55 protein-coding genes and 1 pseudogene (1 of these 56 cut by a window edge) are annotated in these 56,062 nt (G+C 59.6%); 33 read left to right on the plus strand and 23 right to left on the minus strand.

The annotated features are described in order from the left end of the window. Positions 1-70: 70 nt before the first annotated feature. The gene (locus tag FHT73_RS19725; protein ID WP_112337328.1) at positions 71-295 is read right to left on the minus strand and encodes a hypothetical protein; all 225 of its coding nucleotides are present in this window, start codon (positions 293-295) and stop codon (positions 71-73) included. A gap of 573 nt (positions 296-868) precedes the next feature. On the opposite strand from FHT73_RS19725, the gene FHT73_RS19730 reads away from it, so the two are divergent. Continuing rightward, positions 869-1,672 carry a putative nucleotide-diphospho-sugar transferase gene (locus tag FHT73_RS19730; protein ID WP_112603928.1) on the plus strand — a complete coding sequence of 268 codons (804 nt, stop codon included), beginning with the start codon at positions 869-871 and terminating at the stop codon, positions 1,670-1,672. 1 nt (position 1,673) lies between these two features. On the opposite strand, the gene FHT73_RS19735 is transcribed toward FHT73_RS19730, so the two are convergent. Next, on the minus strand, positions 1,674-2,603 hold the full coding sequence (locus tag FHT73_RS19735) for a phytanoyl-CoA dioxygenase family protein (RefSeq protein ID WP_246712157.1): 930 nt from the start codon (positions 2,601-2,603) through the stop codon (positions 1,674-1,676). Positions 2,604-2,700: 97 nt separating this feature from the next. On the opposite strand from FHT73_RS19735, the gene FHT73_RS19740 reads away from it, so the two are divergent. After that, the gene (locus tag FHT73_RS19740; protein WP_348648145.1) at positions 2,701-3,528 is read left to right on the plus strand and encodes an AraC family transcriptional regulator; all 828 of its coding nucleotides are present in this window, start codon (positions 2,701-2,703) and stop codon (positions 3,526-3,528) included. A 42-nt stretch (positions 3,529-3,570) separates the two neighbouring features. Here the strand turns inward: FHT73_RS19740 and FHT73_RS19745 are convergent, their stop codons facing one another. Further along, the gene (locus FHT73_RS19745) at positions 3,571-4,464 is read right to left on the minus strand and encodes a helix-turn-helix domain-containing protein (RefSeq protein ID WP_112603932.1); all 894 of its coding nucleotides are present in this window, start codon (positions 4,462-4,464) and stop codon (positions 3,571-3,573) included. A 95-nt stretch (positions 4,465-4,559) separates the two neighbouring features. On the opposite strand from FHT73_RS19745, the gene FHT73_RS19750 reads away from it, so the two are divergent. Further along, entirely contained in the window at positions 4,560-6,122 is a 1,563-nt protein-coding gene (locus FHT73_RS19750) for a 4-hydroxyphenylacetate 3-hydroxylase N-terminal domain-containing protein (protein WP_112603934.1), read from the plus strand. A gap of 10 nt (positions 6,123-6,132) precedes the next feature. Further along, positions 6,133-6,645, plus strand: a complete 513-nt coding sequence (locus FHT73_RS19755; RefSeq protein ID WP_112603936.1) for a flavin reductase — start codon at positions 6,133-6,135, stop codon at positions 6,643-6,645. Between the two features lie 85 nt (positions 6,646-6,730). Here FHT73_RS19755 and FHT73_RS19760 read toward each other — a convergent pair whose 3' ends face one another. Continuing rightward, positions 6,731-8,209: an aldehyde dehydrogenase gene (locus FHT73_RS19760; protein ID WP_183714071.1), complete on the minus strand. Its 1,479-nt coding sequence runs from the start codon at positions 8,207-8,209 to the stop codon at positions 6,731-6,733. Between the two features lie 56 nt (positions 8,210-8,265). After that, positions 8,266-9,720 carry an APC family permease gene (locus tag FHT73_RS19765; RefSeq protein WP_183714074.1) on the minus strand — a complete coding sequence of 485 codons (1,455 nt, stop codon included), beginning with the start codon at positions 9,718-9,720 and terminating at the stop codon, positions 8,266-8,268. A 315-nt stretch (positions 9,721-10,035) separates the two neighbouring features. On the opposite strand from FHT73_RS19765, the gene FHT73_RS19770 reads away from it, so the two are divergent. The 13 genes from FHT73_RS19770 to hpaI all read left to right on the plus strand — a co-directional run bounded on the left by FHT73_RS19770 (position 10,036) and on the right by hpaI (position 23,469). Further along, the gene (locus FHT73_RS19770; protein ID WP_183714076.1) at positions 10,036-10,821 is read left to right on the plus strand and encodes an IclR family transcriptional regulator; all 786 of its coding nucleotides are present in this window, start codon (positions 10,036-10,038) and stop codon (positions 10,819-10,821) included. Then, positions 10,821-12,074, plus strand: a complete 1,254-nt coding sequence (locus FHT73_RS19775; protein ID WP_183714079.1) for a Tm-1-like ATP-binding domain-containing protein — start codon at positions 10,821-10,823, stop codon at positions 12,072-12,074. Before FHT73_RS19770 ends, FHT73_RS19775 begins: the two co-directional genes overlap by 1 nt. After that, on the plus strand, positions 12,071-12,721 hold the full coding sequence (locus tag FHT73_RS19780) for an HAD-IA family hydrolase (RefSeq protein WP_112603946.1): 651 nt from the start codon (positions 12,071-12,073) through the stop codon (positions 12,719-12,721). Before FHT73_RS19775 ends, FHT73_RS19780 begins: the two co-directional genes overlap by 4 nt. A gap of 17 nt (positions 12,722-12,738) precedes the next feature. Next, positions 12,739-14,094 (plus strand): aspartate aminotransferase family protein, encoded by a 1,356-nt coding sequence (locus FHT73_RS19785; RefSeq protein ID WP_183714082.1) that lies wholly within the window; start codon positions 12,739-12,741, stop codon positions 14,092-14,094. A gap of 2 nt (positions 14,095-14,096) precedes the next feature. Next, positions 14,097-15,380, plus strand: a complete 1,284-nt coding sequence (locus FHT73_RS19790; RefSeq protein ID WP_183714084.1) for an aspartate aminotransferase family protein — start codon at positions 14,097-14,099, stop codon at positions 15,378-15,380. A gap of 6 nt (positions 15,381-15,386) precedes the next feature. Further along, a complete protein-coding gene (locus FHT73_RS19795) occupies positions 15,387-16,406 on the plus strand; it encodes a homoserine kinase (RefSeq protein WP_183714087.1) in 1,020 nt (339 codons plus the stop codon). 54 nt (positions 16,407-16,460) lie between these two features. Further along, complete coding sequence (locus FHT73_RS19800) at positions 16,461-16,847, plus strand: 5-carboxymethyl-2-hydroxymuconate Delta-isomerase (protein ID WP_183714090.1); 387 nt, start codon at positions 16,461-16,463, stop codon at positions 16,845-16,847. Between the two features lie 43 nt (positions 16,848-16,890). Beyond that, a complete protein-coding gene (gene hpaE, locus FHT73_RS19805) occupies positions 16,891-18,408 on the plus strand; it encodes a 5-carboxymethyl-2-hydroxymuconate semialdehyde dehydrogenase (protein WP_183714093.1) in 1,518 nt (505 codons plus the stop codon). Between the two features lie 39 nt (positions 18,409-18,447). After that, positions 18,448-19,428: a 3,4-dihydroxyphenylacetate 2,3-dioxygenase gene (hpaD, locus tag FHT73_RS19810; RefSeq protein ID WP_112398501.1), complete on the plus strand. Its 981-nt coding sequence runs from the start codon at positions 18,448-18,450 to the stop codon at positions 19,426-19,428. Between the two features lie 69 nt (positions 19,429-19,497). After that, complete coding sequence (gene gabD / locus FHT73_RS19815; RefSeq protein WP_183714096.1) at positions 19,498-20,952, plus strand: NADP-dependent succinate-semialdehyde dehydrogenase; 1,455 nt, start codon at positions 19,498-19,500, stop codon at positions 20,950-20,952. Positions 20,953-20,975: 23 nt separating this feature from the next. After that, positions 20,976-21,848, plus strand: coding sequence for a fumarylacetoacetate hydrolase family protein (locus FHT73_RS19820; protein WP_183714099.1), 873 nt, complete (start codon positions 20,976-20,978; stop codon positions 21,846-21,848). After that, entirely contained in the window at positions 21,848-22,651 is an 804-nt protein-coding gene (gene hpaH / locus FHT73_RS19825) for a 2-oxo-hept-4-ene-1,7-dioate hydratase (protein WP_183714102.1), read from the plus strand. The genes FHT73_RS19820 and hpaH overlap by 1 nt, the downstream gene beginning before the upstream one ends. 11 nt (positions 22,652-22,662) lie before the next feature. Next, positions 22,663-23,469: a 4-hydroxy-2-oxoheptanedioate aldolase gene (gene hpaI / locus FHT73_RS19830; RefSeq protein WP_183714104.1), complete on the plus strand. Its 807-nt coding sequence runs from the start codon at positions 22,663-22,665 to the stop codon at positions 23,467-23,469. A 70-nt stretch (positions 23,470-23,539) separates the two neighbouring features. On the opposite strand, the gene hpaR is transcribed toward hpaI, so the two are convergent. The 4 genes from hpaR to FHT73_RS19850 all read right to left on the minus strand — a co-directional run bounded on the left by hpaR (position 23,540) and on the right by FHT73_RS19850 (position 25,831). Further along, positions 23,540-24,061 carry a homoprotocatechuate degradation operon regulator HpaR gene (gene hpaR, locus FHT73_RS19835; RefSeq protein ID WP_246698976.1) on the minus strand — a complete coding sequence of 174 codons (522 nt, stop codon included), beginning with the start codon at positions 24,059-24,061 and terminating at the stop codon, positions 23,540-23,542. A 132-nt stretch (positions 24,062-24,193) separates the two neighbouring features. Continuing rightward, a complete protein-coding gene (locus tag FHT73_RS19840) occupies positions 24,194-24,901 on the minus strand; it encodes a DUF2807 domain-containing protein (protein ID WP_183714107.1) in 708 nt (235 codons plus the stop codon). Between the two features lie 34 nt (positions 24,902-24,935). Continuing rightward, a complete protein-coding gene (locus FHT73_RS19845) occupies positions 24,936-25,508 on the minus strand; it encodes a DUF1700 domain-containing protein (protein WP_183714110.1) in 573 nt (190 codons plus the stop codon). Beyond that, positions 25,505-25,831, minus strand: a complete 327-nt coding sequence (locus FHT73_RS19850) for a PadR family transcriptional regulator (RefSeq protein ID WP_112337348.1) — start codon at positions 25,829-25,831, stop codon at positions 25,505-25,507. The genes FHT73_RS19845 and FHT73_RS19850 overlap by 4 nt, the downstream gene beginning before the upstream one ends. Before the next feature lie 227 nt (positions 25,832-26,058). On the opposite strand from FHT73_RS19850, the gene FHT73_RS19855 reads away from it, so the two are divergent. Further along, positions 26,059-26,478: an NUDIX domain-containing protein gene (locus FHT73_RS19855; RefSeq protein ID WP_183714112.1), complete on the plus strand. Its 420-nt coding sequence runs from the start codon at positions 26,059-26,061 to the stop codon at positions 26,476-26,478. A 248-nt stretch (positions 26,479-26,726) separates the two neighbouring features. Further along, a complete protein-coding gene (locus FHT73_RS19860; RefSeq protein ID WP_183714116.1) occupies positions 26,727-27,200 on the plus strand; it encodes a MucR family transcriptional regulator in 474 nt (157 codons plus the stop codon). Positions 27,201-27,390: 190 nt separating this feature from the next. Here the strand turns inward: FHT73_RS19860 and FHT73_RS19865 are convergent, their stop codons facing one another. The 4 genes from FHT73_RS19865 to FHT73_RS19880 form a co-directional block, all read right to left on the minus strand. Then, a complete protein-coding gene (locus FHT73_RS19865) occupies positions 27,391-28,662 on the minus strand; it encodes an MFS transporter (RefSeq protein ID WP_183714119.1) in 1,272 nt (423 codons plus the stop codon). Further along, positions 28,659-29,336 (minus strand): FadR/GntR family transcriptional regulator, encoded by a 678-nt coding sequence (locus FHT73_RS19870; protein WP_112603974.1) that lies wholly within the window; start codon positions 29,334-29,336, stop codon positions 28,659-28,661. The genes FHT73_RS19865 and FHT73_RS19870 overlap by 4 nt, the downstream gene beginning before the upstream one ends. Positions 29,337-29,427: 91 nt before the next feature. After that, positions 29,428-30,630 carry an MFS transporter gene (locus tag FHT73_RS19875; RefSeq protein ID WP_112603976.1) on the minus strand — a complete coding sequence of 401 codons (1,203 nt, stop codon included), beginning with the start codon at positions 30,628-30,630 and terminating at the stop codon, positions 29,428-29,430. Positions 30,631-30,787: 157 nt separating this feature from the next. Beyond that, complete coding sequence (locus FHT73_RS19880; protein WP_183714122.1) at positions 30,788-31,480, minus strand: GntR family transcriptional regulator; 693 nt, start codon at positions 31,478-31,480, stop codon at positions 30,788-30,790. A 317-nt stretch (positions 31,481-31,797) separates the two neighbouring features. On the opposite strand from FHT73_RS19880, the gene FHT73_RS29740 reads away from it, so the two are divergent. The 6 genes from FHT73_RS29740 (at position 31,798) to FHT73_RS19905 (ending at position 38,907) form a co-directional block, all read left to right on the plus strand. After that, entirely contained in the window at positions 31,798-31,926 is a 129-nt protein-coding gene (locus FHT73_RS29740; protein WP_281409874.1) for a hypothetical protein, read from the plus strand. Then, positions 31,923-33,749, plus strand: coding sequence for an ABC transporter ATP-binding protein (locus FHT73_RS19885; protein ID WP_183714125.1), 1,827 nt, complete (start codon positions 31,923-31,925; stop codon positions 33,747-33,749). The genes FHT73_RS29740 and FHT73_RS19885 overlap by 4 nt, the downstream gene beginning before the upstream one ends. A 44-nt stretch (positions 33,750-33,793) precedes the next feature. Further along, complete coding sequence (locus FHT73_RS19890; protein ID WP_183714128.1) at positions 33,794-35,329, plus strand: ABC transporter substrate-binding protein; 1,536 nt, start codon at positions 33,794-33,796, stop codon at positions 35,327-35,329. Between the two features lie 63 nt (positions 35,330-35,392). Next, positions 35,393-36,316 carry an ABC transporter permease gene (locus tag FHT73_RS19895; protein WP_183714131.1) on the plus strand — a complete coding sequence of 308 codons (924 nt, stop codon included), beginning with the start codon at positions 35,393-35,395 and terminating at the stop codon, positions 36,314-36,316. 5 nt (positions 36,317-36,321) lie between these two features. Beyond that, positions 36,322-37,170, plus strand: coding sequence for an ABC transporter permease (locus FHT73_RS19900; protein ID WP_183714134.1), 849 nt, complete (start codon positions 36,322-36,324; stop codon positions 37,168-37,170). A 6-nt stretch (positions 37,171-37,176) separates the two neighbouring features. Next, the gene (locus tag FHT73_RS19905) at positions 37,177-38,907 is read left to right on the plus strand and encodes a M14 family metallopeptidase (RefSeq protein ID WP_183714137.1); all 1,731 of its coding nucleotides are present in this window, start codon (positions 37,177-37,179) and stop codon (positions 38,905-38,907) included. Here the strand turns inward: FHT73_RS19905 and FHT73_RS19910 are convergent. After that, on the minus strand, positions 38,904-39,776 hold the full coding sequence (locus FHT73_RS19910; RefSeq protein WP_183714140.1) for a LysR family transcriptional regulator: 873 nt from the start codon (positions 39,774-39,776) through the stop codon (positions 38,904-38,906). The two genes, FHT73_RS19905 and FHT73_RS19910, sit on opposite strands and share 4 nt — an antisense overlap. Positions 39,777-39,880: 104 nt before the next feature. On the opposite strand from FHT73_RS19910, the gene FHT73_RS19915 reads away from it, so the two are divergent. The 3 genes from FHT73_RS19915 (at position 39,881) to FHT73_RS19925 (ending at position 42,961) form a co-directional block, all read left to right on the plus strand. After that, positions 39,881-41,119 carry a YbfB/YjiJ family MFS transporter gene (locus FHT73_RS19915; RefSeq protein WP_183714142.1) on the plus strand — a complete coding sequence of 413 codons (1,239 nt, stop codon included), beginning with the start codon at positions 39,881-39,883 and terminating at the stop codon, positions 41,117-41,119. Positions 41,120-41,136: 17 nt separating this feature from the next. Next, complete coding sequence (locus tag FHT73_RS19920; protein WP_183714144.1) at positions 41,137-41,619, plus strand: nuclear transport factor 2 family protein; 483 nt, start codon at positions 41,137-41,139, stop codon at positions 41,617-41,619. 76 nt (positions 41,620-41,695) lie between these two features. Beyond that, the gene (locus FHT73_RS19925; protein ID WP_183714147.1) at positions 41,696-42,961 is read left to right on the plus strand and encodes a glycoside hydrolase family 5 protein; all 1,266 of its coding nucleotides are present in this window, start codon (positions 41,696-41,698) and stop codon (positions 42,959-42,961) included. Between the two features lie 51 nt (positions 42,962-43,012). Here FHT73_RS19925 and FHT73_RS19930 read toward each other — a convergent pair whose 3' ends face one another. The 3 genes from FHT73_RS19930 to FHT73_RS19940 form a co-directional block, all read right to left on the minus strand. Further along, positions 43,013-44,077, minus strand: a complete 1,065-nt coding sequence (locus FHT73_RS19930) for a glycosyltransferase (RefSeq protein WP_183714150.1) — start codon at positions 44,075-44,077, stop codon at positions 43,013-43,015. 407 nt (positions 44,078-44,484) lie between these two features. Next, the gene (locus FHT73_RS19935) at positions 44,485-45,066 is read right to left on the minus strand and encodes a hypothetical protein (RefSeq protein ID WP_183714153.1); all 582 of its coding nucleotides are present in this window, start codon (positions 45,064-45,066) and stop codon (positions 44,485-44,487) included. 335 nt (positions 45,067-45,401) lie between these two features. Then, positions 45,402-45,581, minus strand: a complete 180-nt coding sequence (locus FHT73_RS19940) for a hypothetical protein (protein WP_162700996.1) — start codon at positions 45,579-45,581, stop codon at positions 45,402-45,404. Positions 45,582-45,936: 355 nt separating this feature from the next. Between FHT73_RS19940 and FHT73_RS19945 the strand changes: the two genes are divergently transcribed. Beyond that, the gene (locus tag FHT73_RS19945) at positions 45,937-46,473 is read left to right on the plus strand and encodes a GNAT family N-acetyltransferase (protein WP_183714156.1); all 537 of its coding nucleotides are present in this window, start codon (positions 45,937-45,939) and stop codon (positions 46,471-46,473) included. Positions 46,474-46,534: 61 nt separating this feature from the next. Here FHT73_RS19945 and mnhG read toward each other — a convergent pair whose 3' ends face one another. The 6 genes from mnhG to FHT73_RS19975 are packed head-to-tail and all read right to left on the minus strand — an operon-like array spanning position 46,535 to position 52,535. Next, positions 46,535-46,918 carry a monovalent cation/H(+) antiporter subunit G gene (gene mnhG / locus FHT73_RS19950; protein WP_183714159.1) on the minus strand — a complete coding sequence of 128 codons (384 nt, stop codon included), beginning with the start codon at positions 46,916-46,918 and terminating at the stop codon, positions 46,535-46,537. Then, entirely contained in the window at positions 46,915-47,196 is a 282-nt protein-coding gene (locus FHT73_RS19955; protein ID WP_015342766.1) for a K+/H+ antiporter subunit F, read from the minus strand. Before FHT73_RS19955 ends, mnhG begins: the two co-directional genes overlap by 4 nt. Then, complete coding sequence (locus tag FHT73_RS19960) at positions 47,193-47,669, minus strand: Na+/H+ antiporter subunit E (protein ID WP_183714162.1); 477 nt, start codon at positions 47,667-47,669, stop codon at positions 47,193-47,195. The genes FHT73_RS19955 and FHT73_RS19960 overlap by 4 nt, the downstream gene beginning before the upstream one ends. Then, the gene (locus FHT73_RS19965) at positions 47,669-49,279 is read right to left on the minus strand and encodes a monovalent cation/H+ antiporter subunit D (RefSeq protein WP_183714165.1); all 1,611 of its coding nucleotides are present in this window, start codon (positions 49,277-49,279) and stop codon (positions 47,669-47,671) included. Before FHT73_RS19965 ends, FHT73_RS19960 begins: the two co-directional genes overlap by 1 nt. After that, a complete protein-coding gene (locus tag FHT73_RS19970; protein ID WP_183714168.1) occupies positions 49,276-49,614 on the minus strand; it encodes a Na+/H+ antiporter subunit C in 339 nt (112 codons plus the stop codon). Before FHT73_RS19970 ends, FHT73_RS19965 begins: the two co-directional genes overlap by 4 nt. Further along, positions 49,614-52,535 carry a monovalent cation/H+ antiporter subunit A gene (locus FHT73_RS19975; protein ID WP_183714208.1) on the minus strand — a complete coding sequence of 974 codons (2,922 nt, stop codon included), beginning with the start codon at positions 52,533-52,535 and terminating at the stop codon, positions 49,614-49,616. Before FHT73_RS19975 ends, FHT73_RS19970 begins: the two co-directional genes overlap by 1 nt. Before the next feature lie 69 nt (positions 52,536-52,604). Between FHT73_RS19975 and FHT73_RS19980 the strand changes: the two are divergent. From FHT73_RS19980 to FHT73_RS19995, 4 genes and pseudogenes are all read left to right on the plus strand, one after another. Further along, positions 52,605-52,889, plus strand: a pseudogene (locus FHT73_RS19980) (helix-turn-helix domain-containing protein); the annotation flags it as partial. A gap of 323 nt (positions 52,890-53,212) precedes the next feature. Next, entirely contained in the window at positions 53,213-53,776 is a 564-nt protein-coding gene (locus FHT73_RS19985) for a cytochrome b (protein ID WP_112604012.1), read from the plus strand. Positions 53,777-53,957: 181 nt separating this feature from the next. After that, positions 53,958-55,184: an alpha-D-ribose 1-methylphosphonate 5-triphosphate diphosphatase gene (locus FHT73_RS19990; RefSeq protein ID WP_112415123.1), complete on the plus strand. Its 1,227-nt coding sequence runs from the start codon at positions 53,958-53,960 to the stop codon at positions 55,182-55,184. A 617-nt stretch (positions 55,185-55,801) separates the two neighbouring features. Next, positions 55,802-56,062, plus strand: the 5' portion of a protein-coding gene (locus FHT73_RS19995; protein WP_112337400.1) for a hypothetical protein. Its footprint extends 45 nt past the window's final position; the window shows 261 of its 306 coding nt (coding positions 1-261); the start codon lies at positions 55,802-55,804; its stop codon lies beyond the right edge, outside the window.

Below are 56,062 nucleotides of genomic sequence, written 5' to 3' on the forward strand. Positions count from 1 at the left end.
ATTAGAGCCTGCAGCCATGCCGCATATAGGTGGCGGCATGGCTAGCATCGGGCCTTGAAAACGCCAATTGCTACTCTTCCCATTCCTCGTCGTCGGCGGAAAGCAGCTCCACCAGCGCAGCGACCTTACCGGCCGGCAGATGGCGGCCCTCGCCGATCAAAGCCTCATCGCTGTTGACCCAAGCCCATGCCTCGGACAGGTCCGTCGGCGTTGCGCCTGTCGCAACGATATCGGCGATAAGGGTCTCGTCGACAGGGCCGAGTACGGCGGTGACGTCTTGCGAGGTCAATGTCATGTCCTGCTCCTCTTCCTGTTTGTCAGACCATGAACATCCCTGAAATATAGAAACGCGAGGATCAACTTCCACCCGCAACCAAGCTGCGGGGACATAAAGTATTTCCGTTAAATAATTGAAATATCTAGATAAACACCTTCATTTCCAGCAAAAGAAAATCTTGCCGAGATGAACTGTGTCCAGGCTCAACGGCTTTCTACGAAAAGCAAGGGGAGCGGTCTTGAACTGCTCAGAATGTTGGGCCGGCTGCGCCGCTCTTCAGCGTGAAATAAGCAAAGGCTGCTACGAAAAACGCAATGACGGCCAGGATCGCCAACAAACGCTTGAGCCAGGGAGGCGTTTGTCTCGGCGGTTTCGGCTTCGGACGACGTTCAAACTTGATGACATTATCGGACATGACAATCGATTAGCGAAGATCAAACGGTTTGCCAATCCGGTACGGACGTCACCGGTGTGACGTTTCCGAAATTGGCCAGACTAAATGCTCCATTCATCCAAACTCTCAATCTTGTCCGCAACGCTTCGTGGTGGCGGATATTCGATTGAAGCTCATAAACCCCCGAAGGTGCCTTCTTGAATATCCTCAATAAAATTCGCCCGTGGAGCCCGCAGCAACGCGCATTGATTGTCCCCTTCCCGGCAAAACAGGATCTGGCCGAACGCAAATCCACGACCACCAGCGCCGACGGCCCGATTGTGGCGTTTTTCACTGAGGGCAGTTTTTACGAACAGGAAAAGGAGCGTATGGCCCATTCGGCCGAGCGGATCGGGCTGAAGGTCTATGCAACGGCAGTGCCCAGCGCCGGCAGCTGGGTATTGAATGCCGGGCTGAAACCGGGTTTCCTGCTTCAGGAAAGAGCAAGGCTGCGCGGGCCTTTGCTCTACGTCGACGTCGACGCCGTCTTCCACCGCAATCCCTGGCCGGAGCTTCGTAAACTCGAATGCGACATTGCCGTCTATTATGAAGGCGATGAGCGCCTTATCAGCGCGACCATTCTTATCAACGATACGCCTGGCGCGGCGCAACTCATCGAGCGCTGGCGGGAAGGATGCCTTGCCAAGCCCGACGTGTGGGATCAGGTCGTTCTGGAGGAAATCATCACCGAGGATGCGGCAAGCGCGAAGCCGCAATTCAAGGTGGCGAAATTGCCTGCCTCCTTCTGCTGGATATTCGACCGGGTCGAAAATGGGTCTGTCGGCGAAGTCTTCATCGAGCAGCTACAGGCAAGCCGCGAGGCGACCAAGCGCAAACGCTGGTTTGGCCGCATCGGCAAACGGCTCAAGCGCCGTCGTGATCGTGTCGAGGAAATCGAACGCGTGCTAAAGGATGACAATTGGAGCACGCTTCGAACGAGCCTACAACAGGATCAAACCTGAATCACAGCATGTCGCCGAGCGTCCAGTGATTGTTCCATCGCGCATCGATCTCGTCCTCGACATTCTGATAGCGAATATCTGTGGAAAGGCGCAGTCTGCGCTGCCCGTCCTGGTTGGTGGTCGAGGCGTGGATCATGAATGGTGAATGGAGCATGACGTCGCCTGCCTCATAGTCGGCGACCAGCCAGCGCGTATTGAAGCGTTCCGCCATGTCGGGCAGATCCTTCGAGACCCAGCCACCCTCCGTCATGTTTCGATTATAGGCGCTAACGCGTTCCTCAGGACTGAGATCCTTGTTCTTTTCGCTGAACTCGCGCTCCATCCGGGCACCGATGACATGCGATCCTTCCAAATAGGTCAGCCCGCCCATTTCGACGGGGATATCGCCGATCGGTATCCAGGCCGTGACGATCCGGCTGGTGCCGCCGCGAAGATAGACCAGATCGTAGTGGGCTGGTGTCGCCGTCGTCGTTCCCGGCCGGACGTGGCGCATGATCTTGCGCTTATGCAGATAAGAGATGCCCGAGAGGAATTCGTCCATGAAGCGCGAAAGGCGCGGCTGGGCGCAAAAGCCCTCATAGGCGACCGAGCGCACGAGCGACATCAGGCAACGATCGACATCCCGGCATTCCGGCGCTAAAGCAGACGATATTCCATGCCTCGGGTCCGTTCCCGCCTCGATCAGCCCAGTCTTCGCCATGTGACCGAAGACCCAGCCGCGAAAATCGATCACGTCCTTGCGCGGCAGAAACCCCTTGAGCCACACATAGCCGTTCTCCTCGTAAAGCCGGCGGACTGCCTCGACACCGATGCTCGGATCGGTCGGGGTGAGATAACCGAGCCGATGGGACGCAGTGGAGAGAACCTTTCCATTGGCAACAAGGTTGAGTACACTCTTGTCGGAGAGAATGCTCTGCATGGGAATCGACATTTCACTCGCCTATGGTTTGAATTGATTGCCCATTGAATCTAGCTGCCAGCGATGGTTCACTACATGGACGAAAGTGATACTGGACTTTTCGCTCACCGTGAAACCGGCAACACATGCCATCTACCGCTCACCACTTGCAGCCGCCGGAGGACTGTCGATCACTGGCAGCGGCAGGCAGCACGCCATGCATGCTGTAACCGCGCGGAAGCTGCCGAACTATGCGGTGGTTCTCGTCGAGAGCGGCCAGGGCTTTCTCGAAACGGATGCCGGCGACCGCAGAAGCGTGAAGGGCCCGGCGGTCTTCTGGCTCTTCCCGAACCGCCAGCACTCTTACGGTCCCGATGCGCAAGGCTGGAGCGAGCGATGGGCGCTTTTCGAAGGCTCTCTCGTGCGCGACTTTCTGCGCCTTCGCCTCATCAGCGAGCAGAATCCGCTCATTACCCTGCGTAATCTCGACAGCGTGCAGCGTCTCTTCGGCACGATCCAAGACGATCTCATCGAGGATACCAACCTGTCGAGAGCCGCTGCCGCCTCCGCTCTTCATCAGATCGTCATTCTGGCTGCGCGGCAGGCGAGCCAGGCCACTCCCTCCCCTCAGCAAGGCTCGGATATCGGCGAAATAATCGAGGCGCTTCGCCAAAGAGCAACAGAAGCCCTCGACATGGCAGCTTTTGCAGCCGAATACGGCATGTCGCCCGCTACACTGCGCCGAAAAGTCACGGCGGAAGTCGGGCTACCGCCGAAGGGCTTTCAGCTTCGTGTGCGCATGGACCGCGCCAAGGAGTTGCTGACGATGACGGACGACAAGATCGAGATCATCGCCTCAAAAGTCGGATTCGATGATCCGTTCTACTTCTCTCGGCTATTCCATGAGCGCGAAAATTGCACACCCCGCGAGTTTCGTGCCCGCTATCGGCGAAGCTGATCGATCAAGATAGGTCGAACACGTCGCAACGACCGGCCCTTATTACGCCGCATGGTTACCCGATGGCTCCCGCTCCAAATTCCGGCGCCGCCAGGCCGCCGGCGCCTCCCCCACCCGTTTGCGGAAAAAGCGTGAGAAATAGGCGGGATCTTCAAAGCCCACCTCGCGGCCGATATCCTCGACGGAGCGGATGGTGAACATCAGCAGACGCTTGGCTTCCAGCAGCCGCCGGTCCAAAAGCATCTCCTTGACGCTGTGCCCGAACACCTCGCGCGCCGCCTTATCGAGCAGATGCGGCGTCGTGGCGAGCAGGTCGACATAGTTGCCGACCGGCCAATCGCTCTTGTAATGCCGGTCGATGGCGCTGCGCAGCGCGAGCGCCAGCGCCACGGTCGGCGAAGCCGATGGAAATGCCGCGTTGCCGCCGAGCCTGTTCATCAGCGACAGCACGACGCCGATCAGCCCCAGCATGACCTTTTCGCTCAGGCCGCCGCGCTCGCGATACTCGGCGCTGACCATTTGCAGCAGCGTTTCGATCTTTTGCCAGGAAGGATCGTCCGGCCGCGCCGTCAGAAAGGTCGGCACATCGAGGCTGAGATCCACCTGGGGTGCCAACGCCTTCAACGTGTCGTCCGATATAGAGACGACGATGGCGTCAGATTGATCGTCGACCTCGAATCCGTGAATGATGTTGCTCGGCACGAAGCTGATCGTCGGAGCGGAAAAATTCCAAGTTCGGTCCTCGACCCGGTAGCGCCCGCCCCCCTTGTACCAATAGGTGATTTGGCCCATCAGCGGATGTTTGTGCGGCGCCACATGCCCGAAATGCAGCGTTTTTCGGTCCATGACCGTTTCCACATGCAGGAATCCGACATCGAGCGCCCGGCTCGGCACGCCATAGACAAAGAAATTCGGAATCTCGTTCTTCTGCGACATGCCGGAAAAAGTACCAGCGAATTGCCCCCTTTGTCCATGGCCGGACCGGCGCGCCGGACGTAGCATTGCTCATGATCTCAAGGGAGGAATACGAGATGCGAGCTGAAGATCACCGCAGCGACAAGACCCGCCCATTTACCGGCACCGAATATCTGGAAAGCCTGCGCGACGGCCGCGAAGTCTATATCAATGGCGAGCGCATCGCCGATGTGACTGCTCATCCAGCCATGCGCAATTCCGTCCGCTCGCTCGCCCGCATGTACGACGCGCTGCACGACGAAAAGACCAAGGATCGTCTGACATCCCCGACCGATACCGGTTCAGGCGGCTATACCCACAAATACTTCCGGGTGGCAAAATCCTCAGCCGAGCTTGTCGCCCAGCAAGGCGCCATTGCCGATTGGGCCCGCATGTCCTATGGCTGGATGGGTCGCACCGCCGATTACAAAGCGGCCCTCATGAACACACTCGGCGCCAATGCCGACTGGTACGGTCCATTCAAGGACAATGCGCTTTCCTGGCATAAGCGGGCGCAGGAATCCGTGCTCTTCATGAACCACGCGATCGTCAATCCGCCGATCGACCGTCACAAGCCTGCCGATGCCGTTAAGGACGTTTTCGTCCACATCACCAAGGAAACCGATGCCGGCATCTACGTTTCCGGTGCCAAGGTCGTAGCGACGTCTTCGGCGTTGACTCACTATAATTTCCTTGCCCAGAGCTCGGCGACCGTCACGGAAGACCCGTCTCTGTCAGTTATGTTCATCGTTCCGATGAATGCGCCCGGGATCAAGATGTTCTGCCGCGTCTCCTACGAGCAGACCGCCAATACTGTGGGACATCCCTTCGACTATCCGCTGTCTTCTCGCTTTGACGAGAACGACGCGATCCTGGTGCTTGATAATGTCTTCGTGCCTTGGGAGGACGTGCTCGTGCTGCGCGACGCGGCAAAGATCCTCTCCTTCCACCCGGCCTCGGGCTTCATGCACGGTTACTGCTTCCAAGGCTGCACGCGTTTCGCCGTGAAGCTCGACTTCATTGCCGGACTGCTCGCCAAGGCGCTGCGCGCGACCGGCGGCGATGCCTTCCGCGGCAATCAGGCGGCGCTCGGCGAAATCATCGCGCTTCGCCACATGTTCTGGTCGTTTTCCAACGCCATGGCCTATAATCCGCAACCTTGGGCCAATGGCGCTGTATTGCCGAACATGGAAGCCGCGCTCTCCTACCGCACCTTCATGTCGGAGGCCTATCCGCGCGTCATCGAAACCGTACGCAGGGTCATCGCTTCGGGGCTAATCTACTTGCCTTCCTCGGCCAAGGACTTCGGCAATCCGGAGATCGACCGCTACCTCGCGCAATATGTGCGCGGTTCCAACGACATGGGTCATATCGAGCGCATCAAGATCATGAAGCTGCTCTGGGACGCCACAGGCACCGAATTCGGCGGACGCCACGCCCTTTACGAACTTAACTACGCCGGCGCGCCGGAGGAAGTTCGCCTGCAGGTGCTAAAGGGCGCCGAGCGTGGTGGCCGGTTGAAGGAGATGGAAGCGCTCGTCGATCAGTGCATGAGCGATTACGACGAAAACGGCTGGACCGGAGATACGTGGCTGCCGCCGCTGAGTGATACCTCCCCTGCCCGCAACGCCGCCGAGTGAGGACGTTGCCATGGAGGAGCAACTCTCGAAAACCGAATTTCGCAACGCCATGGCTCGGGTCTGCGCTCCGGTGAACGTCATCACCACCAACGGCCCTGCCGGCCGCGGCGGCTTTACTGCGACCGCCATGTGCAGCGTCACCGACGAACCGCCGACGCTACTGGTCTGCATGAACAGTCGCTCGGCGCAGACCTCCCTCTTCCTGGAAAATCGTCGCTTCTGCGTCAATGTCCTGACGCAGGAGCACAAGGAACTGGCCGGCTATTTCGCCGGCCAACGCGCCGACATGGAGGAACGCTATGCCGCGGCGGAATGGATCAACTTTCGTTCCGGCAGCCAGGCGCTTTCCGATGCCATCGTCTCCTTCGATTGCCGCCTGACCGAAGCGCGCCTGGTCGGCACGCACCATATCTTCATCGGTGAAGTCATGGATATTCGCAGCCGCAAGGACGGACATGCGCTGCTCTATTTCGACCGCAACTATGTGCATGTGCCGACCCAGACGGGCAGCTTCGGCGGCTAGGAGCCGCATGGATGGCTGGCGTTCGTGGAAATAAAGCAGGGTGCCGGCGACGAGGCGGCACCCTGTTTGCATGCGAAAATAGCTGTTAGAGCTGGATCCATGCCGTCTTCAGATCGACGTATTTGTCGAGCGCATGCAACGACTTGTCGTGTCCGTTACCCGATTGCCTGACGCCGCCAAGCGGCACGCTGTTATCGGCGCCGCCATAGGTGTTGACATGCACGACGCCGGCGCGGATTCCCCGCACCATCCGATGGGCGCGCGACAGGTTCGAGGTCCAGACGGCGGAGGCAAGGCCATATTCCGTGCTATTGGCGATCTCAAGTGCTTCCGCTTCCGTTTGGAAGGAGATGATCGACAGGATCGGGCCGAAGACCTCTTCGCGCGCCAGGGTCATCGACGGCGTCACGTCGAACACCGCCGGCCGCATGTAATAACCGCCCGTCTCCTCAAGAATACGCAAACCACCGGTGCGCAGCGATGCACCCTCCGATAGCGCCTGCGAGATATAGCCGAGATCCTTCTTCAGCTGGATCTCGCTGGAAATGGCCCCTGCGTCGGTCGTCAACTGCAGTGGATCTCCGACCTTCATGGCCTCGGCGATGCGGATGACTTTCTCGGAAAAGGCCTCATGGATCGATTTCTCCACAAGCAGCCGGGAGCCGGCGACACAGACCTGGCCGGAATTGCGAAAAATGCCATAGGCAGAAACCTTGGCCGCCTGATCGAGATCCGGCGCATCGGCAAAGACGATGTTCGGGGACTTGCCGCCAAGCTCTAGATAGACGCGCTTTAGGTTGGAGCGTGCCGAATATTCCAAGAGCCGCCGCCCGACGGGGCCGGAACCGGTGAAGGCCAGCACATCGATATCCATGTGCAGCCCCAATGCTTCGCCGCACACCGCACCGCGACCGGTCACGACGTTGAGCACGCCTTCGGGCAATCCGGCTTCGGCGCAAATTTCGGCAAGCCTCAGCAGCGTCAGCGACGCGCCTTCGGCGGGCTTCAGCACGACGGAATTGCCCGCGGCGAGCGCCGGCGCAATCTTCCAGGCGCCGATCATCATCGGGAAGTTCCACGGCACGATGGCGGCAACGACGCCGATAGCTTCGCGATGGACGAGCCCGAGTATGTTCTCAGCCGTCGGAGCGATTTCGCCATAGACCTTGTCGATCGCCTCGGCATAGTAACGGAATGTGCCGGCGGCGCTGCCAGGCTCGGCCTTCAGCGCCATCGAGATTTCCGTGCCGTTGTCGCGTACCCCGAGCACGGCCAGTTGGAGCGCATTCTTCTCGATCAGTTCGGCAATTTTCAGCAGCACCTTCTTGCGTTCGGCCGGCGCCGCCTTCGACCAGCTGCCCTTTTCGAAGACACGACGCGCGGCCTTGACGGCCAAATCGACATCTTCGGTGCCGGCATCGGCAATCGTGGTCAGCCGCGTGCCATTGATCGGCGAAATGACGTCCATCGCAGCACCGCTGACCGGCTGGCGCCATACGCCGCCGATGAACAATGCCTGTGGTGAAACGGATAATGTCCGGAGCTGGTCGATCTTGTCCTGCATCTCATTCTCTCACAAAAAGGGTGGCGGGTTTTCCCGCCACCACGATTGGAATTGCTTCAGGCTTCCTGACCGGCACCGAGACGGGCATAGCCTGCCGCATCCGACGATTTCAGGCGAGCCGCAGCGATAAGGCCGATGATACCTGCGATCAGCACAAGGCCCGGCAGGACGACGGCAAGCACACCATTGGCACCGGCAATCGCGCCGAAGTTCGCAGAGATATAGTAGACGAGAGCCAGAAGGATCAGTCCAGTCACGACTGGCAGCACCTTGATCGCCAGGATATTGCGTTCAAGCCCCGGATTGCGGCTGAAGAACACCACGATCGAAAAGGCCGTGAAAGCCATCAGCAGAATGATTGCCAGCGTGGCAACATTGGTGAGCCAGGAGAAGAGCGCGAGCACCGGATCCTGACCTGTCACAGCAAAGAGTGCGATCACAAGCACGGCGATAACCGTCTGGATGATCGAGCCGACATGCGGGCTCTGGAAGACCGGATGCGTGACGCCGACCGACTTCGGCAGCAGGCCCTCGCGACCGGCGACATACATGTAGCGCGCCACGCCATTATGGAACGCAAGGATGCCGGCAAACAGGCTGGTGATGAAGAGAACGCTCATTACGACGGTAATCCAGTGGCCGACATAACGCTCGGCAAGGCCGAAGAGGAAGGTCGTGGGATCGGCAAGGCCCTGCAGGGTCGGCACGAGCTTGTCAGCGCCGGCGCCCGTCACCATCAGCCAGGAGGTCAGCATATAGAAGAGGCCGATGATGAGAACGGAGATATAGGTCGCACGCGGTACGGTCTTTTCCGGCTCGCGCGCTTCTTCGCTGTAGATGGTCGTTGCTTCGAAACCGATAAAGGCGGCAAAGCAGAACAGGAGGCCGATGGCCGGCGTTCCGCTCCAGAAGGCTGTGGGTGTGAAAGGCACGGCGGACAGGCCGCTGTCGCCACCCTTGGCGAAGATCGCGGCGTCGATGACGAGGACGACGAGATATTCCAGAATGACCAGCACCGTCAGCACCTTGGCCGAAAGATCGACGCGACGGTAGCCGAAAACGGCAACGAAGGCGATACCAACGAAGCTCCAGACCCACCAGGGCAGGTCCAGCCCAAGTTGCTCGGCAAAGAAGCCCTTGGTCGCGGCACCGAAGAGGCCGAGGACGCCGACCTGCATGGCATTATAAGCAAGGATGGCGATCAGCGCGGCCGCACCGCCCATGAGACCACCGAGACCCTGTGCCGTGTAGGCATAAAAGGCGCCAGCATTTCTTATATGGCGGGCCATGGCGACATAGCCGACCGCGAATAGAAGCAGAATACCCGTTACCAGCAGGAAGGTGAGCGGGATGCCCGGCCCATTGCCGAGCATCATCGATAGCGGCACGCCACCGGCAACCGCCGTCAACGGCGCTGCGGCCGAAACCACCAGGAAGGTCACGGCACCCACGCCGAGACTGTTTTTGCGCAGCTGGTTCTCAGCCGTGCCTTGTGAATTTGGTGTACTCATTTGCGTTCGTTCCCCTTGTTGAGAGTATCCGATCATCGCTGCGATTGCGCACTAGCGACCTCCATCAAAACCGGACTGACGAGCGGGGGTTATGCTTTTGTTGATTTTGCCGCCATCAGCGCTTATGGTTCATTATTTGAACCTAAGCTTCAAATATAGACTTGCAAACATTGCCGGCCTCTGTCAAGTTATTTCGCATGTTAAGTATCTTGGGTCGCTGCTATCGTGCCGCGGCGCTGGGTCAACAGGCTGATTTGACGCAAGCCCCGGCTGGACGCACAGAATCAGCAGCTGACCAACCCAAGAGGAGGAACCATGAGCACGATCGGAAAGGCGCTGGCATTGCTGGACACCCTGTCACGGCTGGACAAGGAGGCGGGTCTGACCGACATCGCTCGCCTGTGCGCGCTGGACAAGGCGACGGCACGACGCTTTCTGGTGGAGCTGGAAAAGCACGGCTTCGTGGAGCAGGATCAGGATACGCGCCGCTATCGCATCGGATCCGCGCCGGTTCGCCTTGCGCGCATTCGCGAAGCGCGCTTTCCCTTCCTGCGGGTCGCCATCCCCTTCATCAAGGCGCTCGCAGAATCATCGACAGAGACGGTGCATCTCTCGGAATTTTCCGGCGGGCAGCTTTCGACCATCCATGTCGAAGACTCAAATCGAGCGCACCGCATTATCGTTGATGTCGGTAGCCTCCTGCCCTTTCATGCCACCGCATCCGGTCTTGCCTTTCTGGCCTTTTGCCCGGCAGCAGAGATCGACAACGCGCTGAAGAAACCGTTCGAGAAATTCACCGAACATACAGTCGTCGATCCGGAGTTGCTTCGCGGCCTGCTCGATGAGACGAGAGGGCGGGGCTTCTCGATCAGCCATCAGGGGCTTGAGGCCGGTGTCATCAGCACCGCTGCGCCCATACGAGCGCCCAACGGCCGGCCGATCGGCTGCGTCGCCATCGCGGCACCGCTCTCGCGCACGACGACGACGGCCATTCATGAATTCGGCGCGCAGGCCATCGCCGCCGCCAATGCAATCTCAGAAAAATATTATGGATCGGAAAGACCCATGGGAACCATTGCAAACATCAGGAGGACAGATTGATGAGCCCTGCGGCTCCCTCACCAAGGATACTCGTCATCGGAACCGGTGACACCAAATCCGACGAACTGCAATTCATGGCGTCCGTCATCAGGCAAGCCGGCGGCCAGCCTGTTATGATGGATGTCAGCATTCTCGGCGACCCGCCATACACTCCGGATTATTCCAGACATGACATTGCCAAGGCCGCCGCGACAACCATCGAGGCCATTGCCGAAAGCGGTGACGAAAACAGCGCCATGGCAGCCATGGCAAAAGGCGCATCGGCACTGACCCTCCGCCTATACGAGAATGGTCTCGTCGATGGCATCATCGTGCTCGGCGGCTCCATGGGCACGGATTTGGCCCTCGATGTCGCCGCCGTTCTGCCGCTCGGCATCCCGAAGTTCGTGGTTTCCACAATCGCCTATTCGCATCTGATCCCGCCCGAACGCATAGCGCCCGACCTGATGATGATCCTCTGGGCCGGCGGTCTCTATGGCCTCAACAGCATCTGCAGTTCGGTGCTCTCGCAGGCCTGCGGCGCCGTCGTCGGCGCAGCGAAACACGGAACGAGGCCCGACCGGACACGCCCGCTCGTCGGCATGACGTCGCTCGGCTCGTCCTGCCTGAAATATATGAAATATCTGCGGCCCGAGCTGGAAAAGCGCGGCTACGACGTTGCGGTCTTCCATTCCACCGGCATGGGCGGCCGTGCCTATGAGGCGATCGCCGCCAAGGGCGACTTTGCCGCCGTCTTCGATTTCTGCATCCAGGAAGTCAGCAATCATCATTACAGCAGCGTCGTCACCTCCGGGCCGGACCGGCTCGAAAATGCAGGACGCGCCGGCATTCCGCAGATCGTCGCCCCCGGCGCCGTCGACATGGTCGATATTCAGGCATGGCAGGAGCTGCCTGCAATCTTTGCCGACCGTCCCTATCACGCCCATAACAGGTTGATCGGGTCGGTAACGATATCGCCGGAAGGGCGGCGGGAAGTTGCCCGTGTGATCGGAGAAAAACTGCGGCGCGCCGAAGCGAAGGTCGCCTTCCTGCTGCCGACCGAAGGATTGCAGGAATGGGACAAGCCGGAAGAGCCGCTGCATGATCCGGAAGGGCTAGACGCCTTTATCGACGAGATGCGTCGTGCGATTCCGTCCAGCGTCACCCTGCAGGAGGTCGATGCCCATATCAATGAGCCGGCCTTCTCCGCTGCAGCACTCGCCATCTTCGATCAATGGGTGGCCGAAGGCGTTATTCCGGAGGGACGTCGATGACCGTCGATCGCGCCCTCATTCTCGATTTCGGCGGTGTGGTCACTCGTACGCTGTTCGAGACGCACGACATCACCGAGCGCACGCTTGGCCTTCCGAAGGGATCGCTGACCTGGCTAGGGCCGTTCGACACGACCACGGATCCGCTCTGGGTCGCGATGCAGAACCGCGAGATCACCGAACGCGACTATTGGCTCAAACGCACGGCCGAGGTGGGTAAGATGGTCGGCGAAAACTGGACCGACATGCAGACCTTCGTGCGCCGGGCGCGCGGCGCCGAGCCGGAGCTTGTCCTGCGCCCGGAAGCGCGCGAGGCCATCCTGCGTACCAAGGAGGCCGGCCTGAAGTTGGCGATCTTGTCGAACGAACTCGACCTTTTCTATGGCGTCGAGTTCCGCCAGCGTTTTCCGCTGATCGAGCTTTTCGACGTCATTGTCGATGCCACCTACACGAAAATCCTGAAGCCCGATCCCCGCGCCTACGAACTCGTTCTTTCCGAGCTCGACTTGCCGCGCGAAGCCTGCGTCTTCGTTGACGACCAGAAGAAGAACATCGAGGGCGCCGAAGCCGTGAGCCTGCCTCACGTGCATTTCGACGTGACCCGCCCTGCCGAAAGCTATGCCCGCGCACTTGCCATGCTGGGGCTCTGAACCAAGAGGAATTTGACATGCGTGAGACCAATTTCATCATCGAAAACAATGCACGCCATCTGTGGCATCCGATGGCCCATCCGGCCGAGATGCAGGCCAACCCGCCGCGCATCATCAACTCCGGCGAAGGCGTTGAGATCGTCGACATCCAGGGCAGGAAGGTACTGGACGCAGTCGGCGGCCTCTGGAACGTCAATCTCGGCTATTCCTGCGAGCCGGTAAAGAAGGCGATCCGCGATCAACTCGACGAACTGCCCTATTATTCGACCTTCCGCGGCACGACGAATTCGCCGCTGATCGAACTGTCCTACGAGCTTGCCGAATGGTTCAAGCCGGATGGCCTCAGCCGCTCCTTCTTCACCTCTGGCGGTTCGGACTCGGTCGAGACCTGCCTGCGGCTGGCGCGCCAATTCCACAAGGTCAATGGCCAGCCCGAGCGCACCAAGTTCATCGCGCTGAAGAAGGGCTATCACGGCACGCATTTCGGTGGCGCCTCCGTCAACGGCAACCAGAATTTCCGCCGCAATTATGAGCCGCTGCTGCCCGGCGTCATCCACCTCCCCGCACCCTTCACCTATCGCAATCCATTCAACACCACCGATGGCGCGGAGATCGCGGCTGCCATTGGCAGGCTCTTCGAGGAAGAGATCGCTTTCCAGGGCGCCGATACGATCGCAGCCCTGATCGTCGAGCCAGTACTCGGCGCCGGCGGCGTCATCGTCCCGCACGAGACCTTCCTGCCGCTGATGCGCGAGATCTGTGACCGGCACGGCATCCTTTTGATCGCCGACGAGGTGATCACCGCTTTCGGCCGCACGGGCGCCTGGACCGGATCGCGCCTCTGGGGCGTCAAACCGGATATGATGTCGACTGCCAAGGCGATTACCAACGGCTATTTCCCCTTTGGCGCCGTGATGATTTCCGACAAGGTCGCCGAGGCATTCGAGAGCAACAAGAACTCTGTTGGCAATATCGGCCACGGCTACACCTATTCCGGCCACCCGGTCGGTGCGGCTGCAGCGCTTGCGACACTGAAAGAAACCAAACGGCTCGACGTCGCCGCCAATGCCGCTGCCCGCGGTGAAGAGCTGCTTGCCGGACTGAAGAGGCTGGAGGAGAAGCATGAACTGGTTGGCGACATCAGAGGCAAGGGCCTGATGTGCGCCCTCGAGCTCGTCAGTGACCGGGCGAAGAAGAGCGCGGCGGCCAAGGATACCGTCCAGAAAGTCCATGACGCGACTTATGATGCCGGCGTGATGGTCCGCACCTCCGGTGCCAATGTCATCCTGTCACCGCCTCTGATCGTGACGGCTACGAATGTCCAGACGATCCTGACCGCGCTCGATGCCGGCCTCACCGCTGCAAAGGGCTGATCATGTCCGACAATGCAACCCTCATCGCGCGCCGCGAACGGCTTTTGGGCCGGAACATGTCGCTCTTCTATGACGAGCCGGTGCATCTCGTGCGCGGCGAAGGCGTCTGGCTCTGGGATGCCGACGGGCGTAAGTATCTCGATTGCTACAACAATGTGCCGCATGTCGGCCATTGTCATCCGCGCGTGGTCGAGGCGATCGCGCGGCAGGCCTCGATGTTGAACACGCATACGCGCTATCTGCATGAAGGCATTCTCGACTATGTGGAGCGGCTGACGGCAACCTTCGACAAGAGCCTGAATGCCGCGATCCTGACCTGTACCGGTAGCGAGGCAAACGACGTGGCCCTGCGCATGGCGCAGGCCATAACCGGCAAAACCGGCGTCATCGCCACGAACCACACCTATCACGGCAACACGGCGGCAGTGTCGCAGCTGTCGACCCGCATGCCGCCGGTCGGCGGCTTCGGCGGCCATGTCCGGCACGTGCCCGCGCCGGACAGCTATCGTCCACTCGGCGGTGAAGGCGGAGATGCCTTTGCCACGGCCTTCGCGGCAGAAGTCGAAAAAGCGATCGCCTCGCTGGAGGATACCCCGCATGGCTTTTCGGCCATCATCATCGATCCGTTCTTCGCCAATGAAGGCTTTCCGGATCTGCCGCGGGGCTTTCTCGACAAAACGGTTGCTGCTGTCCGCAAGGCGGGCGGCCTTGTGATTACCGACGAAGTACAGCCCGGCTTTGGCCGCACAGGCTCGCACATGTGGGGCCATCAGCGCGCCGGCATCGTTCCGGATATCGTGACACTCGGCAAGCCGATGGCGAACGGGCATCCGGTGGGCGGCGTCATCGCGAATGTCGACACGATAAATGCCTTCCGCAAGGCGTTCCGCTACTTCAATACCTTCGGCGGCAATCCAGTCTCCTGCGCGGCAGCCATGGCCGTGCTCGACGTCATCGACGACGAGAACCTCATCGAAAATGCCCGCAACGTCGGCGAATATACCCGCCATGCCTTCCAGCGGCTGGCCGAGAAACACTCGATCATCGGCGATGTGCGCGGCAGCGGCCTCTTCATGGGCACGGAATTCGTTCTGGACAGGCAAACGAAGGAGCCGGCCACTGCCGAGGCGACACGCATCATCAACACCATGCGCGAATGCGGCGTGCTGATGGGCAAGATCGGCATTCACCAGTGCGCCACGAAGATCCGCCCGCCCATGCCGTTCACCAGGGAAAATGCCGACTTCATGTTGTCGATTTTCAACGACGTATTGACTGGCCTGTGAGGCAATATGGCCGGCCCGTTGCCACAGACCATCCGTGACGCGCTCCAGAAACGAGCGCTAGAAGCCCTCGACCATTGGCCTGTTCGGGATCACGAGCCTGTCCTGATGAAATATCGGGAAAACGCCGTCTTCCGCATCACGTTGGAAGACGGCCAGTTCGCCGCGCTCCGGCTGCATCGCCCGGGCTACCATGACGAGACGAGCCTGCGCTCGGAGCTGCACTTCATGGCCGCCCTCAAGCTCGGCGGCCTCGATGTGCCAGGCCCTGTGCCGACAAGCAGAAAGCAGAGCCTCGTCCGACTGCCGGCCAACAGACATTTTGCCGAACAGCATGCCGATGTGGTGAGTTGGATCGATGGTGTGCCGCTTGGCCAAAGTGGCGTGCCGCTATCGCAATCTGTTGAGATGCAGGAAGCAATCTTCTTCCGCATCGGGCAAAACATGGCCATCATGCACGAGCTTGCCGATGTGTGGGAACCACCGGAACATTTTCACCGCCCGGTTTGGGACATCGATGGGCTGGTCGGCGAAACGCCGCTCTGGGGCCGCTTCTGGGATTGTCGCGGCCTTTCACCCGAGAGCACTATCGCCCTGTCGGCATTGCGCCACCAGCTGCGCCGACTGCTCGCGAACGCGGATAGCCAAAGCCTCGACTATGGGCTGATCCATGCCGATCTCGTGCGAGAAAACATCTTTCTGACGGGAACCGACAGCAATGTCGCCTTCATCGATTTCGACGATGCGGGACACGGCTTCCGCCTGTTCGATCTTGCGACCACCCTGCTCAAGAACCGCAACGAACCCGCCTATCCGGTGATCGAGCAAGCGCTGATATCAGGCTATCGCAGCCGGCGAGCACTCTCCGAAGCGGCTCTGGTGGCCCTGCCCCTATTCATGGTGCTGAGGAACCTTACATATATTGGATGGCTCGCGGAACGTCCGGAAATTCCGGACAATGTCGAACGTCTGTCGCGTTACGTCCATGAAAGTCTGCAGATGGCAAGACAGCTCGACTTTGTCGCTTGACATCCGCGAGATATTTATTAACGTGTTAAGTAATTAAAGTCTTGGGAGGACTTGATGCCGCATCTCGCCATCGAATATTCGGCCAATCTGGAGGGTCGCGCCGATATCGGCGCACTCTGTGAGCGGCTGCTGAAGACGGTTCTGGAGACCGGCCTTTTCGAGATTGGTGCCGTGCGGGTGCGCGCCTTTCGCGCCGAGCATTACGCCATCGCCGACAAGCTACCCGAAAACGCCTTCGTCGATCTGAACTTCCGCATCGGCAAGGGCCGCACGGATGAGGAAAAGAAACGCACCGGCGAAGCAATCTTCGCCGCGGCCATCGACGCTCTCGGCCCGCTCTTCGACACCCCGCATTTCGCCCTTTCGCTGGAAATCCGCGAAATCGATGCGGAGCTGAGTTGGAAGAAGAACGCCATCCATCCGCGGCTGCGCGGCAAGTAAAACACTCCCCTCGCGGGACGACGCAACATCAAGGGAAGAGACGATGTCCAAATTGCAGGAAAACATCGCGAAGGCCGAAACCTATCTGGCCCGGTTCAAGGATAGCGGCGTACTGAACCGCATCAATGGCGAGGATACGCGCGCTGACGACGGTTCGACTTTCGAGACCATCTCGCCTGTCGATCTGAAGCCGCTTGCCACCGTTGCGCGCGGCAAGGCTGCCGATATCGACCGCGCGGCAAAGGCCGCAAAAGCTGCCTTCGCCGAGTGGGCTGCGATGCCGGGTGAAGCGCGCAAGAAGCTCCTGCATAAGATCGCCGACGCAATCGTCGCACGCGCCGAAAAGATCGCCTTCGTCGAGTGCATGGACACAGGACAATCACTGAAGTTTATGGCGAAGGCCGCTCTGCGCGGCGCGGAAAACTTCCGCTTCTTCGCCGACCGCGCGCCGGAAGCCCGTGATGGCAAGGCATTGCGCGCCGAGGGCCAGGTGAACCTGACGACCCGCGTGCCGATCGGGCCGGTCGGCATCATCACGCCCTGGAACACCCCTTTCATGCTGTCGACCTGGAAGATCGCGCCGGCGCTTGCCGCCGGATGCACGATCGTCCACAAGCCAGCCGAATTCTCACCACTGACGGCCCGCCTGCTAGTGGAGATTGCCGAGGAAGCAGGTCTGCCGAAGGGTGTGTGGAACCTCGTCAACGGTTTCGGCGAGGATGCCGGTCGCGCGTTGACGGAACATCCCTTGATCAAGGCGATCGGCTTCGTCGGCGAAAGCCGCACCGGTTCGATGATCATGAAGCAGGGCGCAGATACGCTGAAGCGCGTGCATTTCGAGCTCGGCGGCAAGAACCCGGTCATCGTCTTTGCCGATGCCGATCTCGAGCGCGCCGCCGATGCCGCCGTCTTCATGATCTACTCGCTGAACGGCGAGCGCTGCACCTCGTCCTCGCGCCTGCTGGTCGAAGAAAGTGTCTACGACAAATTCACCGCGATCGTCGCCGAGAAGGCGAAACGCATCAAGGTCGGCCATCCCCTTGATCCGGAAACGGTCGTCGGCCCGCTCGTCCATCCCGTGCATGAAAAGAAGGTGCTGGAGTATATTCAGATCGGTCGTTCGGAAGGTGCGACGCTGGCCGCTGGCGGCGAGAAGGTCAACGGCCCAGGCGGCGGTTGCTACGTCTCGCCCACGCTGTTCACCGGCGCCAACAACCAGATGCGCATCGCGCAGGAAGAGATCTTCGGGCCGGTACTGACCGCGATCCCCTTCAAGGACGAAGCCGATGCGCTGGCGCTTGCCAACGATGTCCAGTACGGCCTCACCGGCTATCTCTGGACGTCGGACGTCACCCGCGCCTTCCGTTTCACCGATCACCTCGAAGCCGGCATGATCTGGGTCAATTCGGAAAACGTCCGTCACCTGCCCACGCCCTTCGGCGGGGTCAAGAGCTCCGGCATCGGCCGCGACGGCGGCGACTGGTCCTTCGATTTCTACATGGAAACCAAGAACGTCGCCTTCGCCACCAAGCCGCACGCGATCCAGAAACTCGGCGGCTGAGCCGCCAATATCTATAAGTACGCATAAGAGGAGGAACAAATGCCCCTGCCGAAACCTAATCTCTATCCGCCCTTCAACATCGTGCGCCTCAGCCATATCGAATTCGGCGTCATCGATCTTGCCAAGTCCCGCGCCTTCTATGTCGACACGCTCGGCCTGCAGGTGACGGATGAGACGGCCGACGCGATCTACCTGCGTGCGATGGAAGAGCGCGGGCATCACTGCATCGTGCTCAAGAAATCCGACAAGGCGGAAGCCCGCGACCTCGGCTTCAAGGTGTTCAGTGACGAGGACCTCGACAAGGCGGCGCATTTCTTCAAGGGCAAGGACCTGCCGGTTGAATGGGTCGAGCGCCCCTATCAGGCCCGGACATTCCGCACCCGCGACCCGCACGGCATCCCGCTTGAATTCTATTCGAAGATGGACCGCCTGCCGCCGATCCATCAGAAATACGCTCTCTACAAGGGCGTGAAGCCGCTGCGTATCGACCACTTCAACTGCTTCTCGACCAATGTCGACGAAAGTGTCACCTTCTATAATGAGCTCGGCTTCCGCGTGACCGAATATACCGAGGACGAGGAAACCGGCCGCCTCTGGGCCGCGTGGACGCACCGCAAGGGCGGCGTCCACGACATCGCCTTCACCAATGGCCGTGGTCCGCGCCTGCACCACACTGCCTTCTGGGTGCCGACGCCGCTCAACATCATCGACCTGCTCGACCTGATGGCGACCACCGGTTGGGTTGCCAATATCGAGCGCGGTCCGGGACGCCACGGCATCTCCAACGCCTTCTTCCTCTATATCCTCGATCCGGATGGCCACCGCATCGAGATCTACTGCTCGGACTATCAGACCGTCGATCCCGATCTGGAGCCGATCAAATGGGACCTCAAGGATCCGCAGCGCCAGACACTTTGGGGCGCACCCGCTCCCAAATCCTGGTTCGAACATGGTAGCCTGTTTGCCGGTGCGGAAGTGGGTGAGCCTGACCTGAAGGCACAGCCGATTATCGCGCCGTAAGCGTTACCCTTGAGAGCGGGTGAAAAACGCCCGCTCCTCATCAACGTTCGCAAGCGCGAGGAGGCAGTCATGAAATTGAAAGACGCAACATTGTTCCGGCAGGCCGCATTGGTCGGCGGCGAGTGGATCGAAGCCGATCCATCCAATGCGATCAAGGTCGACAATCCCGCGACGGGCGAAATCATCGGCCTGGTTCCCAATCTGGGCGCTGCCGAGACCAAAAAGGCGATTGCCGCAGCCGAAGCCACGCAGAAGGAATGGGCCACCCGCACCGCCAAGGAACGCTCCGGCATCTTGCGCCGCTGGTTCGAGCTGATGATGGAAAACCAGGACGATCTTGGACGCATCCTGACGGCGGAACAGGGCAAGCCCCTGCCCGAAGCCAAAGGCGAGATCGCCTATGGCGCAAGCTTCATCGAATGGTTTGCCGAAGAGGCCCGCCGCGTCTATGGCGACATCATTCCCGGCCACCAGAAGGACAAACGCATTCTGGTCATGAAGCAGCCGATTGGCGTGGTCGCGGCGATCACGCCCTGGAACTTCCCGAATGCGATGATAACCCGCAAGGCCGGTCCGGCCTTTGCCGCCGGCTGCGCCATGGTGCTGAAGCCCGCCTCGCAGACGCCTTTTTCGGCGATTGCCATTGCGATCCTTGCCGAACGCGCCGGCCTGCCGAAGGGCCTCTTCAGTGTTCTCACAGGCTCGGCCCGTGCCATCGGCGGCGAGATGACCGCAAGCCCGGTCGTGCGCAAGCTCACCTTCACCGGCTCGACCGAAGTGGGCGCCGAGCTCTATAAGCAGAGCGCACCGACCATCAAGAAACTCGGTCTTGAGCTTGGGGGCAACGCACCCTTCATCGTGTTCGACGATGCCGATCTCGATGCCGCCGTCGAGGGCGCACTGATCGCCAAGTTCCGAAACAATGGCCAGACCTGCGTCTGCGCGAACAGGCTCTACGTGCAGGAGGGCGCCTATGATGCCTTTGCCGAGAAACTCTCCAAAGCTGTCGGCTCGCTGAAAACAGGCAATGGCTTTGACGAGGGCATCAATCTCGGCCCGCTGATCGACGAGGCGGCGCTTGCCAAGGTCGAGGAGCATGTTGCCGATGCGCTGTCCAAGGGTGGCCGGGTCGTCGCCGGCGGTCATCGCCATCAGCTCGGCGGACGCTTTTATGAGGCGACCGTGCTTGCCGACGTGACCCCTTCCATGGCCGTTGCCAAAGAAGAGACCTTCGGGCCGGTAGCGCCCCTCTTCCGCTTCAAGGATGAGGCCGACGTCATCGCCCAGGCTAACGACACCGAGTTCGGCCTTGCCTCCTATTTCTATGCCAAGGATCTCGCGCGCGTCTTCCGCGTTGCCGAAGCCCTGGAATACGGCATGGTTGGCGTCAATACCGGCCTGATCTCGACGGCCGAAGCGCCCTTCGGCGGCGTCAAGCTCTCCGGCCTCGGCCGCGAAGGTTCACGCTACGGCATCGAGGAATTCACCGAAATCAAATATGTCTGCCTCGGCGGCGTCGTCTGAGGTCAAGAGAAGGCCATGAAAGCATGACCCATCCCAGATTCCTCTCCTTTTCGAGAAGCGGCCGTCATGGCTATGGACTTGCGGTCGGCAACGGTGTCGTGGACCTCTCCGCGCGCCACGGCGCGACTTGGCCGACGCTGCGTGAGGTGATCGAGACCGGTCGCCTCGCTCAACTCGCAGAAGAAGCCAAATCATTGAAGCCGGATTTCGCACTTGACGACATCCGCTTCGAGATTCCCATTCCGTCGCCGGAAAAGATCATTTGTGTCGGGGTCAATTTCCCCGACCGCAATGAGGAATACAAGGATGGGCAGGCCGCCCCCTCCAACCCCTCGCTCTTCATCCGCTTTCCGCGGTCGTTCACAGGGCACGAACGGCCCTTGATCCGGCCGCCGGAAAGCCCGCAGCTCGACTATGAAGGCGAAGTCGTCATCGTCATCGGCAAGGGTGGCCGCCGGATTGCCGAAGCCGACGCCTTCTCCCATATCGCGGCCCTGTCGCTCTGCAACGAGGGCACGATCCGCGACTGGGTGCGCCATGCAAAATTCAACGTCACCCAGGGCAAGAACTTCGACAATACTGGCTCGATCGGCCCCTGGCTGATCCCCTTCACGGATGCGGCCCAGCTTGAAGACATAGCGCTCACGACGCGCGTCAACGGCGAGGTGCGCCAGAGCGATCGTACCAGCCGGATGATCTTCTCCTTCCGCAAGATCATCAACTACATCTCAACTTTCACGACGCTCGTCCCCGGCGACGTCATCGTCACGGGAACGCCGACCGGCGCCGGCGCCCGCTTTGATCCACCGATCTGGCTGAAGCCCGGCGATGTGGTCGAGGTTGAGGCCGATGGCCTCGGCATCCTGAAAAACACGATCGCCGACGAGGTGCGCTGATGCTATCGCAAGATGAAATCCAGGCTGCCGCCGAAAGCCTCGATCAGGCCGAGCGGACGCGCGTTCAAACAGGGCTCCTTTCGCTCAAGCATCCGCAAATGACGATGGACGATTGCTATGCCGTCCAAAGCGCCTGGGTGCAGAAGAAGATCGCGAGCGGCCGCAAGCCTATCGGCTGGAAGATCGGGCTGACATCAAAGGCGATGCAATATGCGCTGAACATCAACATCCCCGATTCCGGGGTGCTCTTTGACGATATGGTCTTCGAAGATGGCGCCACGGTGCCGGCCGACCGCTTCATCCAGCCGCGCATCGAAGCCGAAATCGCCTTTGTCATGAAGGCGCCGCTCAGGGGGCCGAATGTCTCGATCTTCGACGTGCTGAACGCGACCGACTATGTGACGCCAGCGCTTGAGATCCTCGACACGCGCATTCTTCGTGTCGATCCGGAGACGAAGAAGGCGCGCACCATCGTCGACACCATCTCCGACAATGCTGCCAATGCCGGCATCGTCACCGGCGGCCGCGCCGTGCGGCCTGGTGAGATCGACATGCGCTGGATGGGCGCGATCGTCAGCCGTAATGCCGAGGTCGAGGAAACCGGCCTCGGCGCCGGCGTGCTCAATCAGCCAGCACGCGGTATTGCCTGGCTGGCCAATCGCCTGTCGCAATATGGCGACGGTATCGAAGCCGGCCAGATCGTGCTTGCCGGGTCCTTCATCCGCCCGATCGAGGCGCGACATGGCGATACGATCAATGCCGATTTCGGGCCCTACGGGTCGGTCAGCCTGTTCTTTGCATGAAGGGGTGAACCATGCCGGCGCCCAAAAACCTCTTCAAACAGGCCCTGAAGGAAGGGCGGGCGCAGATCGGCCTTTGGCAGGCGCTCGCCAATGCCTACACAGTCGAAATCTGCGCCGGCGCCGGCTACGACTGGCTGCTGCTCGATGCCGAGCATGCGCCAAACGATATACCGTTTCTCGTTTCGCAATTGCAGGCGATGAAGGGTACGGCGAGCCACGCGGTGATCCGTCCACCGATCGGCGAGACCTGGATCATCAAGCAGATGCTCGACATCGGCGCTCAGACCCTGCTGATCCCGATGGTCGACAGCAAGGAGATGGCCGAGACCATGGTCAAGGCGGTGCGATACCCACCGCATGGCATGCGCGGTGTCGGTGCGGCCCTTGCCCGCGCCTCCGCCTTCAACCGCATTCCGGACTACCTTGCCACGGCCAATGACGAGATCTGCCTGCTGCTGCAGGTTGAAAGCCGCGCGGGGCTTGCGGCGCTCGACGACATCGCCTCGACCGAAGGCGTTGACGGCGTCTTTATCGGACCATCCGATCTTGCAGCAGACATGGGCTATCTCGGCAAGCCGGGTGCCCCTGAAGTGCAGGCAGAAGTCGAAAAGGCGCTCGCAAAAATCCAGTCGCATGGCAAGGCGGCGGGCATCTTGATCGGCGATCTCTCGTTGGCAAAACGCTATCTGGAGCTTGGCGCCACCTTCGTCGCGATAGGCAACGACGTCACACTGCTTGCCAATGCTACCATCAAGCTTCTTGACGATTTCAAGAAGGCGGATGCAGCCAAGCCGCCTGAGGACGTCAAGGTCTATTAATAGCCGGGGCCACGGCGGTCGTCGTTCGCCTATTGCTTATTTTGCGGATCAATAGAACCGAAGCGGCCCCTCATTCCTCGCCGACCGAGCCATTCTCCAATTTCAATGCCGCCAATTCATCCAGCATATCGAGAAGCTTCTCGACGCGCTCCACGCCGAACCGAGCATCGATATCGGCATAGACCTTCAGGCTTTCCGGCATAACGTCCTCGACAACCGCCTCCCCGGCCGCTGTGATCTGCAACAATACCCTGCGGCCATCGGCATCATCTTTATGCTTGGTGATAAAGCCGCGCTCTTCGAGCGAACGGATCATGCGCGTCAGGCTCGGGGCAAGAATGGATGCCTTGTCTGCGAGTTCCGTCGCATCGAGCTTTCCGCCTTCGTAGAGAACGCGAATGACACGCCATTGCTGCTCGGTCACATCATGCGCCACCAGGATCGGCCTGAAATGGCTCATGACCGCTTCACGGGCGCGCAGAAGTCCGATCGCCAGGGAACGGCGACGGTCCCGCAGTGGCCGTTTGGGGTGCGTGGCCGCGATTTCCGGCTCAGCGCGCGGCCTCACATCACTGTCTGTTCTGTTTTGCATCTTTTGCATATTCGCTTCGATTATGGCCCTCACTGATTAACATGAGAATCATTCAAAGCAAGGCGATCGCATGTTATCGATCAAAGCCGATGGCAAAGATCGCCGCCGCGCGGCGCGCTTTCTCGCCATGGATTATGGCACCTCTACCAAGCGGCCGCTGCCTCTGATCTCGGAACGCCGCAGCACCGGATGCCCGTAGAGTTCGATATTACCGCTTCCGCTGATCGAGACATCTGCATCCGCGGCAGCGGCGACTTCCGCGTCGCCGCTGCCTTGAATTCTGATCTTCGCGGATTGAGCGGCCAGGTCCTTTAGACGCGCAGTGCCCGAACCGGATACATCGAGATCGACCGAGCGTGCGCTTCCCGTGGCCGTGACGCTGCCGCTTCCCGATATCCTCAGGCGCAGGTCTGATTGATCGAGCTGCGACAGAGCGAGATCGCCACTGCCCCGTACTCTCCAATCAGTGACGAGCGGTCCTGACAGGCTGACGTCGAATTTGGAGTTGGACCAACCCGGATTACAATCCATGCTCAGCCTTCCGTCCTCCAGTCGCACATGATTAAGCAGCGCTGGATCACCGCTCACGACGGCCTCCGCCTTTCCGCCCGGCTGATAGTGAACAGAGGCCGGGATATCGATCGTCAGGCTGCCATTGGAGCTGAAAGGCAGGATAACCTGCTGTCCGCCGGATGCCGCAGATCCGCAACTGGATTGCGTACCACCCCACCAATGGCCTGCGTTTGCCCAATCCGGCCCGGAAAGCCCGATGCCGAGGGCCAGAAAGACGAATGCACAAATCAGTCCGGTCGTCGCAATAGTCGCCAATTTCCCGTTCATTGTCCATTTCCTCCAACGATGTGCATTCCGGCGCTCAAGCTCGACCTTCGTCTACTTGCGCCAGGCGGAAATGCAGGCGGGCATATTGCCCAAGCATGCGGATACCCAAACTCAACCCCATCAGCAGCAAGGCCCCGCCGCCCACGAAGCAACTCACCAGCCCGGCGCCAACAAGCAGACGAGCCAGCATGCCGACGGAGGGCAAGCCGACGTGAAACAGCACGGTCGTCACGACAATCTTCAGACCGACGGCGCCAATGGCTACCAAAGCGATCGCAAGGCCGAGCGTCACGAACATCGCCGCAAACAGCAAAGGTAGCAGGAAGAAGATATCGACGACGGCAAGGCCCGCCAGCGCCATCGTAGCGGCCAAAAGATTCGGCACGCTCCAGTGCGCCTCGAAACGACGCAGCCCGACATCCGCACGCAATTCCCTTGCGATCCTGGCAGGGTCGCCGAGCGCGGAGCAAACTTCCTCCTCGCTTCGGCCTGACGCCTCGGATTCGGAAAAATGGGCAGCATAGTCGGCCACGATATCATCGATCTCGTGCGGAGGCAGGCCCGCAAGCCCCAATCTCAGCGTGCGCAAAAAGGCTTCCCTGCTCATGGCAAATCCTCAAGTAGCTTGTCGACGGAGCCTGCTAACGTGCGCCAATCGCGGCGATGCGCTTCGAAAATCGAACGCCCCAACGGCGTGAGCCGATAATATTTACGCGGCGGCCCGTTGCTCGACTCGACGATGCGGGTCGCGACCAACCCGTCATTCTGCATCCTGCGCATCAGCGGGTAGATCGTTCCTTCACCCATGCCGACCGCCGCCACAAGTGTGCTCGCAATTTCATAGCCGTAGCTTTCTCCGCGTGAGAGTACGGCCAGGACGCATAAGTCCAGCACACCTTTTCGCAATTGAACTTGGATCGAGTCAGTCATGAACGCCTCAGCTTTACAGAAAAGATATAACAAGCTATCTGTTTATGCAAGGTAGCGGCGCGGCGTATCCCACAAGCAGTTCAGTACTGCGATCGTCGCATTTTTCCGGCAGCATCTGACAGTATCGTAACGATGCACATTGCTGGGCGCCAAACCGCTATCGTAAGGCACCATGCGCGGACATCACGAGCGTTGAAACTGACCGGCGAATCCGCTCAGATCACGGCATGGCAAAAACGATACGCATAGCAGCGGCCCTGATGCTGCGCCTGGATGAAAAAACGCTGCTTGTGCGCAAGCGCGACACTGTTGCCTTCATGCAACCGGGAGGCAAGATCGAGCCGCAGGAAACGGCAGAGGCAGCCGTTGTCAGAGAGCTTTTCGAAGAGCTCGGCCTTACGATAGAGACAAGCGATTTGACTTTCATCGGCCGCTTCCAGGCGCCGGCCGCCAACGAGCCGGACCATACCGTCATTGCAGATATATTCCGGCTGCACGTGGGCGATGCCGAAATCGGAGCAACGGCCGAGATCGAGGAGATTCGCTGGATTTCACCACAAAATCCGCCTGATATCGTCATGGCGCCGCTTACCGAACATCACGTCCTGCCATTTCATCGACAATATAGTCTATCCCCCGGCAACTAACATTCGACTCCGGCAGAGCTAAAGCACGATATGGCTTACCTCGTGGAAATCTATCGACTTTCGGTCAAACGACGGAGACCGTGAGTTCGAAAACGCGCATGCAGGGCAAATAACAATTTGCAGATCCTAAGCCCCTCATATTTACTATAACAATAACCCGTAAAAAATAATCTCCAAAATCGCTCAATCTTCCATTGAAAGCCGAAACCATATTGCATAAATAATTAAATAAGCATGGGAGGCGGGAAATGAAAACAGGAAATACTGTCGCTGGCGAAAGATTTCTTGCGCTGACGAGCAAGATCGTCTCCGCCTACGTCCTTAACAATAAGCTCGCGATGAAAGATTTGTCGAGGCTCATTGCGGAAACTTATTCCGCACTTGCAGGCTCTCAGCAATTTGTGCCGTCGGCAGCGCCGACGGAAAGATCTCAGAAACCAGCAGTCCCGATCAAGAAATCCATCACGGATCATTATCTTGTGTGCCTGGAAGACGGTGGGAAATACAAATCGCTAAAGCGGCACTTGAACAGCAAGTATGGTCTCACGCCCGAAGAATACCGAAGGAAATGGGGCTTGCCTGCGGACTATCCAATGGTGTGTGCCTCCTATGCCGCCGCAAGATCGACGCTGGCCAAGAAGGCTCTCCTTGGCCACGCCAAGGGCACGACCGAGATTCCTCCGGTGGTTGAGCCGCCCCGCCGGCAACGCAAGATCGGATAACCCCCGGCGCTTCGCCAGGCGCCGCGAGCGTGCGCTGCGTTTTTAATGAGCGATCGCTCTTGCGTGAGCAAATTCATCCCGGCTGCTGGCACATCGATAGAGCGCCCTCTGCCGGCGAACCTACATGAGATCCGTCCCGGCGCTTCCGCGCCCTCACCCATCGCCCTCCAAGCAACCAGCCCTCATTTCATCATGGGGTTTCGATTGTCCTCGCATTGACGGTGATCGCGCGGCCGGCAAACCAGCCATTGATCGCAGCCCCGAGACCAAGCAGCACGAACAACACTGCGCACCAGGCAAAGCTTCCCGTCCAGCCATGAATCATGCCGACGACGAGCGGGCCGATTGCAGCGAGCAAATAACCGACGAATTGCGCCATGCCGGAGAGATGCGCCGCCACATGCGCATCAGGCGAACGCAACACAATGACCGTCAGCGCCACCGCGATCAATCCACCCTGACCGATGCCTTGAAGCACGGCCCAGAACCAGACCGTCCAAAGCGGAGCGAAAAGCAGGCCCAGCAAGGCGATGACGGCGATCGCGCACAGGCTGACGTTGATGGCGCGCTGATCCTTACCCTTAACGGCGATATGGGGGGCAACCAGACAGGCAGCCGCCTGCACCATAACCGACGCAGATACGATGACACCAGCCGTCACGCCGTCGAGACCACGCTCACGCAGAATGGGCACGAGCCAGCCGAAGACGCAATAGGCGAGAGCCGATTGCAGCCCCATGAAAAGCGTCACCTGCCAGGCAATGCGGTCACGCCATAAACCGGTAACGCGAAAACCGGTACGTCGGGCCTGATTATGCATTCCGATCACCTGCGGCAACCAGAGAAGTCCGACTGCGAAGGCAGGCAGGGCCCAGATGGCGAGCGCGCCACCCAGCGAATCGCCGAGGGCATGTTCGACGGGAAGCGTGAACCCGGCTGCACTCGCAGCTCCCGCGCATAGCGCCATCGTATAGCAGCCCGTCATGAGCGCCGCTCTATCGGGGAAATCGCGCTTAACCACGCCCGGCAAGAGTACATTGCCGATAGCAATGCAGGCGCCGGCCAACGCGGTACCCAAGAACAGCAGCGAAATCGAGGAAAAGCCCCGCAGCGCTGTACCGAGCGCAAGAAGGAAAATGACGCCGAGCAGAACACGCTCGGTGCCCATGCGTTGTGCGAGCCTTGGCGCAAGTGGTGAAAACAGTCCCATGCAGATGACGGGCAAGGTCGTGAGAATGCTGGTGCCGAAGGCGGAGAGACCAAGTCCGGCCCGTATCTCCGGCAAAAGTGTCGACGCGCTGGAAAAGACCGGCCTGAGGTTGAAAGCGATAAGCACAAGGCTCGCACCCAGTAGAAACCTGCCGATCGGCGATTTGCCTCCATGCGGCAGCGGTACCGGAATTTCATCGGCCTCGGCATCGATCAACTCGACGGAGGGGAGATTTTGCGAGGGCATGGTCATGACATAAGCAACCGATCAAGAGTAGCGACGATGGGGGCCATGAAGTGGCGCACGGCTCTGTCGGCCGCTTCGGGACTACCGCTTTCGATGGCATCGACGATGGCGATATGCGCCTGCATATCCGGCTCGGGAATATCCGCACCGAGCGTCGCCTCGATAGTTTCGGCGATCGAGAAAGAGAAGAACTCGTAGATTTCGATCATGGCCCTGTTCTGCGAAGCTGCGACGACCGCCCTGTGAAAGGCAAGATCGCGCTCGACGAATGCGGCCTTATCGCCGCCCGTATAATTGCCGCGGGCAACCAACAAGGCGCGCAACTGTGAAACGACGTCCGATGAGTGGCGTAGCGCGGCAAGCCGTGCGGCCTCGACCTCCAGCGCAAGCCGGGCTTCGAACTGATCCCTCAATCCAGCGCGGCGCGCCATATCCAGGGGGAGACTGACATTCTTGTTGGACCGAACATAAGTCCCGGATCCCTGCCGGGTTTCGAGATAGCCCTGGGAGACCAGCACCCTCACCGCCTCGCGGATCGTGCCGCGGCTGACTGAAAGCGTGGATGAAAGGGAGGCTTCGTTCGGCAGCTTTTCCCCCACCAGCCAGCGTCGGGCGGTGATTTCGCTGCGGATTGCTTCAACGGCTGTATCCGCAAGCGTCGTTTTTGTCAGAGCGCGCATGGCTGAACTTTCATCAAGTCATCGGATGACTTTATCACTTACGCAATACTCGATGCCTCGTCAATGAGTTTCATCAGCCGAACGACCGCCCCTAGCTATGCCGCCTCACCCTTTCGAAGAAAAGCAGCAAGCCGAGCCCCAGCAAACCGGCAGCGGCTCCGATAAGCGCCGTTCCGGAATAATTGCTGACGGCCGTGCCGATCGCGAAAAGAAGGGCGCTGAGACCTGCGCTCAGAAAGATATTGACCGAGATCAGGGCGCTGCCCAAACCCGGGCGCTCGGCAATCAGATCCTGCAGGTAGGTGATCGGAATACTGATCAGGGCAGCTGCCCCGATGCCGCTGATGAGGGTCAGCGCATAGACATGCCAGGGGGCAGATGCCAATCCGAGCAGAACCAGATAAACGATATAGATGACGGTGCCGATCGCCAGCGCCATTACGTGACTCATGATCCGCTGTGCACGTCCCCACAAAACGATGAAGATGATTTCGAGAAGGGCAACGATCCCAACCAAAATGCCGATATCAGTCACGGTTCCGTGTGCCGCACCGGTGACGATAAGCGGCAGGATGGCGCCGTTGACATGCAGCGTGCTGCTGATCAGCGCGACAGCGATCAGGCGCAGGAAGACCGGTGGCGAAATGACCTCACCCAGCGCGGCAAGATAGGAAAGATGATGGGCAGCAGCCTTGTCTATGCCATCCTGGCGCGGAAGGAAAATCGCGATCAATCCGAAACAGGCGACGCAGGCGAGACCGGCGAACAGATAGGCCGGCAGCATGCTCGCTGAATTTGCAAGCAGCGCTCCGGTTATCCCAGGCACCAGCACCCAGGAAAGGGAGATCATCGCACGCACGCCGGAATTGACCGTGGCGATATCGTTGCGCTCCATTCCCCTCGTCGCAACGCGGACATTGGCAAAGAGCAGCGAGTTGAGCGAGCCGTAGATCGGCAGGAAAAACAAGGCGCTGAGCACGAAAGTCGCCTGTGCCGGAACGACATAGACGGCGCCATAACCCAGCACGCCGAAAGTGGCGACCGTCAGCATCATAACCCGATATTGGCCGAGCCTGTCGGCCAGATTTCCAAGCAGGATACTGACGACGACATTCACCGCCGCCGCGCAGAAGATCAGCGTCGAATAGAGCCCGTTACTGAGGCCGAGTTCGCGGATACCGACGACCGATTGATAGGGCGAGGTCGCTGCTCCGGCAAAACCGAAGGCAAAGATCGCAAGCATGCTCACCCGTATGGTCGGGTCGCGGAAAACGTCGGGAAGGAGACGGGTCATTGGCGGGGTCGGGTATGTTGCAAAGTAGGCCTTTATCCGAGGCGCTGGGATATCCTTCCGTCAAAGCTGATCAAGACGCAAATGATTGCATCGCGCTTGACCTTCTCAGACGCGGATTGCCCACATCATTCATCATATCAATGGTGGCAATTGGGCGTCAGCCAGGCATCGCGCGCGAATAGGCGGCCAAAATAAAGCGTTCGGCGTGGAACAGATATTTCTCCAGCGCGGCGGCGGCACTCGCCGGCGCCCCCTCCTCCAGATGCGCAAGAATGGTCGCGTTCTGGCCGACATAGGGTGCGTGCAGATATTCGGGATCACGGATCAGCCCAAAGACGAGGCGCAGCTCCAGCGAGATCTGCGCATAGAAGGCCGAAAGCCTGGGACTGTCGGCAAGCTCGACGATCGCGGCATGAAAGGCGATATCGGCGCTGCCGACCTCCAGCCATTCGCCACGCTCACGATGCTGGACGGCGGCATCGATGGCGGCACGCATCTTGTCGACGCTTGGGTGGCGGTGATGTGCATTGGCGAGTGCCAAACACTCGATCAGGCGGCGAATCTGGAAGATATCCATGATCGTCGAAATGCTCGGCGTGGAAACGAAGACGCCGCGATTGGCCTCGTGGCGTAGCACGCCCTCTTTCGTCAGCAGCCGAAAAACCTCGCGCAGCGTATTGCGCGAGACCTGCAACTCCTCGCAAAGAGCCGCCTCCGAGAGATGGCTGCCAGGCGAGAGCGTGCCGCTGATCACGCGCTCTCGGATGCGGGCGGCGGTCAGTTCTGCAACCGTCTGCCCCGTCTCCGCGACGGTCGCCGGCTCGATGCTGGCAAGATTTGTCTGCTTCATTCGCTCTCCCGGCGCCCGCACTCAAATGTCTTCGATGCCTGCCTATATCAAGCATTTGCTGGAACGCGAGCGGCGTTGCCATGCTTGCCTGCGGCAGTCACACCGTCCCAACGGCAAGTCCGCTGGACGATTTCATGCAGGTTTGTCCCATTTTTCGTTGGCAATATGAAAATTGTTGAACAATATAGACCAGATTGTCGTTTGATGCTATCTCACGGCCTAACAAATATAATGGGAACGCAGATACAGATGTTCATGAGACGCCTGTCTTGTAGAAAAACATCGCCTGCTTTTGTCAGGCTGCAACAGGTGCCGGCATGAGCATGCTGCGGTCCGAACTTGGTGGCGATCCCAGCGAGTGCGCCTGCATCATCGATGCAAAGAACAACGCGGCTATCATTCCGGATGCCATGAACGACCTGCCCAATACCGAGGTAAGCGCATGACCAAGGCCGCTGGCGACAACAAACCGCTTCTGTCCGTAACGGATCTGACTGTGCGGTTCGGCGAAAACCGCGTGGTCGAAGGGCTTTCATTTTCGGTCGAGCCCGGGCGAACGCTCGCAGTCGTCGGCGAATCCGGCTCCGGCAAATCGGTGACCTCGCTTTCGGTCATGCGCCTTGCCGATATGATGGGCGCGCGCTTCCAGACCGGCAGCATCATCTTCAACGGCAAGGACCTGCTGAAGCTCTCGCAGAAGGATATGCGCGCAGTTCGCGGCAAGGAGATCGCCATGATCTTCCAGGAGCCGATGACCTCCCTTAATCCCGTCTTCACCATCGGCGACCAGATCTGCGAAGTCCTTCTTCTTCATGAGAAACTCGGCAAATCCGCCGCAATGGCGGAAGCCCGTCGCCTTCTGAAGATGGTACGCCTGCCGGATGCGGCCGCCCTTTTGAACCGCTATCCGCATCAGCTTTCCGGCGGCATGCGCCAGCGCGTCATGATCGCCATGGCGCTTGCCTGCCGTCCGAAGCTGTTGATTGCCGATGAGCCGACGACGGCGCTCGACGTGACCATCCAGGCGCAGATTCTCAACATCATGCGGGACCTGCAGAAGGATCTCGGCATGGGTATGATCTTCATCACCCACGACATGGGCGTGGTTGCCGAGATGGCTGATGATGTCGTGGTCATGTGGAAGGGCAAGAAGGTCGAAGAGGGTCCGGTTCGCGAGATATTCGCCAATCCGAAACACCCTTATACGAAGGCACTTCTCGCCGCAGTGCCTAGGCTTGGCAGCATGACCGGTCAGGATTTTCCGAAACGCATACCGCTGACTGTCCTCGACGGCGGCGAGCCGAAGATCGTCGGTGAAGAACGGGTCCAGAATACTGCCCGCTACGACCAGCAGCCGCTCCTGTCGGTGCGCGATCTCTTCGTGCGCTTTGATATCAAGAAGAACATATTCGGTCAGGTCACGCATCGCTGCAGTGCCGTCCAGAAGGTCGCTTTCGATATTCATCCCGGTGAAACCCTGGCCCTCGTCGGCGAATCCGGCTCCGGCAAGTCAACGATCGGACGCACCATCCAGCAATTGCAGAAAGCGCGCTCCGGCGAAATCACCTTCAATGGCAAGAGCTTTGCCGCCATGTCGGCGCTGGAGCGTTTCCGCCTGCGCCGCGATGTGCAGTATATCTTCCAGGACCCCTTCGCTTCGCTCGACCCGCGTAAGACTGTGGGATTCTCGATTGCAGAACCGATCAACACGCATGGCATCATCACTGGATCGAAGGCGGTTCGCCGCCGGGTGGACGAGCTACTGGAACGCGTCGGGCTGACGTCAGCCCATGCCGATCGCTATCCGCACGAGTTTTCCGGCGGCCAGCGCCAGCGCGTCTGCATTGCCCGCGCCCTTGCCTCCGATCCGAAACTCATCATTGCCGATGAGGCGCTTTCCGCTCTCGATGTTTCGATCCAGGCCCAGATCATCAATCTCTTGATGGATCTTCAGGCCGAACGGGGGCTCGCCTATCTGTTCATCAGCCATGACATGGCGGTGATCGAAAAGATCAGCCATCGCGTCGCCGTCCTCTATCTCGGCCAGATCATGGAGATCGGCAGCCGGCGGCAGGTCTTTGAAACGCCGATGCACCCCTATACGCAGCGCCTGATTTCGGCCGTGCCGATCGCCGACCCGACGCAGGAGCGCAGAACCGCGCTTATCGAGGGCGAGATCCCCAATCCGGTCCGCCGCGTCGGCGACGAGCCGCCGATCCTGGCTCACGAAGAAATCACCTCAGGCCACTTCATCGCCAAGAGCGCCTGAACGACCGCCAACCATCGCATCGATCTGAAGAGGAAACAGGTTCAATGAAAAGAATGAAATGGGGATTGAAGACCGCTCTGACCGCACTCGTCATGTCGAGCGTCGCCATCACCGCCGCTCCCGCTTTCGCGGCCGGCAAGCTGACGGTGTCGTCGTCGCAGGATCCCGGCAGCTGGGACCCGATCGACACCTTCCTGGTGGCATGGGCCGCTGTTTCGACCAACATCTTCGACGGCCTCACGTATCGCGGCCCCGATCTCAAGCTGGTACCGGGCCTTGCCGAATCCTGGGAAGAGCTGGATCAAGGCAAGCGCATCCGCTTCAAGCTACGTCATAATGTGAAGTTCCATGACGGCGAGCCCTTCAATGCCGAAGCGGTGAAGTTTACCTTCGATCGTCTGCTCGGCGAGCAGGGCGCCAAGGGACCGCAGCGCTCGAACTACACGGCGATCGAAAGCGTCGACATCATCGACGACTACACGGTCGATATGAAGCTGAAGACGCCCGATCCAGTGCTTTTGACGAAGCTTGCCGGCTATGGCGCGATGATCGTTCCGCCGAAATACATCAAGGAAAAGGGCGAGGACTATTTCAACCTCAACCCGGTCGGGACCGGCGCCTTCAAGTTCGTTTCCTATACGCCGAAGGTGAACATCAAGCTCGAAGCCAATCCGGATTACTGGGGCGGCGCGCCGAAGCTTTCGGAGCTCGAATACCGCTTCATCAGCGAGCCGGCGACGGCCGTTGCCGAGCTTCAGGCCGGCCGCGTCGATCTCGTCATCCCACCGACCATTCCGATCGGCATGCTGCCGGTCATCCAGGGCGATTCCAAGCTGGAAATCGCCAGCGTTCCAGGCCCAACGGTCGATGCGCTGCGCTTCAACACCCGCGACGGCATCACCGCCGATCCGCGCGTGCGCAAGGCGATCATCATGGCCGTCGATCGCGACACGATCGTCAAGTCGATCCTCGCTGGACAGGGAACCGAGATCGTCAGCTTCCAGAACTCCCTGTCCTTCGGCTACGATGCCGATCTGAAGCCACTTCCCTATGATCCGGCAGGCGCCAAGAAGCTGCTCGCCGAAGCCGGCGTGAAGCCGGGCGCGGCATTGCAGATCGACATTCGGGGCAATGATGCGACGATGAACGAGGTGGCGCAGGTCGTCGCAAGCTACCTGCAGATGGTCGGCCTCACCGCAACCATCAAGCCGTATGAAACCAACGTTCTGCTGAACGACATCATCCCGCAAGGCAAGACCGGCGCGATGTTCCAGCAGAAATGGGGCGGCTGGACCTTTGATTACGACAACACCGCCTATTCGATGTACCACTCCGGCGAAAAGTGGAACCCTTATGAAAAGGATGCCGCTCTCGACAAGCTCCTGGAATCGCAGCGCCCGCTCACCGATCGCGCCGAGCGCGAAAAGGTGCTCAAGGACATCGGCAAATATGTTGCCGACAAGGCGCTGGAACTGCCGCTCTACAACAGCAATGCGATCTACGGCGTCAGCAAGCGGGTCAAGGGCTTCGTGCCCGCTCCCGATACGCGCATCAAGCTGAACGAAGTCACCGTCGATTAATCATCCAGCAAGACGCCGCCGGCCCGCCCGGCGGCGTCACTAGAAAGCTCTTAGGGTAAGAACGTGGCCGGTTTTCTCATCAAGCGATTGCTGCAGGCGATTTTCGTCGTGATCGCCATCACCCTTCTCGTCTCATTCGCCATCCGACTGACGGGCGACCCTGCCGTGATGATGTTTCAAGGCGGCGGCAGCATGACGGAAGAGGATCTTGCGCGTATCCGTACGGCCCTCGGCACGGACCAGCCCTTCCTCGTGCAGTATTTCACCTTCCTGAAGGGACTGCTGACGCTCAATTTCGGCCGCAGCTTCACCGGCGGTACGCCGGTCTCTCAACTGATCGCCAATGCCTTGCCCGCCACGCTGCTGCTTGCTTTCATTTCCATGGTGGTCTCGATTGCGCTCTCCATCCCGCTCGGTATCAAGGCGGCGACGGCACGTGGAAAGACGGCAGACCAGATCATTCGCGTTCTCTCGCTGCTCGGCCTTTCCTTCCCAAATTTCTGGCTGGCGCTGATGATGGTGCTGTTGTTTTCCATCACGCTCGGCTGGCTGCCGCCGAGCGGCATGGTCGGGATTTCGAGCTATGTCATGCCGGCGGTGACGATGGGCGTGATCCTGACGGCGACGAACGTCCGCCTGGTGCGCACCGCCATGCTGGAGACGCTGCAATCGCAATATATCATGGTCGCGCGCGCCAAGGGCCTCAGCGAGAGCAAGGTGCTCTACAAGCACGCCCTGCGAAATTGCGCCATCCCGCTCATTACCTATTTCGGCATCCAGTTCGGCGGCCTGCTCGGCGGCATCGTCGTCATCGAGCGTGTCTTCAGCTGGCCCGGCCTCGGCACACTGGCATTCGACGCCGTCGGCGCCCGCGACTACCCGGTCTTGCAGGGCGTGATCACCGTGCTGGCGCTGTTCATCGTCGGCGTCAATCTTCTCGTCGACATCGCCTATGGACTTGTCGATCCTCGTATACGCACGGAGTAGTGCTGATGGCCGCCACGATTTCACGCCGCTCGCGTTTCTACAGCTTCGAATTCATCGCTGGAGCCCTGATCACCGTCATCATCTGCCTTGCCGTGCTTCTCTCCGATGTACTCTTTCCCGGCGGCGCCGAAAAAATCGATCTGATGGCAAGGCTTGCAAAACCCTTCGCCAGCCTCGCCCATCCCTTCGGCACCGATCCGCTCGGGCGCGATGTGCTGGCCCGCGTCGTCGCAGGTGGCAAGATATCGCTGAGTGTCGGCCTCACCTCCGTGATCGGCGGCGTGGTGCTCGGCGTGCTGGTGGGGCTTGCCGCGGGTTACTATCGCGGTATCTGGGACATGCTGCTGATGCGCTTTGCCGATATCCAGCTCGCCATGCCCTTCATTCTCCTGGCCATTACCTTCATCGCCATCGTCGGCGGCAGCCTCACCAACACGATCATCCTGCTCATCGTGTCGCAATGGGTGCAATATGCGCGCCTCGTGCGCGGCTCGGTGCTGAGCCTGCGCGAGCGCGAATTCATCCTCTCGGCACGCGCGATCGGCGTCAAAGACTGGCGCATTATCTTCCAGCATCTGCTGCCGAATCTTCTGGGACCGGTGATCGTGCTGATGACGCTGAACATTGCCAACAACATCCTTCTGGAAAGCAGCCTCACCTTCCTTGGCATGGGTGTCGACCCGACAATTCCGAGCTGGGGCGGCATGCTGGCCGATGGGAGAACCTATCTGCAAACCGCCTGGTGGGTGAGCCTCTTCCCTGGCCTTGCAATCCTTTTGACCGTGCTCGGTCTCAATCTCCTCGGCGACTGGCTGCGCGATAGCCTCGATCCGACTGGCAGAACGACAAGGTAGAATATCATGGCTATGATTTTCGAGAGACGTTTTGAGCGCACACTGTCGCGCCTTGTTGCCGATGCCAAGCCTGGCCAGAACTTCGAAGCCTGGACCTTCGATGACAGAGAAAGCCGCCAGCAGGCAGAGCGCGAACTCAGGGAAAAAGGCGTACAGGCCCGCATCCGCAGCGCTTACAAGCCGCTGGTCAATGCCTTTATCGAGGAAATCGACCTGCATGATGTGAATGCGATCGAGATCCGCTATCCGGTTCATCCCAACGCACCGGATAATCGCTTTCGCCTTGAAGCATATCCGCTCGCTGCAATGGTGGGAAATCGCGAGATCACCTTTGTCGCAAGAGCCGATAGCGACTTTCATTATGACGTTCTGCTGAAAGGCAATGCCGGCCAGGAACGTCGATCGAAGGTGCTGGCGCCCAATCGCGTGCATGTCGACGCGGCCGAGGAAACCAGCGTTTCTCCGACCGGCTGGCTGATCCGAGATGGCGATGCGGCAGGCGAACGGCTCGCCACGGACTATGAGCAGCTCTTCGAGGAGACGATCAACGCGGTCACGCACTTCGACTGGGGCGCAAGCGAACCCTATTTCGAGGAACTGAACATTCGCGTTGCCCTGCCGGCGTTGGATGAGACCCTGCCTGTCGGCGACGAAGTCATGAGCCTTCGCGAGGCGCTGCATGAGGACTTCTATTTCTCGCTGCTCGAATTCTTCCAGAAAAAGTCAGGCCGCCCGCTCGGCGACCGCGGCTTGAAGCCGGGGCAGATCGTTCCGCAGATTCTGCCCTCCTCCGGCGATATTTTCGTCCGAGTGGAAACGCAGCCGCTGACGTCTCGCTATTGGGATGGAGCCGAACAGCAGATCGAGGCCGCAACGGAACCTGTGGCTGTGCAGCAGATCGAGGCCGAACTCAAAGAGATTGGCGGCGAAGCATTTGAGGCCCTTACTCGCTCCGGCCGCACCGTCAGAGCCCGCTATATTAAGGGCCGCGATGCAGCCGTTATGATCAGCGGCGGGCAGCACGCCAACGAGACAACCGGCGGTGCGGGTGCCTTGCGTGCGGCCCGTCGGCTTGCCAAGCTCGAAGGCGTGCATTTCACTATTTCGCCCCTCGAAAATCCCGACGGTTACGCCCTTCATCAGCGCCTGCGTAGGGACAGCCCGCGGCACATGTATCATGCCGCCCGCTATACCGCGCTCGGCGACGATCTCGAATATCGGACCGAAGAGACCGCCGGTCCCTATCTCTTTGAAAAGAAAATCCGCTTCCAGGCGGAAAGTCTGAGCGGCGCGCGGCTGCACGTCAATCTCCACGGTTACCCGGCCCATGAATGGACGCGCCCGCTCTCCGGCTATGTCCCGCGCAATTTCGCCATGTGGACACTGCCCAAGGGCTTTTTCCTGATTGCTCGCTATCATTCCGGCTGGGCCGCTCAGGCGGAGCAGCTTCTCGACAAGGTCACCCGGCACCTCGGCGCCATACCGGGTCTGCTGAATTACAACGACCGCCAGATCGCACTCTATGAAATACATGCCGGCGAAACAGGCTTCCGCATCATCAACGGCTTCCCCTGCCTCGCCAATATCGACGATCGCCATACGGTGCCTATGACCTTGATAACCGAATATCCGGACGAGACCATTTATGGCGACGCATTCATCGCCGGCCATACCGCGCAGATGGAAACGGTGCTTTCCGCCTATAGCGCCTGGCAGGAAATCATGGCTTCGAGCTAGGCCGTACGCGTCGAACGAAGCATATCGAGAAGCGCAGTCATGGCGCTCGTCGTATAGGCGTCCGATCGGCGTACGAAGAGCGTATCCACCAGCGACCGCTCCGGCGGAAGCGCGTGGATTGCGACCCTGCCCTCCCGGGCGGCGGCAGCGACGACGCCTCTCGGCAGAAGAGTCATGCCGACGCCGGCCGACACGCAGCTTATGATCGTGTCGAGAGAACCGAATTCCAGCGGCTTCGAGGTGACGATCCCCATCTCGGCAAGAAGCGACTCCAGCCGCTGGCGGTAAGAGCATCCGATCTGGAAGACGATAGTCTTCAGATCGACAATGCCGGCCAGATCTTTCATTCCACGAATGGCAGGCGTTGTAACGAGGACAAGCTCCTCTTGAAATATCACCTCGTGATCGAGATCGGGGTGGTTGACGGGACCCGCCACGAAGGCGCCCTCGACCCGGCATGAAACGACATCGTCGATCAGCCGGCGGGTCGTACCTGTTGTCACGACAAGACGTACCTGTGGATAGGTCTTGGCGAACCGGCCCAAGAGCGGCGACAATCGCAGCGCCGTGGTTGTTTCCAGGCTGCCGATTGAAAGCGTCCCGCCCGGCTCGCCATCATCTTTGGCGGCGGTGCGGGCATCGGCCAGAAGCTTGGTGATGCGACCGACAAATGGCAGAATTCGTTGTCCCGCCGGTGTGGTCGACACGCCCCTTGCATGCCGCTGGAACAGGCTCACGCCCAGCTCTTCTTCTAGTGCCCGGATCCGCGCCGTCACATTCGATTGAACAGTGTGCAGCTCCTGCGCCGCCCGGTTCATGCTGCCATGCCGCGATACCGCTTCGAATACCCTGAGATCGGATACGTCCATCTTCGTCTTATCTTCAATAGAGATAACTGCTCTCATAATAACTCAGTTTTTATGATACAACATGCGGCGTATTCTCTCAAGCACAGATCGCTGAGAGAGTTCCCATGACCGACACTGCCGCGCATGAAACCGACCGGAATCATCAGAATGCCCGGATGGCATGGCGTGCCATCCTGTCGGCATTCTGCGCTTGCCTGATCGGCATCGGCCTTGCCCGCTTCGCCTATACGCCGCTTCTGCCTGCCATCGTCGATACCCATTGGTTCGAAGCCTCGGCAGCCGCCTATCTCGGTGCCGCAAATCTTTCCGGTTATCTGGTCGGCGCATTGCTCGGGCGGACGATCGCCGCACGCACTTCCACCGTCCTGACGCTCAGGATCATGATGCTTGCCGCAACGGCAGCCTTCTTTGCCTGCGCCTTTCCCGTCAGCTTTTCATGGTTCTTTGCGTGGCGTTTTGCAGCCGGCCTTGCCGGTGGCGCCCTGATGGTTCTGGCAGCGCCGACCGTCCTGCCGCTGATCGCACCGTCTCGCCGAGGGCTTGCCAGCGGCATAATCTTCATGGGCATCGGCGCTGGCGTCGCATTATCGGGCACATTGGTTCCACTTCTGCTGCAACAGGGCTTGCGCGAAACCTGGCTTGGCCTCGGCGCCCTGTCGCTGCTGCTCACGATCATTGCCTGGGCCGGATGGCCGCACGATGTCGCTGGCCACACTGCCACAAGCCATAATGCCATGCATGTCCCGAAACGCTGGACGCTGCGTGCGCTCTACATCGAATATGCGCTGAATGCCGCTGGCTGGGTTCCGCACATGATCTTCCTCGTGGATTTCGTTGCCCGCGGATTGGGAGAGGGCTTGCAGGTCGGTGCGGAATACTGGGTGCTGTTTGGCCTCGGCGCCACCATCGGCCCGATCCTTGCCGGCCATCTGGCTGATCGCACCGGTTTTGCCGCAGCGCTGCGGTTCGCCTTTCTTCTCGAGGCAGTCGCAGTCGCCATTCCCGCCTCTGGCCTCGGGCAGGCTTGGCTCATCGCCTCGAGCCTGATCGTCGGCGCCTTCGTAACCGGCACGGTTCCCTTGATGCTCGGCAGGATCGCAGAACTGCTGCCGCACCATCCGGCGCAACAGAAAGTCGCGTGGAGCCTGGCAACCGTATTCTTCGCCCTGTTTCAGGCGGCAGCCGCCTACGGACTTTCCTTCGTCTTTGCCCGAACCGGCGGAAACTACGGCGTGCTCTTCTTGATCGGAGCCGGCGCAATGATTCTCGCTCTGGCGATCGACCTCTCTGTCGCGGCGTTTATCCGCACTCCGCGGGAGCACATTCGAGATCATGATGCATGACGACAGGAGAATTGGAGATGACGGAACGCTTGACCGAGATTACCGGCGGCGAAAACATGGTAGGGGATGGCGGCGCCCTCGATGCCCTCATCGGCTTTTATCGCGCCTTCAATGCCGGCGACCTGGACGCACTCGCCGCCAACTGGGCCGATAGCGACAGGCCAAGCATGGACAATCCGATCGGAGGCATCCGGCGTGGATGGCCGTCGATCCGTGAGGGCTATGCGAAGCTGTTTGGTGGAAAGGCGAAAGTCCAGGTCGCATTCCACGATTTTACCAGCCAGGGCGGCGATGACTGGCACCTGTTCGTCGGGCGTGAGAGGGGAAGTTGCGTCACGGCCGGCAGGAGTATCGAGCTTCGCATTCGAACGACACGCTGGTTCACCCGGATCGACGGCGTCTGGCGTCAGCTTCACCATCACGGCTCCATCGAGGAACCTGCCCTGCTTGCTGCCTATCAGGAAATCATCTTCGGCGGACCATTGGAGCGGCCGGCGTAGATGTTGTCACGAGACTTTGGCCCTCTGCGCGCTACCTTGCCCACATGGCGCCAAAGTTTCACGCGAGTTGGGATTCATGAGGCATTTTTTGCTGTTCCTTACCAGCCTGTCCATTATCTGCCTTGGGTCATTTGCACCGCCGGCGCAGGCCGAGGGATTCGTTCGCGCCGATCATCAGCGGATCGTCGACGGCAAGGGCGATCCGCTGATCCTGCGCGGTCTCGGCCTCGGCGGCTGGATGGTGCAGGAAGGCTACATGATGGGCCTTGCCAATCTCAAGGCGCAGCACGTCATTCGCCACCGCATTTCCGAAATCATCGGCGAGAAAAGGACCGAGCAATTCTATCGATCCTGGCTCGATAACGCCGTGACGAAAGCCGATATCGACGCGATGGTCAAATGGGGTTTCAACAGCGTGCGCCTGCCGATGCACTGGAACCTGTTCATCGAGGACAAGCACGGCAGAAACACGTCCAAGAACATTGTCTGGAACGAAGAAGGCTTTCGGCGGATCGATCTTCTGATCCGCTGGCTGGAAGCCAATGACATGTACTTGATCCTCGACCTGCATGCGGCACCTGGCGGCCAGGGTCACGACATCGCCATTTCCGACCGCGATCCGGACAAGCCCTCGCTCTGGCACAGCGATGAGAACCAGGCAATGATGATCGCGCTGTGGACCGAGATCGCCCGTCGCTACAGGGACGAGCCGACGATTGCGGGTTACGACCTGCTTAACGAGCCGAATTGGGGTTTTCAGGACAAGAAAGACAAGGGTGGCTGCCGGGAGACCGAAAACCGGCCGCTGCGCGACATCTATCGGCGCACTATCAGCGCGATCCGCGCAATCGACACGAAGCACATGCTTATTATCGAGGGCAATTGCTGGGGCAACAATTATGCCGGCGTACTGCCGATCGATGACCGCAACACGGCGCTCAGCTTTCACAAATACTGGACGCCGACGACGCAGGAATCGATCGAGCCTTTCCTGAAGCTGCGCGAACAATATGACATGCCGCTCTGGAACGGTGAATCCGGCGAAAACAATAATGAATGGTATGCCCGCGCTGTAGAATTGCAGGAGAAGAATGGTATCGGCTGGTCGTGGTGGCCATTGAAGAAGATGGGCGCGGGCAACCCGCTGGAGATCAAGACGAATGCAAATTATCGTCGCCTGATTGCCTATCTCCGCGGCGAGGGCAGGAAACCTTCCGCCAGAACCGCCTTTTCCGGATTGATGCAGCTTGCAACCGACGGCCGCTATGACAGGAATATCCATCATCAGGCCGTGGTCGATGCCTTGATGAGACCATCGCGTAAATCAGGCACGGCCGAATAGGATCAGTGTCAATTCATTGGCGCAAGAGACTCCATGCCTTCAGGAATCCAGCTATCCCATCGCATGCCTGATGGTTTTCGAGAGGCGCAGGAGAAACGGAGGCCGGGACGAGGCCACAAGCTTCCACGAGAGGATAGTCTTTGCCATATCCCTGGGCAGGACACCGACGGAAAGAAACCATCCGGCCAGCATCAGCCGGCGCTTTCGCGACGCATTCATCTTAAGACTGGCAGCCGCGCCGGCCGCGGCTAGAGAGAGTCTGGAATCATTCGCGACAGGATGCTGGTCCCTGTCGATGCAAAGCGATGCCAGACGCTCCTCCAGATGCACGGGGTCGTGGAGGCCGGCATCGTCACGCATGTTCAGTCCGATCTCGCTTGCCTGATCCGACAGGGCCTCCAGCCGGCGGAAATCATGTTTTATCCGCCAGCGCGCGCGCTGTCCGAGCTTTTCCGCGAAGACAGAATGATTTGCACCATGAATACGATAGGCGCCGAGGCAATCTTCGATGGAGGTTACCTCACCATGAAGCGGCGCAACCGTGGCAAGATATCCATCGGCTCCCTGCCGAAACTCCGGCTCGGGCACCGGCATGACCTTGTCCAGCACCGCACGCTTGAATGCCAAACCGCTGGTGACCGTCGTCTGATAGCGGCCTTTCCGCAGCAGTTCCGGAGTGACGTCGCCGGAATCGAAGGGCAATTCGACAGGCGGGAATACATCCTTCACCTGCATTTTCTCGTCAACGATATGCAGTCTGAACTGCACCTGTGCTGTCCTGTCCTCCCAGGCTTCGACAACTTCCGATACTGCATTCGGATAAAGATAATCATCCGCATCGAGAAACAGCACGATCTCGCCATGGCTGGACGTGAAGCCTGTGTTGAACGCGGCAGCATGTCCACCGTTCATCTCACGCAGACATGTCTTTATTCGAGAGCCATAGGAGGCGATGATATCAGCCGTCGCATCGGTCGATACATCATCGACGACGATGACTTCAGCCTCATCGTAATCCTGTTCCAATGCGCTATCGATACTGCGCCTCAGAAAATGCGCGTAATTATAGTTCGCAATGACGATAGACACGGGAACGCGGTCTTGGATGGAATGCATCGCATTGAACCTCGCAGATCTGCTTTGGTTGCGGCGAACCTTCTCATTCAGGTCCTTATGGATGAGCGCGTTGCAAACAGGGATATGCGGTGATGCAGGCTGATGCCTCACGAACATATCAAGCAACGGCTATTGGATCATGCCGATCCATCTTGCCTTTCCAAGTCTCACCAGTTTTATGGCTTTTGAATGACCGACACACATGATGGAAATTTCACCGATCCACTCATGCGATAAAGTCCGAAGCGCCAGCTATGCCTATCGCGATCCGAGTATTCGTTCCTGTCCGTGAAACGGCATCTGCAACATAGATGCTGCTAGATGCTACGTCTCACCTCAACTGACGCATAGTCCTTCATGCAGAAGGAAGACAAAATGAAGCCCGCGCGAGGCGGGCTTCTTCAGCTTCATTCTGCCGCGCCGGCGGCCTTCGTCCTGCGAGTGCGCTTCGGCTTTGCCGCTTCTGCGGCAGCCGGTGCGGGAGCTGCCACAGCAGCCTTTGCCCGGGTAGCTCTCGTCGACGTCTTGGCGGCAGCGGGCTTGGCGGCAGCCCGTTTTGCCGCTGCGGGCTTTGCCTTGGCTTTCGCTTTGGACGTTGTTGCCTTGCCTCCCGTCTTTGCCGCGTTCAGGAGTGCGACACGACGCTGGCGGTTCTGCTCGAGAGCCTGCTGGAAACCAACATCGTGTTCCGCATGATAGGCGAGATCATCTAGAAACTCAGCCACGTCCTTGATGGTATCGACGACGACATAGCTCAAGCCGCGACCGGCATTGATCGAGTCACGACCGACCGTTACGCCATATCCGCCCGGAACGCGCTGGAACCAGGTGGAGCGCCACTTCTTGAAGCCAGCCGCGTCGCGCTCGTACTCCTCCAGATATGCCTTCTGTTCTGCTACTCGGGCACGAAATGTATCAACAACGTTCCGCGCACCAGCCTTCGGCTTGTCAGCCTTTTTGGAAGTCCATTTCTCAAGAAAGTTTGCCATTGATCTGATCTCTTCAGGTTAGCGTTCCTTGTCACGCCGCCATCGCTTCAAAAAAGCTGACGGAGCTCCTCCACAGGGATGCACGCATATATGTAAAGGATAGATGTATAATGGCAACATAATCCGTTATTATTGCGGGGCAAATCGCATTTCGGCCGTCCTATCGCCGCCTTTTCGACCCCGAAGCGCAAATTTCTTATCTTTTCATTCGCTGGGACAGGCCGCTCTCGTTCCGATCTGGAACTTCGACACCCTCATGCTGCTGCGCATACTCGCTTCGAAGTAACCCACGACAGTATAAAACTTGTGGCGTATCGACAATTTATTGATAGCAGCTAGCGCTGACCGCTATTTTGTTGTCCGGCAAATTCATAGGTGTTCATCGATGCGACCACCTTCGTCAGGTCGCCATGCCGATCGAACAAGAACTTTGTTGCAGCATCTTGATCGAAGCTATCATGTTCGTATGCCGCATCTTCAATGCGGATATGATTGAGCAAACGTTCTGGAAACAATCGACGAAGACGTCATAGACGCGAGTACCGCCAGCGCCAGCGCGCTGCCTCAATGAAGGCTACGGCACGGCTTCAGCGGTCGGCGGGGATCTGCGGGAAGACGCGGCGATAAAGGACCGGACCGCGAAAGGGGGTTCGCCCCTCGTAAACGGAACGCTCTCACGGCCGGTCCCACATTCCCGCAGGCCAGGCCCGCAAGAGGCGGCGCTTTTGCGCGCCCATTGCGGCAATATATTGGCTAAGACTAAAAAACGGCAGCTTGATAAAATCGCTTCCCATCATCATCTCGCGCGGAGATAGTAAACTCACGAGCCCTCACCGCACATCGCCATCTTTCTACCGGCAAGACACTTCCATGATGACAGCAAAATCAATCCAGCGCTCTTCTATCGAGACGGCACGCCTCCGCTTGCGCCCTACCTCGGCCATCGACGCTACACGCGCATTCGAAATCCAGAGCGACTGGGCCGTGACACGTATGCTGAGCAACGCCTCATACCCTCCGGACGAAAGCGATATCAGAGATTGGTTTTCCAGCCATGGGCGCGAATGGGCCGAAGGCTCCGCCTATCGTTTCGCCATCGAACAAGAGGAAAGAATGATCGGCATCGTCGACGTCGATGGCATTACCGGGAGCGAGGGCAGCCTTGGCTATTGGCTGGAAAGGCAAGCCTGGGGAAAGGGCTATGCCTTCGAGGCTGCGCGAGCACTGATCGGCTTTGCCTTCCAGGTGGTCGGCTTGTCCAGGCTCGAATCCGGTCACGCATCCGACAACCCCGCCTCGGGACGGGTGCTGACCAAACTGGGCTTTAGGCCAGTCGGCAACAGAGAGCTTTTTTCACGAGCGCGCTGCGAAGCCATCGTCCAGTGCCGCTATATGCTTGAGCGTTAAGTGCCGCGACCCCATAGAAGACCCAGCGCGGCATCTTCGTGCGGCCGTAGTGGTCGGTCACCTATGACGGACGCCCCTCGGCCGGCTTCTGCTCGGGCGATTGTTTTGGCGGAACATTGCCGTTCTGCTCGGCACGATCGCGATGCAGAGCCGCGCGGGCGAGCAGCATGAAGGTGATCGGCGTCGTCACGGTTATGAAAATACCGATCAGCAGTTCATGAATGACGAGGGACCGCGTCGCGGTCGAAAAGAAGATCATCGACGCGATCATGATCGCGCCGATGCCGCCGCTCGTTCCCAATGTCGGCGCGTGAATGCGCTCGTAGAATGTTCCAAGCCTCAGAAACCCGATGGCGCCGACGAGCGTCAGGAAAGCGCCGGTCACGAGAAGTCCGCCGACGGGGATAGCGGCCCACAGAGGTATGTTTTCAAATGAGGCGCTCATTCGATCACCTCCCCGCGCATCAGGAATTTCGCCAAGGCAACCGTTGCGACAAAGCCCAGCATGCCGATGACGAGTGCCGCCTCGAAATAGACGACGCGGCCGGTTCCAATGCCGAAAGTCAACAGGAGCAGCATGGCATTCACATAAAGCGTGTCGAGTGCAATGATGCGATCCTGCGCGCGCGGTCCCCGGAACATACGAATGGAGGCGATCGCCATCGCCGCCACGATCATCATCTGCGCAATCGTAACGGATATCTGGATGATCGTGGCGCTCATGCAAAAATCTCCATCAGCAGGTTTTCATAACGGTTGGCGACCGTTTGACGCCATTGCGCCTCGTTCTCGAGATCGAGCACATGCAGCAGCACCGTGTTGTCGTTGGAATCATATTCCAGCCACGCAGAGCCCGGCGTGCTGGTCAGGATAACCGCAAGCAGCGCCAGCGGGATCTGATCCCGCACCCTGAGCTCAAGAACCACAAAACCCGGCGTCGTCTTGCGCGAACGCCCTCTCAGGATGATGCAGGCCACTTGTACATTCGATTTCACCACATCGAAAACGACCCGGAAGAAGAGTTTGGGCAGCAGATACCATTTCCGCAGCCGCGGCTTTTCGGGTCGTAGCGATGCCATCCCCCAGGAGGCGAAAACGGCGACGATGATGCCAAGGATAAGCTGACCGAGCGTGAAGCCGTTCAGCAGCAGCCACATCAGGATCAGGCTCAGCGCCATGAGCGGATAAGGCAGCATCACGGACCTCCCGCTTTTGCGGGCGCAACTACCGCATTGCGAACCGCATCCACATAGATATTGGGGTCGCTGAGCGTGCGAATGGTCGCATCCATATATTGCATGACGGGGCCTGCCCAGATGGTCAATGCGAGCGTCAATGCGAGCAGGCCCATGACGGGGAATATCTCGATGACGAGCACGCGGGGAACCACGCCCTCCAGCGAACTCCAGAATGTGCGTATGCCGGCCCGTGTCATGGCGATCAAAGCGGCAATGCCGGAAAGAATAACCAGCAGAATCAACGTCCATACCGCAGTGCTCGGCGGAATGCCGATCGCGCCGGTCCCCATCATGGCCGAGAGCATGGCGAACTTGGAGACGAAGCCGGAAAGCGGCGGCAGGCCGGCCAACAGGATGCCGCAGGCGGCAAAGCAGATGCCGAGCATCGCCATGGTGCCGGGCATGGTCACGCCATCGCCTTCTGCCGGCTCCTTCTCCTCGGCATCGCCATAGGCCTCCATCGTGACCGCGAGAACGCTGGCGCCCGCATCCTGTCCGCGCTCGACGAGCTCGATCAGCATGAAGAATGCGCTGATCGTCAACGTCGAGCTGACGAGATACATTAGCGCACCGGCCGAGATCGAGCCATCGTTGATACCGATCACCGTAAGCAGCGTACCGGATGAGACCAGCACCGAAAAACCCGCCAGCCGGCCAAGCGCCTGCGACGCCAGCACACCGACCGTTCCGAAGATCAGCGTTGCCATCCCGCCATAGAGAAGCACGGTCGCGCCGAAGCCGGCGGACGGACCGGCGCTGAACAGCAGCATGGTCAGCCGTAGGATGACGTAGATGCCAAGCTTACTGAGAATGGCAAACACGCCGGCAACCGGCGCCGACGCCGCGCTATAGGCCGTCGGCAGCCAGAAGCAGAGCGGCCACATGCCGGCCTTGATGAGGAATGCGATGCCGAGCACGCCGGCGCCCGCCTGCATCAACATGCGGCGATCTGCCGACATTTCCGGGATGCGCATGGCAAGATCCGCCATGTTCAACGTTCCTGCCGTGCCATAGATCAGGCTGACGCCGATAAGGAAGAGCAGCGCGGCTGCGAGATTGACGGCAATGTAATGCATGCCCGCCTTGACCCGGAGCGGCCCGGAGCCGTGCAGCAGAAGGCCGTAAGATGCGGCCAGCATGACCTCAAAGAAGACGAAGAGATTGAAGAGATCACCCGTCAGGAACGCACCGTTGACCCCCATCAGCAGCAACTGGAACATGGTGTGGAAATGCGCACCGACCGCATGCCAACGCGCCAACGAAAATATCAACGCGGCAACGGCAACGATGGATGTCAGCAGCAGCATGAGTGCCGACAAGCCATCGAGCACAAGCACGATGCCGAAGGGCGCGCTCCAGTTTCCTAGTAGATACGCACGCTCTTGCCCCGGCGATCCGCCTTCTGCACGGAAGAGCGCAAGCGCAATGCCCACCAGCAATAGCGTTGCAACGAGGCTGATGAGCGCCTTGAGCGTGCGCGAACGCTCATCGATGAACACAAGCAACGCACCCGCGACAAGGGGAACCAGGATCGGCGCAATGATGAGATGATGCGACCAGCCCGTCATTTCCGGTCACTCCTGCCATCGACATGGTCCGTACCGGTGAGGCCGCGTGAGGCAAGCAGTACGACCAGGAACAGAGCCGTTGTGGCAAAGCCGATAACGATCGCAGTCAGCACCAGAGCCTGCGGCACCGGATCTGCCAAGGCGTGCGTTGCCGTGCCATCGCCAAGCAGCGGCGGCACGTTCGTCTTCACGCCGCCGACGCCGAAGATGAAGAGATTGACCGCATAGGAGAGCAGCGACAGCCCGATGATGACCTGGTAGGTGCGTGGACGCAGGATCAGCCAGACGCCGCACGCCGTCATGACACCGGTCGCAATGGACAAGATGAGTTCCATCAATCCCCCTTTGCCTTGTCGGCATCGAGCGCACGCAAGCGGTTGATACGAATCGACTGGTGCGCAAGCGCGACGAGGATCAGAACCGTGGATCCCACGACGAGCAGGAAAACGCCGAGATCGAAGAGCAGCGCGCTTGCCGCCGGCACCTTGCCGATCAACGGCACGTCGAGATACTGGAAATGCGAGGTGAGGAATGGATAGCCGAAGAACCAGGCGCCGATGCCCGTTGCCGTCGCGATCAGAAGCCCGGCGCCCATCCACCGCAGCGGCAGGATGCGGATGCGATCCTCCGCCCAACGCGTGCCGCCGGCCAGATATTGCAACAGGAAGGCGATCGAGAGCGTGAGACCGGCCGAGAAGCCGCCGCCCGGCGCATCATGCCCCCGCATGAAGATATAGACCGACAGGGCGATCACGAAGGGGAACATCCACTGCATGATGACGGAGGGCACCAGCAGATAGTCGCGCACGGTATCGCCGGCCGAGCGCTCCGGCCGTTCCTCGTCGAAACGGTTCTGGATCTGCTGCTGCTCCGGCATCTCCATGCTGTCGGGCGCCGGGCGGAAACGACGCAGCAGCGCATAGACAGTCAAGGCGACGACACCGAGGACGGCGATTTCGCCAAGCGTATCGAAGCCACGGAAATCGACCAAGATGACGTTGACGACATTACGGCCGCCGCCCTTCGAATAGGCATTTTCCAGGAAGTAATTCGCGATGGCGTCAGGCACCGGCATGGTCATGACGGCATAGGAAATGAACATCATGCCGATGCCGCAGATGACGGCGAGCGCCAAATCGCGGAAGCGTCGGAAACGAGCGCGTAAATTCACCGTATCGTCAATCCCTTCTGTCCGCTTCGGTAGCCAGCGCAAGCCTAGAAGGATGAGCACCGTCGTGACGATCTCGACGAGAAGTTGGGTAATCGCAAGATCCGGTGCCGACAGCCAGATGAACGTCATGCAGACGATCAATCCGACCCCACCCAGCATCACCAAGGCAACAAGCCGATGATATTTGGCAAAAAAGGCAGTGCCGATCGCCAAGCAAATCCCGATCGCCCAGACGACGGCGAACACCGGATCGGCGCCTGAAAAGGCAAAATGCTTGGCCTGGAAGCCCGACAGATAGAGCGGCAGCAGGCCGGCCGCAAAGCCTGTTGCCACCACCCAGCGAAGCTGCGGCTGCAGCTTGCGCGTGCCGATCCGCTTTTCGGCTATTCGCGCCCAGTGCCAGGAAACCTCGACCAGCACCCGCTCGAAGATGCGCTGTCCCTTCAGGCGGCGAAAGAGGGGCGGACCGTCGTCACATCGCGAAAAATAATCCTTGAAGGCGAAATAGAACACCGTCCCGCCGACCAATGCGACAATGCTCATGATAACAGGCAGATTGAAGCCGTGCCAGAGAGAGAGGCTGTATTGCGGCGTATCGGCGTTGAGAACGCTGACGACGGCTGCCTGCAGGAAGGGCGCCACCGAAAGCGCCGGAACGATGCCGACAACCAGGCATACCACGACCAGAAGCTCGATCGGGAAGCGCATCCAGCGCGGCGGCTCATGCGGCTTGGCGATCGGCAGATCGGTCGGCGCCGGCCCGAAAAACACCGTCTGAATGAAGCGCAGCGAATAGGCGACGCTGAAGGCGCTTGCGAGCGTCGCCACATAGGGAAGCATACGATCGAGGATGGAATCAGCATGGGTTTCGATCGCTTCGGCGAAGAACATTTCCTTGGATAGAAAGCCATTGAGCAACGGCACGCCGGCCATGGCGGCACTCGCGACGATCGCAAGCGCCCCGGTGAACGGCATATGGCGGAACAAGCCACTCAAACGGCGCATATCACGCGTGCCGGTCTCGTGATCGATGATGCCCGCCGCCATAAACAGCGACGCCTTGAAGGTCGCGTGGTTCAGCATGTGGAAGATGGCGGCAACCGTCGCAAGCGGACTGCCGAGGCTGAGCAGCGTTGTGATGAGACCGAGATGGCTGATCGTCGAATAGGCGAGCAGCCCTTTGAGATCCTGCTGGAACATTGCGAAATAGGCGCCGAGCAGCAGCGTGATGATGCCGGCGGCGCCGACAATGTAGAACCACTCATTCGTGCCGGCGAGAACCGGCCAGAAGCGCGCCAGCAGGAAAACGCCTGCCTTCACCAGGGTAGCTGAATGCAGATAGGCGGAGACGGGCGTCGGCGCCGCCATCGCATTCGGAAGCCAGAAATGGAAGGGAAACTGCGCACTCTTGGTCAGCGCACCGAGCAGGATGAGTATCAATGCAGGCAGATAGAGCGGATGATTGCGGATGATATCGCCGGACGTCAGGATCTTGTCCAGATCGTAGCTGCCGACGATATGGCCGAGCAGGATCAGCCCGACCAGCAGGCAGAATCCGCCAATCCCGGTGATCGTCAGCGCCATACGGGCACCATCACGAGCGGCAGCCGAATTGTGCCAATAGCTGATGAGCAGGAAGGAGAAGATGCTGGTCAGCTCCCAGAATATCGAGAGCAGAATGACATTGCCCGACAACACGATGCCGAGCATCGCACCCATGAAGGCAAGCAGGAAGGAGAAGAAGCGGGGAACCGGGTCCTCCTCCGACATGTAGTAGCGAGCATAGACGATGACGAGAAAACCGATGGCGGTGATGACGAGCGAAAACAGCCACGCAAAGCCATCCAGCCTGAGACTGAAATCAAGCCCTAACTGCGGCAGCCATTCTATGCTATAACGGACGACACCGCCGTTTTTGACGGCAGGATAGAAGCTTGCGGAAATCAACAGCGCCAGAAATGTGACAGCTCCGGCAATCCAGGCCGGGCCACGCCGTGACTGCGTGCGCAAGAGGCATACGGAAAGAAGACTTCCGATAAACGGCAGAGCCAAAAGTGCTAAAATAAAAATAGGCCCGCTCGTTATCCCAAAACGTTGCTCCTTCGCTTGGCCGGATCACGCCAGTCGGCAAAACCCCTGGAAATCCGCTATATTATGCCCTATATGATAGATATCGCCCAATATGGGCAGCTTGAAACCCTGCGTCAAGGTAAGATGGCGATGATTTTGACACCAGCGCTCTGCCGGGCGGCCCGCGGCTTCCTCGATTGGACGCAGATGGACCTTGCCGACCGTTCGGGCGTGTCGCGCAGCACGATCCGCGATTACGAGGGCAATCGCCATAGCCTGCATCGGGCGACGGAAGCGCAACTGCGACTGGCGCTCGAGGCCGGAGGCATCGCCTTCTTCCGGATCCAGGGGCACGAGATCGGCATCTGTACCAAGGCTCTCGCCACGGAGGGTCAAGCGCCGTCCCGTACCGAGAGCTGCGAGATCCTGTCTACCGCCGGCGACAAGGCCCAGATCCTCCCTCCGAAGGCAGACCGATAGGATCGGCGACCGGCATCTGGCACGAGCAAAGCGCCGGGCGGCAGGCCTGTTCTCTATGAGGCAACGGACAGCCCGTTTTGCCGCCCTGGGAAGCCTTGCCGGCTGTCGATCCGACTCCGCTCGCAGGAAGGTGAATGAATAGGCCCTCAAATCAGCCACATTCGCGCCGATCACCGCATCCGCGCAGTACCCCAGGACGACCGGAGAAACATATGTCCATCACCAACGAAGCATCAACCACGCTTCCGACAGCCCGCTACCGGCCATCGCAACGGCTCCTGCATTGGCTAATGGCTGTCATCATCATTTCCGCGCTCCTTATCGGTCTCTATTGTTCTTATCTCACACCCGGCACGCCTCTGCGCCGCGCCCTCCTCGATGTACATAAATCGCTCGGCATGACGGCGCTTGTCCTCATCGCCATCCGGCTGCCGCTGAGACTTTCGTTTGGCGAACCCGCCCATCGGCGTCCGCTAGACGTCTTCAACCATCACGCAGCGCGCGGCGCGCATATCCTGCTGTACGCCCTGATGATCTTGATGCCGCTTGCCGGCTACACCACCTCCGCCGCTGGGGGGCATGATCTGCCCTGGTTCGGTCTCTTCCAATGGCCCAACCTGCTGTCGCCTGACAGGGGCTTGGAAAGAATCGCTGCGCAGATCCACGAATACGGTGCTTACTGCCTCTATGTTCTTGTCAGCCTGCATATACTGGCAGCCCTCTGGCACCATTTCATTCGGAGAGATGAGGTGTTGCAGAGAATGCTTGGACTTTGACGTATCGATAGTGTCGATATCCATTGCTCGACCACGGTGGGCGGCGGCAGCCGTTTTGGATGGGAGATTTGGCAACAGCATTCTCAAATCTGTCATATCGTGTCACTAGAAGCACGTGCTGGAAATCAGCCGCCACAGGGCTGCGATTCCCGCCCTCGTCACGTCGCGAAACAGGCCGCCCATGCACCACAATTCTCCCATTCTCATCGAGGGCGCCACCGTTGTCTTCGGCGACCGCCTGCAACCAGCATCGATACGGATCGAAGAGGGACGTATCACTGATATCGACGGTGCGCGCGACGGAGCCGCCGTTATCGACGGGCGCGGTCATCTTCTCGGGCCAGCTTTCGTGGATGTCCACGGCGACGCTTTCGAGCGACAGCTCATGCCGCGTCCGGGCACGATGTTGCCTGTTGCGCCGGCGCTGCTCGAAACGGATCGACAGCTTGCTGCCAATGGCATCGCCACAGCCTTCCACGCACTGACCTTGAGTTGGGAGCCGGGGCTGCGCTCCGTCGACAACGGCCGCGCGGTGGTTTCCTCGCTCGATACGCTGGCTTCCAGGTTGATGGTCGACAACCGGGTCCAATTGCGCTGGGAAACATTTTGTTTTGAGGCGATCGATCTTATTCGCGATGCGTTGTCAGGTCCTCGGCAACCCTCCATTGCCTTCAACGATCACACATCGATGCTGCTGCTTGATCCCTCGATATCGCTGCAGGAACGGCCGTTCGATCTCGACCCGAATTTCCCAGCTCTGGATCCGGGCTCACCGGTTTTCGCGGACAAGATGGCCGAACGGGCGAAGAGGGCAAAGCTGCCTGTCTCCGACATGATCGCCATGGCACGCACCATGTGGGAGCGCCGGCCGCAAGTGCTGGCGGCTATCAACGAAGTCTCAGCGCTTGGCGAGGCTGCCGGCGCTCCGATGCTTTCGCATGACGACAGCCAGATTGAGACGCGTGATTTCTATCGCGCACGCGGTGCACGTATCTGCGAATTCCCCATGAACCGCCGCGTGGCGCGCGCCGCCCGTGATGCGGGTGATTTTATTGTCTTCGGCGCGCCGAATGCAACGCGCGGCGGCAGTCATCTCGCCTCGATCGGGGCCGCCGACATGATCCGCGAGGGCCTCTGCGATATCCTCGCCTCGGATTATTATTATCCCGCCATGCTGCTGGGACTCGCGCGCCTGAAGGCAGATGGCGTGGGATCGCTGCAAGATCTGTGGCCGCTGGTCTCCGGCAATCCCGCACGGGCATCGGGCCTTGACGATCGCGGTACGATCAAGGTCGGCAGTCGAGCCGACCTCATCCTGGTCGAATGGCCCGAGGGCGATGTACCCGTCGTCCGGCGCACCTGGGTCGCCGGCCGCGAGGCCTATCGAGCCATTGCCGCTGGGCACTAGCGGCACATCAAAGCACGGCGTCATAGGCCGTATTTTGTGGCCCGGGATGGCCCCATTCATTGAAGAAGGGAGGCTAAACCGACACTGATCATGCAAGTCAGCAATCCCGCGCAGATGAAGAAAAGCACCAGAGGCGTGTATCTGGACATGCGGCCTCCTTTCGACATGACTCCAGGGATCGTCGTACAATGAAATTCGCCCTTTCTAGGCACGACACGAAGCACCGCGCTGCGCGCTCGCTAGGACCCAGCAAAGCTTGTCACATAAGTCTACGCAGACATGGGCCGCTGGTTCCGAAAAATATCGAGGCGTTCGCGCAAATGGATCCCGGCCGAAAGCTTGCCCGCGGCCGAAGACCTCGAATTATCTAAGCCGCTATTGCTTATGGAGGCGCTACGCACCGTTAAGGCAGCGCCAAACGCGGCTCTCTCCCATAAAAAGAGACCGCTATATCCATCAAAACATCGGCAGCGGTTGCTGCCACCGATTGCAGAAAATCGCGATCTATTTCGATCCAAGATCAATCAGCAGTGGCTGGATTGCGCAAAGTTTGAGTTGACCGTTTCCAATGGTGAGGCGACACTTCCAATCTGGAGCGAGGCAGGAGGAATATAATGATGGACGAGCCAGATCGCTGGCGCCAAATGGCAAGCGCGCCGAAAGACGGCAGCAGAATTCTCGTTACGATCCGGCCGTCCGAGCAAGGGCCGGCAGAAGTCGACCTTGCCTATTGGTCGAGTGGGGATCGCTTCGGGTCGGAAGGCTGGCGCGCTTCCGATTCTGCGCCGGGGTGTATCATTGAATATGCCGAGCCGGAATTGAAGTGCTGGATGCCGCTTCCCTCGGCCAATCTCAATCGGACCTCGATGCCCTCGCCC

The sequence above is a fragment of the Rhizobium sp. BK098 genome, assembly GCF_014193155.1.
Classification (GTDB): Bacteria; Pseudomonadota; Alphaproteobacteria; order Rhizobiales; family Rhizobiaceae; genus Rhizobium.

Excerpts from the sequence above, each read along its gene's own strand:
- FHT73_RS19725 (WP_112337328.1), bottom strand. The coding sequence starts at position 295 with ATGACATTGACCTCGCAAGACGTCACCGCCGTACTCGGCCCTGTCGAC.
- FHT73_RS19735 (WP_246712157.1), bottom strand. The coding sequence starts at position 2,603 with ATGTCGATTCCCATGCAGAGCATTCTCTCCGACAAGAGTGTACTCAAC.
- FHT73_RS19745 (WP_112603932.1), bottom strand. The coding sequence starts at position 4,464 with ATGTCGCAGAAGAACGAGATTCCGAATTTCTTTGTCTATGGCGTGCCG.
- FHT73_RS19750 (WP_112603934.1), top strand. The coding sequence starts at position 4,560 with ATGCGAGCTGAAGATCACCGCAGCGACAAGACCCGCCCATTTACCGGC.
- FHT73_RS19755 (WP_112603936.1), top strand. The coding sequence starts at position 6,133 with ATGGAGGAGCAACTCTCGAAAACCGAATTTCGCAACGCCATGGCTCGG.
- FHT73_RS19760 (WP_183714071.1), bottom strand. The coding sequence starts at position 8,209 with ATGCAGGACAAGATCGACCAGCTCCGGACATTATCCGTTTCACCACAG.
- FHT73_RS19765 (WP_183714074.1), bottom strand. The coding sequence starts at position 9,720 with ATGAGTACACCAAATTCACAAGGCACGGCTGAGAACCAGCTGCGCAAA.
- FHT73_RS19770 (WP_183714076.1), top strand. The coding sequence starts at position 10,036 with ATGAGCACGATCGGAAAGGCGCTGGCATTGCTGGACACCCTGTCACGG.
- FHT73_RS19775 (WP_183714079.1), top strand. The coding sequence starts at position 10,821 with ATGAGCCCTGCGGCTCCCTCACCAAGGATACTCGTCATCGGAACCGGT.
- FHT73_RS19780 (WP_112603946.1), top strand. The coding sequence starts at position 12,071 with ATGACCGTCGATCGCGCCCTCATTCTCGATTTCGGCGGTGTGGTCACT.
- FHT73_RS19785 (WP_183714082.1), top strand. The coding sequence starts at position 12,739 with ATGCGTGAGACCAATTTCATCATCGAAAACAATGCACGCCATCTGTGG.
- FHT73_RS19790 (WP_183714084.1), top strand. The coding sequence starts at position 14,097 with ATGTCCGACAATGCAACCCTCATCGCGCGCCGCGAACGGCTTTTGGGC.
- FHT73_RS19795 (WP_183714087.1), top strand. The coding sequence starts at position 15,387 with ATGGCCGGCCCGTTGCCACAGACCATCCGTGACGCGCTCCAGAAACGA.
- FHT73_RS19800 (WP_183714090.1), top strand. The coding sequence starts at position 16,461 with ATGCCGCATCTCGCCATCGAATATTCGGCCAATCTGGAGGGTCGCGCC.
- hpaE (WP_183714093.1), top strand. The coding sequence starts at position 16,891 with ATGTCCAAATTGCAGGAAAACATCGCGAAGGCCGAAACCTATCTGGCC.
- hpaD (WP_112398501.1), top strand. The coding sequence starts at position 18,448 with ATGCCCCTGCCGAAACCTAATCTCTATCCGCCCTTCAACATCGTGCGC.
- gabD (WP_183714096.1), top strand. The coding sequence starts at position 19,498 with ATGAAATTGAAAGACGCAACATTGTTCCGGCAGGCCGCATTGGTCGGC.
- FHT73_RS19820 (WP_183714099.1), top strand. The coding sequence starts at position 20,976 with ATGACCCATCCCAGATTCCTCTCCTTTTCGAGAAGCGGCCGTCATGGC.
- hpaH (WP_183714102.1), top strand. The coding sequence starts at position 21,848 with ATGCTATCGCAAGATGAAATCCAGGCTGCCGCCGAAAGCCTCGATCAG.
- hpaI (WP_183714104.1), top strand. The coding sequence starts at position 22,663 with ATGCCGGCGCCCAAAAACCTCTTCAAACAGGCCCTGAAGGAAGGGCGG.
- hpaR (WP_246698976.1), bottom strand. The coding sequence starts at position 24,061 with ATGCAAAACAGAACAGACAGTGATGTGAGGCCGCGCGCTGAGCCGGAA.
- FHT73_RS19840 (WP_183714107.1), bottom strand. The coding sequence starts at position 24,901 with ATGAACGGGAAATTGGCGACTATTGCGACGACCGGACTGATTTGTGCA.
- FHT73_RS19845 (WP_183714110.1), bottom strand. The coding sequence starts at position 25,508 with ATGAGCAGGGAAGCCTTTTTGCGCACGCTGAGATTGGGGCTTGCGGGC.
- FHT73_RS19850 (WP_112337348.1), bottom strand. The coding sequence starts at position 25,831 with ATGACTGACTCGATCCAAGTTCAATTGCGAAAAGGTGTGCTGGACTTA.
- FHT73_RS19855 (WP_183714112.1), top strand. The coding sequence starts at position 26,059 with ATGGCAAAAACGATACGCATAGCAGCGGCCCTGATGCTGCGCCTGGAT.
- FHT73_RS19860 (WP_183714116.1), top strand. The coding sequence starts at position 26,727 with ATGAAAACAGGAAATACTGTCGCTGGCGAAAGATTTCTTGCGCTGACG.
- FHT73_RS19865 (WP_183714119.1), bottom strand. The coding sequence starts at position 28,662 with ATGACCATGCCCTCGCAAAATCTCCCCTCCGTCGAGTTGATCGATGCC.
- FHT73_RS19870 (WP_112603974.1), bottom strand. The coding sequence starts at position 29,336 with ATGCGCGCTCTGACAAAAACGACGCTTGCGGATACAGCCGTTGAAGCA.
- FHT73_RS19875 (WP_112603976.1), bottom strand. The coding sequence starts at position 30,630 with ATGACCCGTCTCCTTCCCGACGTTTTCCGCGACCCGACCATACGGGTG.
- FHT73_RS19880 (WP_183714122.1), bottom strand. The coding sequence starts at position 31,480 with ATGAAGCAGACAAATCTTGCCAGCATCGAGCCGGCGACCGTCGCGGAG.
- FHT73_RS29740 (WP_281409874.1), top strand. The coding sequence starts at position 31,798 with ATGAGCATGCTGCGGTCCGAACTTGGTGGCGATCCCAGCGAGTGCGCC.
- FHT73_RS19885 (WP_183714125.1), top strand. The coding sequence starts at position 31,923 with ATGACCAAGGCCGCTGGCGACAACAAACCGCTTCTGTCCGTAACGGAT.
- FHT73_RS19890 (WP_183714128.1), top strand. The coding sequence starts at position 33,794 with ATGAAAAGAATGAAATGGGGATTGAAGACCGCTCTGACCGCACTCGTC.
- FHT73_RS19900 (WP_183714134.1), top strand. The coding sequence starts at position 36,322 with ATGGCCGCCACGATTTCACGCCGCTCGCGTTTCTACAGCTTCGAATTC.
- FHT73_RS19905 (WP_183714137.1), top strand. The coding sequence starts at position 37,177 with ATGGCTATGATTTTCGAGAGACGTTTTGAGCGCACACTGTCGCGCCTT.
- FHT73_RS19910 (WP_183714140.1), bottom strand. The coding sequence starts at position 39,776 with ATGGACGTATCCGATCTCAGGGTATTCGAAGCGGTATCGCGGCATGGC.
- FHT73_RS19915 (WP_183714142.1), top strand. The coding sequence starts at position 39,881 with ATGACCGACACTGCCGCGCATGAAACCGACCGGAATCATCAGAATGCC.
- FHT73_RS19920 (WP_183714144.1), top strand. The coding sequence starts at position 41,137 with ATGACGGAACGCTTGACCGAGATTACCGGCGGCGAAAACATGGTAGGG.
- FHT73_RS19925 (WP_183714147.1), top strand. The coding sequence starts at position 41,696 with ATGAGGCATTTTTTGCTGTTCCTTACCAGCCTGTCCATTATCTGCCTT.
- FHT73_RS19930 (WP_183714150.1), bottom strand. The coding sequence starts at position 44,077 with ATGCATTCCATCCAAGACCGCGTTCCCGTGTCTATCGTCATTGCGAAC.
- FHT73_RS19935 (WP_183714153.1), bottom strand. The coding sequence starts at position 45,066 with ATGGCAAACTTTCTTGAGAAATGGACTTCCAAAAAGGCTGACAAGCCG.
- FHT73_RS19945 (WP_183714156.1), top strand. The coding sequence starts at position 45,937 with ATGATGACAGCAAAATCAATCCAGCGCTCTTCTATCGAGACGGCACGC.
- mnhG (WP_183714159.1), bottom strand. The coding sequence starts at position 46,918 with ATGAGCGCCTCATTTGAAAACATACCTCTGTGGGCCGCTATCCCCGTC.
- FHT73_RS19955 (WP_015342766.1), bottom strand. The coding sequence starts at position 47,196 with ATGAGCGCCACGATCATCCAGATATCCGTTACGATTGCGCAGATGATG.
- FHT73_RS19960 (WP_183714162.1), bottom strand. The coding sequence starts at position 47,669 with ATGCTGCCTTATCCGCTCATGGCGCTGAGCCTGATCCTGATGTGGCTG.
- FHT73_RS19965 (WP_183714165.1), bottom strand. The coding sequence starts at position 49,279 with ATGACGGGCTGGTCGCATCATCTCATCATTGCGCCGATCCTGGTTCCC.
- FHT73_RS19970 (WP_183714168.1), bottom strand. The coding sequence starts at position 49,614 with ATGGAACTCATCTTGTCCATTGCGACCGGTGTCATGACGGCGTGCGGC.
- FHT73_RS19985 (WP_112604012.1), top strand. The coding sequence starts at position 53,213 with ATGTCCATCACCAACGAAGCATCAACCACGCTTCCGACAGCCCGCTAC.
- FHT73_RS19990 (WP_112415123.1), top strand. The coding sequence starts at position 53,958 with ATGCACCACAATTCTCCCATTCTCATCGAGGGCGCCACCGTTGTCTTC.